Origin of the sequence: Winogradskyella sp., assembly GCF_045105575.1 — a bacterium.
Classification (GTDB): domain Bacteria; phylum Bacteroidota; class Bacteroidia; order Flavobacteriales; family Flavobacteriaceae; genus Winogradskyella.
This window is the reverse complement of the sequence record NZ_JBGCDQ010000015.1, coordinates 1-57671: the sequence shown is the minus strand read 5'-3', so window position 1 is coordinate 57671 and position 57671 is coordinate 1. Positions and strand designations below refer to the sequence as shown.

At 34.6% G+C, this 57671-nt stretch carries 54 protein-coding genes and 1 tRNA gene (1 of these 55 running past the window's edge); 39 read left to right on the top strand and 16 right to left on the bottom strand.

Annotated elements, in window-relative coordinates; all coding sequences use genetic code 11:
- The 17 genes from AB8B52_RS04170 to AB8B52_RS04090 form a co-directional block, all read left to right on the top strand.
- Positions 1-15 carry the end of a choice-of-anchor B family protein gene (locus AB8B52_RS04170; protein ID WP_406025540.1) on the top strand. Its footprint begins 1200 nt before the window's first position, so only the last 15 of its 1215 coding nucleotides appear in the window; its start codon lies off the left edge, out of view; its stop codon occupies positions 13-15.
- A 7-nt stretch (positions 16-22) separates the two neighbouring features.
- The gene (locus tag AB8B52_RS04165) at positions 23-1360 is read left to right on the top strand and encodes a hypothetical protein (RefSeq protein WP_406025539.1); all 1338 of its coding nucleotides are present in this window, start codon (positions 23-25) and stop codon (positions 1358-1360) included.
- An 85-nt stretch (positions 1361-1445) separates the two neighbouring features.
- Entirely contained in the window at positions 1446-2210 is a 765-nt protein-coding gene (locus AB8B52_RS04160; protein WP_406025537.1) for an MbnP family protein, read from the top strand.
- A gap of 59 nt (positions 2211-2269) precedes the next feature.
- The gene (locus AB8B52_RS04155; protein WP_406025536.1) at positions 2270-3292 is read left to right on the top strand and encodes a cytochrome-c peroxidase; all 1023 of its coding nucleotides are present in this window, start codon (positions 2270-2272) and stop codon (positions 3290-3292) included.
- 103 nt (positions 3293-3395) lie between these two features.
- Positions 3396-3635 (top strand): hypothetical protein, encoded by a 240-nt coding sequence (locus tag AB8B52_RS04150; protein ID WP_406025534.1) that lies wholly within the window; start codon positions 3396-3398, stop codon positions 3633-3635.
- Positions 3636-3772: 137 nt separating this feature from the next.
- Complete coding sequence (locus AB8B52_RS04145) at positions 3773-4102, top strand: HesB/IscA family protein (RefSeq protein ID WP_406025532.1); 330 nt, start codon at positions 3773-3775, stop codon at positions 4100-4102.
- Positions 4103-4177: 75 nt separating this feature from the next.
- Positions 4178-5626 carry a Fe-S cluster assembly protein SufB gene (gene sufB, locus AB8B52_RS04140; RefSeq protein WP_406025530.1) on the top strand — a complete coding sequence of 483 codons (1449 nt, stop codon included), beginning with the start codon at positions 4178-4180 and terminating at the stop codon, positions 5624-5626.
- Positions 5627-5671: 45 nt separating this feature from the next.
- The gene (locus AB8B52_RS04135; protein WP_406025528.1) at positions 5672-6556 is read left to right on the top strand and encodes an N-acyl homoserine lactonase family protein; all 885 of its coding nucleotides are present in this window, start codon (positions 5672-5674) and stop codon (positions 6554-6556) included.
- Positions 6556-6966: a hypothetical protein gene (locus AB8B52_RS04130; RefSeq protein WP_406025526.1), complete on the top strand. Its 411-nt coding sequence runs from the start codon at positions 6556-6558 to the stop codon at positions 6964-6966. Before AB8B52_RS04135 ends, AB8B52_RS04130 begins: the two co-directional genes overlap by 1 nt.
- 4 nt (positions 6967-6970) lie before the next feature.
- On the top strand, positions 6971-7723 hold the full coding sequence (gene sufC / locus AB8B52_RS04125) for a Fe-S cluster assembly ATPase SufC (RefSeq protein WP_406025524.1): 753 nt from the start codon (positions 6971-6973) through the stop codon (positions 7721-7723).
- Positions 7724-7876: 153 nt separating this feature from the next.
- The gene (sufD, locus tag AB8B52_RS04120; RefSeq protein ID WP_406025522.1) at positions 7877-9190 is read left to right on the top strand and encodes a Fe-S cluster assembly protein SufD; all 1314 of its coding nucleotides are present in this window, start codon (positions 7877-7879) and stop codon (positions 9188-9190) included.
- Positions 9191-9492: 302 nt separating this feature from the next.
- Positions 9493-10707 carry an aminotransferase class V-fold PLP-dependent enzyme gene (locus AB8B52_RS04115; protein WP_406025520.1) on the top strand — a complete coding sequence of 405 codons (1215 nt, stop codon included), beginning with the start codon at positions 9493-9495 and terminating at the stop codon, positions 10705-10707.
- A gap of 47 nt (positions 10708-10754) precedes the next feature.
- Positions 10755-11576, top strand: coding sequence for an META domain-containing protein (locus tag AB8B52_RS04110; RefSeq protein WP_406025518.1), 822 nt, complete (start codon positions 10755-10757; stop codon positions 11574-11576).
- 33 nt (positions 11577-11609) lie between these two features.
- The gene (locus AB8B52_RS04105; RefSeq protein ID WP_406025516.1) at positions 11610-12032 is read left to right on the top strand and encodes a SufE family protein; all 423 of its coding nucleotides are present in this window, start codon (positions 11610-11612) and stop codon (positions 12030-12032) included.
- A 76-nt stretch (positions 12033-12108) separates the two neighbouring features.
- Complete coding sequence (locus tag AB8B52_RS04100) at positions 12109-12435, top strand: iron-sulfur cluster assembly protein (RefSeq protein WP_406025514.1); 327 nt, start codon at positions 12109-12111, stop codon at positions 12433-12435.
- Between the two features lie 98 nt (positions 12436-12533).
- Positions 12534-13040, top strand: coding sequence for a DUF2480 family protein (locus AB8B52_RS04095; RefSeq protein ID WP_406025512.1), 507 nt, complete (start codon positions 12534-12536; stop codon positions 13038-13040).
- 142 nt (positions 13041-13182) lie between these two features.
- On the top strand, positions 13183-14091 hold the full coding sequence (locus AB8B52_RS04090) for a DUF3078 domain-containing protein (protein ID WP_406025510.1): 909 nt from the start codon (positions 13183-13185) through the stop codon (positions 14089-14091).
- 77 nt (positions 14092-14168) lie between these two features.
- On the opposite strand, the gene hflX is transcribed toward AB8B52_RS04090, so the two are convergent.
- Positions 14169-15380: a GTPase HflX gene (gene hflX / locus AB8B52_RS04085; RefSeq protein ID WP_406025508.1), complete on the bottom strand. Its 1212-nt coding sequence runs from the start codon at positions 15378-15380 to the stop codon at positions 14169-14171.
- A gap of 71 nt (positions 15381-15451) precedes the next feature.
- Between hflX and AB8B52_RS04080 the strand changes: the two genes are divergently transcribed.
- From AB8B52_RS04080 to AB8B52_RS04065, 4 genes are all read left to right on the top strand, one after another.
- A complete protein-coding gene (locus AB8B52_RS04080; RefSeq protein ID WP_406025506.1) occupies positions 15452-16399 on the top strand; it encodes an endonuclease in 948 nt (315 codons plus the stop codon).
- A gap of 225 nt (positions 16400-16624) precedes the next feature.
- A complete protein-coding gene (locus tag AB8B52_RS04075) occupies positions 16625-21982 on the top strand; it encodes a gliding motility-associated C-terminal domain-containing protein (protein WP_406025504.1) in 5358 nt (1785 codons plus the stop codon).
- Positions 21983-22008: 26 nt separating this feature from the next.
- A complete protein-coding gene (locus tag AB8B52_RS04070) occupies positions 22009-22920 on the top strand; it encodes a type IX secretion system membrane protein PorP/SprF (RefSeq protein WP_406025502.1) in 912 nt (303 codons plus the stop codon).
- A 20-nt stretch (positions 22921-22940) separates the two neighbouring features.
- Positions 22941-24854 (top strand): OmpA family protein, encoded by a 1914-nt coding sequence (locus AB8B52_RS04065; RefSeq protein ID WP_406025500.1) that lies wholly within the window; start codon positions 22941-22943, stop codon positions 24852-24854.
- 55 nt (positions 24855-24909) lie between these two features.
- On the opposite strand, the gene AB8B52_RS04060 is transcribed toward AB8B52_RS04065, so the two are convergent.
- Positions 24910-25380: a CYTH domain-containing protein gene (locus AB8B52_RS04060; RefSeq protein WP_406025498.1), complete on the bottom strand. Its 471-nt coding sequence runs from the start codon at positions 25378-25380 to the stop codon at positions 24910-24912.
- Positions 25381-25493: 113 nt separating this feature from the next.
- On the opposite strand from AB8B52_RS04060, the gene dinB reads away from it, so the two are divergent.
- Both dinB and AB8B52_RS04050 read left to right on the top strand, forming a co-directional pair.
- Positions 25494-26600 (top strand): DNA polymerase IV, encoded by a 1107-nt coding sequence (gene dinB / locus AB8B52_RS04055; protein ID WP_406025579.1) that lies wholly within the window; start codon positions 25494-25496, stop codon positions 26598-26600.
- A gap of 12 nt (positions 26601-26612) precedes the next feature.
- A complete protein-coding gene (locus AB8B52_RS04050; protein ID WP_406025496.1) occupies positions 26613-26963 on the top strand; it encodes a hypothetical protein in 351 nt (116 codons plus the stop codon).
- Between the two features lie 156 nt (positions 26964-27119).
- Here AB8B52_RS04050 and pyk read toward each other — a convergent pair whose 3' ends face one another.
- The 5 genes from pyk to AB8B52_RS04025 form a co-directional block, all read right to left on the bottom strand.
- Positions 27120-28559: a pyruvate kinase gene (gene pyk, locus AB8B52_RS04045; protein ID WP_406025494.1), complete on the bottom strand. Its 1440-nt coding sequence runs from the start codon at positions 28557-28559 to the stop codon at positions 27120-27122.
- A 4-nt stretch (positions 28560-28563) separates the two neighbouring features.
- Positions 28564-29043: an IPExxxVDY family protein gene (locus AB8B52_RS04040; RefSeq protein WP_406025492.1), complete on the bottom strand. Its 480-nt coding sequence runs from the start codon at positions 29041-29043 to the stop codon at positions 28564-28566.
- Between the two features lie 131 nt (positions 29044-29174).
- On the bottom strand, positions 29175-29915 hold the full coding sequence (gene rnc, locus AB8B52_RS04035) for a ribonuclease III (protein ID WP_406025490.1): 741 nt from the start codon (positions 29913-29915) through the stop codon (positions 29175-29177).
- 7 nt (positions 29916-29922) lie between these two features.
- The gene (gene fabF, locus AB8B52_RS04030; protein ID WP_406025488.1) at positions 29923-31173 is read right to left on the bottom strand and encodes a beta-ketoacyl-ACP synthase II; all 1251 of its coding nucleotides are present in this window, start codon (positions 31171-31173) and stop codon (positions 29923-29925) included.
- 13 nt (positions 31174-31186) lie between these two features.
- Positions 31187-31420 carry an acyl carrier protein gene (locus AB8B52_RS04025; protein ID WP_007647141.1) on the bottom strand — a complete coding sequence of 78 codons (234 nt, stop codon included), beginning with the start codon at positions 31418-31420 and terminating at the stop codon, positions 31187-31189.
- Positions 31421-31606: 186 nt separating this feature from the next.
- Between AB8B52_RS04025 and AB8B52_RS04020 the strand changes: the two genes are divergently transcribed.
- Entirely contained in the window at positions 31607-32176 is a 570-nt protein-coding gene (locus tag AB8B52_RS04020) for a phosphoribosylglycinamide formyltransferase (RefSeq protein WP_406025486.1), read from the top strand.
- A 61-nt stretch (positions 32177-32237) separates the two neighbouring features.
- Positions 32238-32879, top strand: coding sequence for a viroplasmin family protein (locus AB8B52_RS04015; protein ID WP_406025485.1), 642 nt, complete (start codon positions 32238-32240; stop codon positions 32877-32879).
- A gap of 1 nt (position 32880) precedes the next feature.
- Here AB8B52_RS04015 and AB8B52_RS04010 read toward each other — a convergent pair whose 3' ends face one another.
- Together AB8B52_RS04010 and AB8B52_RS04005 are read right to left on the bottom strand one after the other, a co-directional pair.
- Complete coding sequence (locus AB8B52_RS04010) at positions 32881-33159, bottom strand: type II toxin-antitoxin system RelE/ParE family toxin (RefSeq protein WP_406025483.1); 279 nt, start codon at positions 33157-33159, stop codon at positions 32881-32883.
- Entirely contained in the window at positions 33159-33407 is a 249-nt protein-coding gene (locus AB8B52_RS04005) for a hypothetical protein (RefSeq protein ID WP_406025481.1), read from the bottom strand. Before AB8B52_RS04005 ends, AB8B52_RS04010 begins: the two co-directional genes overlap by 1 nt.
- A 56-nt stretch (positions 33408-33463) precedes the next feature.
- Between AB8B52_RS04005 and AB8B52_RS04000 the strand changes: the two genes are divergently transcribed.
- From AB8B52_RS04000 to AB8B52_RS03990, 3 genes are all read left to right on the top strand, one after another.
- Entirely contained in the window at positions 33464-34252 is a 789-nt protein-coding gene (locus tag AB8B52_RS04000) for an AAA family ATPase (protein WP_406025479.1), read from the top strand.
- A 147-nt stretch (positions 34253-34399) separates the two neighbouring features.
- Positions 34400-35326, top strand: a complete 927-nt coding sequence (locus tag AB8B52_RS03995) for a PfkB family carbohydrate kinase (RefSeq protein WP_406025477.1) — start codon at positions 34400-34402, stop codon at positions 35324-35326.
- Between the two features lie 141 nt (positions 35327-35467).
- On the top strand, positions 35468-37366 hold the full coding sequence (locus AB8B52_RS03990; RefSeq protein ID WP_406025476.1) for an amidophosphoribosyltransferase: 1899 nt from the start codon (positions 35468-35470) through the stop codon (positions 37364-37366).
- A 598-nt stretch (positions 37367-37964) separates the two neighbouring features.
- Here the strand turns inward: AB8B52_RS03990 and AB8B52_RS03985 are convergent.
- Entirely contained in the window at positions 37965-38573 is a 609-nt protein-coding gene (locus AB8B52_RS03985; protein WP_406025474.1) for a superoxide dismutase, read from the bottom strand.
- A gap of 115 nt (positions 38574-38688) precedes the next feature.
- On the opposite strand from AB8B52_RS03985, the gene AB8B52_RS03980 reads away from it, so the two are divergent.
- The 5 genes from AB8B52_RS03980 to AB8B52_RS03960 all read left to right on the top strand — a co-directional run bounded on the left by AB8B52_RS03980 (position 38689) and on the right by AB8B52_RS03960 (position 48258).
- On the top strand, positions 38689-41820 hold the full coding sequence (locus AB8B52_RS03980) for a UvrD-helicase domain-containing protein (protein WP_406025472.1): 3132 nt from the start codon (positions 38689-38691) through the stop codon (positions 41818-41820).
- Positions 41821-41860: 40 nt separating this feature from the next.
- Complete coding sequence (kbl, locus tag AB8B52_RS03975; protein WP_406025470.1) at positions 41861-43054, top strand: glycine C-acetyltransferase; 1194 nt, start codon at positions 41861-41863, stop codon at positions 43052-43054.
- A 136-nt stretch (positions 43055-43190) separates the two neighbouring features.
- A complete protein-coding gene (locus AB8B52_RS03970; protein WP_406025468.1) occupies positions 43191-44588 on the top strand; it encodes an OmpA family protein in 1398 nt (465 codons plus the stop codon).
- Between the two features lie 71 nt (positions 44589-44659).
- Positions 44660-47422 carry a PD-(D/E)XK nuclease family protein gene (locus AB8B52_RS03965; protein WP_406025466.1) on the top strand — a complete coding sequence of 921 codons (2763 nt, stop codon included), beginning with the start codon at positions 44660-44662 and terminating at the stop codon, positions 47420-47422.
- Entirely contained in the window at positions 47419-48258 is an 840-nt protein-coding gene (locus tag AB8B52_RS03960; RefSeq protein WP_406025464.1) for an alpha/beta hydrolase family protein, read from the top strand. The genes AB8B52_RS03965 and AB8B52_RS03960 overlap by 4 nt, the downstream gene beginning before the upstream one ends.
- A gap of 27 nt (positions 48259-48285) precedes the next feature.
- On the opposite strand, the gene AB8B52_RS03955 is transcribed toward AB8B52_RS03960, so the two are convergent.
- Both AB8B52_RS03955 and AB8B52_RS03950 read right to left on the bottom strand, forming a co-directional pair.
- Positions 48286-48359: transfer RNA gene (locus tag AB8B52_RS03955), tRNA-Ala, on the bottom strand.
- Between the two features lie 24 nt (positions 48360-48383).
- Positions 48384-49181 (bottom strand): universal stress protein, encoded by a 798-nt coding sequence (locus AB8B52_RS03950; protein WP_406025462.1) that lies wholly within the window; start codon positions 49179-49181, stop codon positions 48384-48386.
- Between the two features lie 35 nt (positions 49182-49216).
- On the opposite strand from AB8B52_RS03950, the gene AB8B52_RS03945 reads away from it, so the two are divergent.
- From AB8B52_RS03945 to AB8B52_RS03925, 5 genes are all read left to right on the top strand, one after another.
- Positions 49217-49717 carry a GNAT family N-acetyltransferase gene (locus AB8B52_RS03945; RefSeq protein ID WP_406025461.1) on the top strand — a complete coding sequence of 167 codons (501 nt, stop codon included), beginning with the start codon at positions 49217-49219 and terminating at the stop codon, positions 49715-49717.
- A complete protein-coding gene (locus AB8B52_RS03940) occupies positions 49714-51048 on the top strand; it encodes an MATE family efflux transporter (protein WP_406025459.1) in 1335 nt (444 codons plus the stop codon). The genes AB8B52_RS03945 and AB8B52_RS03940 overlap by 4 nt, the downstream gene beginning before the upstream one ends.
- A 27-nt stretch (positions 51049-51075) precedes the next feature.
- Positions 51076-51252, top strand: a complete 177-nt coding sequence (locus AB8B52_RS03935; RefSeq protein ID WP_406025457.1) for a hypothetical protein — start codon at positions 51076-51078, stop codon at positions 51250-51252.
- 99 nt (positions 51253-51351) lie between these two features.
- Positions 51352-51804 (top strand): 6-pyruvoyl trahydropterin synthase family protein, encoded by a 453-nt coding sequence (locus tag AB8B52_RS03930; protein WP_406025455.1) that lies wholly within the window; start codon positions 51352-51354, stop codon positions 51802-51804.
- Positions 51805-51814: 10 nt separating this feature from the next.
- Positions 51815-52615: a UDP-2,3-diacylglucosamine diphosphatase gene (locus AB8B52_RS03925; RefSeq protein ID WP_406025577.1), complete on the top strand. Its 801-nt coding sequence runs from the start codon at positions 51815-51817 to the stop codon at positions 52613-52615.
- On the opposite strand, the gene AB8B52_RS03920 is transcribed toward AB8B52_RS03925, so the two are convergent.
- The 4 genes from AB8B52_RS03920 to AB8B52_RS03905 form a co-directional block, all read right to left on the bottom strand.
- Entirely contained in the window at positions 52612-53889 is a 1278-nt protein-coding gene (locus AB8B52_RS03920) for an MFS transporter (RefSeq protein WP_406025453.1), read from the bottom strand. The genes AB8B52_RS03925 and AB8B52_RS03920 overlap by 4 nt on opposite strands.
- 176 nt (positions 53890-54065) lie before the next feature.
- Positions 54066-55757, bottom strand: a complete 1692-nt coding sequence (gene recJ / locus AB8B52_RS03915; protein WP_406025451.1) for a single-stranded-DNA-specific exonuclease RecJ — start codon at positions 55755-55757, stop codon at positions 54066-54068.
- A 116-nt stretch (positions 55758-55873) separates the two neighbouring features.
- Positions 55874-56737 carry a polysaccharide lyase family 7 protein gene (locus AB8B52_RS03910; protein ID WP_406025449.1) on the bottom strand — a complete coding sequence of 288 codons (864 nt, stop codon included), beginning with the start codon at positions 56735-56737 and terminating at the stop codon, positions 55874-55876.
- Positions 56738-56824: 87 nt separating this feature from the next.
- The gene (locus tag AB8B52_RS03905) at positions 56825-57247 is read right to left on the bottom strand and encodes an OsmC family protein (protein WP_406025447.1); all 423 of its coding nucleotides are present in this window, start codon (positions 57245-57247) and stop codon (positions 56825-56827) included.
- A gap of 108 nt (positions 57248-57355) precedes the next feature.
- On the opposite strand from AB8B52_RS03905, the gene AB8B52_RS03900 reads away from it, so the two are divergent.
- A partial coding sequence (locus AB8B52_RS03900; protein WP_406025445.1) for a carboxymuconolactone decarboxylase family protein occupies positions 57356-57671 on the top strand: 316 nt, incomplete at its 3' end.

The window sequence follows — 57671 nt, the reverse complement described above, 5'->3', positions numbered from 1 at the left end:
AGACCCACAGAATAAAATGTATATGAAGTCTCGTTCCTATATAATTTTCTTTTTAATACTCATTATCTTAACGGGTTGCAAAAAAGATGATGATATATCTTTAGCCGTAAATGTTAGTACAAATCTTGTTAAAACCTTGGGTGGTACAAAAAATGACAGTGGACAATCTGTTGTAGCAACTTCAGATGGAGGTTATGCTATTCTAGGATTTACCCAAAGTATGGATGGAGATATCGTCAATAAGACCAACGAAAGTTTTGATTATTGGGTTCTTAAATACAATGCCGAAAATGAATTACAATGGCAGAAAACCTTTGGTGGTTCTGCCGATGAACGTGGCAGTTCTATGATACAGACACAAGATGGAGGTTATGCTATTTTAGGCTCTAGTTTTAGTACTGACGGAGATGTTACTAATAATGCTGGGCTACAAGATTACTGGTTGGTAAAACTAGATGTCAGTGGTAATATCTCTTGGCAAAAATCATTTGGTTACCAAGGAGCTGACAATGGAATTTCTGTAATTGAAACCAACGACCAAGGCTATCTTATTACAGGTACTTTAGATGTAACCGCTTCAGGTGGAGAAGGCAACTTTTCGCGAAGCACTAACAGACATGCAGGTGGAGATTATTGGGCTTTAAAACTAGATGCAACAGGAACCCTACAATGGAGTCAATATTTTGGTGGAAATTTTACAGATGCACCAACGGATGTGATACAAACGGAAGACAATGGTTTTATCATTGTAGGAAGTTCAGACAGTAATGATACCGATATCTCTAGCAACATTGGTACCTATGATTTTTGGATTTTGAAAATTTCCGCAGCCGGAGATTTAGTTTGGGAAAAATCATTTGGAGGTGACCAAATCGATGAAGCTAGAAGCATTGTAAAATCTAATGATGGTAATTATATCATTGCTGGTGATACAAGAAGTAATGATAATGACATTTCTAATAATAAAGGTGCAGCAGATTTATGGCTCATTAAAATAACACCAAATGGCGACTTACTTTGGGAAAAAACCATAGGTGGTTCTAATTTTGATGTGGCGCGTTCTATAATAAAAGCCGAAACTAATGGTTTTATTTTAGCAGGAAGTTCAAGAAGTAGTGATAAAGACGTTTCCGCAAACAATGGTCAAAATGATGCGTGGATCCTTAAAGTAGATGACAATGGAAATTTGCTCTGGGAAACTACAGTTGGTGGTGCTAATATTGATTTTGCATATAGCGTAGCACAACTAAATGAAGGTTCTATCATTGGTGTTGGAGATAGCACAAGTAATGATGGAGATATTTTAGAAAACAAAGGTTTTACGGATGTGTTAATTATACGAATTGATGAAACGAATTAATAGCAGCAGAAATAAATTGAGTCTTATTTTTATGAGATTTTCGACCGCACTTCAATTGATGTTTTTTAGACACACTTAAAATACTATGAAATCAAAAATTTTAATGCTAAGCCTGTTAGCCCTTTTAAGCTTCTTGTCTTGTGGCGAAGATGCCGACGATAATTTAATACCATCGACCCAAACAAATTTGAAGTTCACACATTACTGGGATAACACTATGGTAACCAACGCAGATTTTAACACTTTGCAGTTCACCAACGAAAATGAAGATCTTTTAAGTATGGAACGCCTTCGTTATGTTATCTCAGACATTACCTTCACTAATAGTGCTAATCAGCGTTTTGTTTTAGACCAGCATCATTTAGTAGATCTTGCTATTGACAACAGTTTAAATTTTACTTCCGAAACTCAAATTCCGACTGGGTCTTATAACTTGTCTTTTACTTTTGGATTAAACAATGAAACCAACTCCGAAAATCTTCTCGATTTAAATACAGTATCCTTTAATGTACCTGAAATGCTAGGTGGTGGCTACCATTATATGCAATTCGACGGCAAATTTATCAATGCCAACAATGAAGAACAAGGCTTTAATTACCATGCTATAAGAGCTGTTGATAATTCTGGGCCAAACCCAACATTTCCGCAAGACACCTTTTTTACAGTCAATTTAGGTATGGTTACTGTTACGCCAAATGCAGAAATAGAAATACAAATGAATATTGCCGAATGGTTTAAAAATCCAATCCTTTGGGATTTAAATGAATTTAACCAAATGCTTATGCCAAATTCTGAAGCACAAATTATGATGTTTGAAAATGGGCAGACAGTTTTTGATTTGGAAGAGTAACTGAAATTATTAATGACTCAATGCACTTAAAACGTCTTTTTATTTGTTCCATACTACTTTTGATTCTAAACTGCTCAGAAGAAGACGCAGTCTATGAGCCTGTGCCACAACCTTTAGTCATTCCAAAACTATTTTCCGATAATATTATTCCACCGATCATCCCAACCGATAATCCGCAAACCGTTGAAGGAGTAGCACTTGGTAAAAAATTGTTTTTTGATACTATTTTGTCTGCCAATAGCACACAAGCTTGCGCGAGTTGCCACGCACCACAAAACACATTTACAGACCATACTCCAACAAGTGAAGGTGCAGATGGCATATTCGGCACACGAAATTCCATGCCCTTATTCAATCTCGCTTGGACGTATAACGAACGTTTTAATTGGGATGGATCTGCACTTAGCTTAGAAAGACAAGCGGAAGAACCAATAGAAAATCCAATAGAACTGCATAGCAATTGGGAAGATGTTGTTTCAAGATTACAAAATCATCCAGATTATCCCGAACTGTTTCAATTGGCTTTTAAAACGACCACAATCACTAAGGAATTAACCACCAAAGCCATTGCACAATTTGAACGGACACTGATTTCAGCCAATTCAAAATTTGATAAGTATAGTTTAGGAGAGGTAGATTTAACAGCTCAAGAATTAAATGGTTTAGACGTATTTTTAAGAGAAGATAAAGGAGATTGTTTTCATTGTCATGGCAATCCTAATAATCCTTTATGGACTAACAACGATTTTCATAATAATGGTTTAGATGCCGTATTCTCAGATTTAGGCTTGGGTGGAGTTACAGGAGACCCTAATGACAATGGGAAATTTAAAACACCATCTCTTCGCAATCTTTTATATTCTGCTCCTTATATGCACGATGGTCGCTTCAACACGCTAGACGACGTTATAAATCACTACAGTGAAGGCCTTCAAAACTCACCAACCATAGATCCATTAATGAAGCAAATAAACCAAGGAGGTGTGCAACTTTCTGAGACAGATAAGGCAGATCTTAAAGCCTTTTTATTAACACTATCTGATCCTTCATTCATCAATAACTCCCAATTTCAGAATAATTAAGTTCGAAGTATTTTGATATTTTATGTATTTCATCGAAAAATTAAGTATTTTAACTTGTTTTCAGTTCGATTTTATAAATTAGTAGTCCCTAAATCCTACTAACATGAAAACGAACACAACTAAAATATTGCCATGCGCAGTATTTGGCCATAATTACAAAAGATCCAAAACCAACCTGGATCACACTATTGAACTTACTTGCTCGCATTGCGATGCTGTTGTTGTTACGGATCATCATGGAAATTTTGACAATATTACTGTGGCTAATACGCAAATTAAGGACACACTTCAAGAGTTGTATCGTCTCACACGTCGCATTCAAAAAACAAAAGTTTACGTGTAATAAAATCCTTCGTTAAATTTTTTTCTTCATAACTAATTCCTATCAAATCATATGCTAATATAATGTTAGCAGATATGGTTAAATCTTGGTTATATCGTATATTTGCATTCTATTTAGAATTAATCTAGTTAAACGATATGATTAAAGTATCTGATCACGCAAAAAAGAAAGTCATGGAACTCATGACTGACGATGGCTTTGACCCAAGCACAGACTTCGTTAGAGTAGGTGTTAAAAGTGGTGGCTGTTCTGGTTTGTCTTACGATTTAAATTTCGACAAAGCACAAACAGAGGGTGACAAAGTTTTTGAAGATAATGATGTGAAAATCATTGTTGACAAAAAAAGCTTTCTCTACCTTATTGGCACAACACTAGAATATTCTGGTGGCTTAAACGGAACTGGTTTTGTATTCAATAACCCAAATGCAAATCGTACTTGTGGTTGTGGAGAATCATTTTCATTATAACAAAAAATTCTTCAGACTAGTAAACGGAACCATCCTTCCTAAAACAAAAGGGTTTAAAAAAAATGTAAAAGAGTTATGTCAAAATATACAGAAGACGATTTAAGAGAAGAGTTAAAAACCAAAGAATATGAATACGGTTTTTTTACAGATATAGAGTCTGAAACATTTCCTATTGGATTAAATGAAGATATCGTTCGTGCTATTTCTAATAAAAAAGAAGAGCCTGAATGGATGACACAATGGAGACTAGACGCTTATAAAGTTTGGAAAGAAATGACTGAGCCAGATTGGGCAAATGTCAATTACGAAAAACCAGATTTTCAAGCTATTGCTTACTACTCTGCTCCAGTTGCTATAGATCCTAATAAAACATTAGATGACGTAGATCCGGATTTATTAGCCATGTATAAAAAATTAGGCATCTCTGTAGATGAGCAGAAAAAAATGAACAATATCGCTATGGATATTGTTGTAGATTCTGTTTCTGTAGCTACAACATTCAAAAAAACCCTTTCTGAAAAAGGCATCATTTTTATGAGTATTTCGGAAGCGATAAAAGAGCATCCAGAACTTGTAAAAAAATATATGGGTACCATTGTGCCAACAACTGACAACTATTATGCAGCTTTAAATTCAGCTGTATTTAGTGATGGCTCTTTTTGTTACATTCCTAAAGGAGTAAAATGCCCAATGGAACTGTCTACCTATTTTAGAATTAACCAAGGTGGTACTGGTCAATTTGAACGCACACTTCTTATTGCAGACGAAGGTAGTTACGTGAGTTATTTGGAAGGTTGTACTGCGCCAAGTAGAGATGAAAATCAACTACACGCAGCCGTTGTAGAACTTATTGCTATGGACGATGCAGAAATTAAATACTCTACAGTACAAAACTGGTATCCTGGTAATGCAGAAGGAAAAGGTGGAGTTTACAATTTTGTAACTAAAAGAGGCCTTTGCGAGAAAAACGCAAAAATTTCTTGGACCCAAGTAGAAACTGGTTCTGCGGTAACTTGGAAATATCCATCATGTATTCTAAAAGGTGATAATTCTGTAGGTGAATTTTATTCTATTGCAGTTACTAACAATTATCAGCAAGCGGATACCGGAACTAAAATGATCCACTTAGGGAAAAACACAAAATCGACAATTATCTCAAAAGGTATTTCGGCTGGTAAATCTCAAAACTCATATCGTGGATTGGTACAAATTGGATCTCGTGCAAGCAATGCACGTAACTTTTCGCAATGTGATAGTTTACTAATGGGTAATGATTGTGGTGCACATACCTTCCCATATATAGAAGCTAAAAATAAAAGTGCTATGATTGAGCACGAAGCAACAACTAGTAAAATCGGTGAAGACCAAATATTTTATTGTAACCAACGCGGTATTGATACTGAAAAAGCCATTGCCTTAATCGTAAATGGATTTAGTAAAGATGTATTAAACAAACTGCCAATGGAATTTGCTGTTGAAGCTCAAAAATTATTAGAAATAAGTTTAGAAGGTTCTGTAGGATAGTAAAATAATGAAATTCGTGTCGTTTTTTAAAAGGTGTCGTTAAAAATGAAAAAAACAATACTCTTATTAGCTACCATACTAGCATTTACAGGATGTAAAGATGCTAAAGAAGACGTTAAAGCAGATGTTAAGGAAACTCAAATTGAAGCTGCCAAAACGTTTGAAGACGTTGGCGTGAAATTATATGCCTTAGATGGAGGAACAGTCGTGGCAAATCAATTAGAGATTTTCTCACAAGGTGATATGTACCATGGAGAATCAAAAGTTTTTGCAGATCCTTATTACATCATTGAGCATAAAAATGGTAGACTGCTTTGGGATGCTGGTTTAGCCGAAAACTTAATTGGTAAAGAACCTGTAACAACACCAAATGGTGCTTTTACAGTGTCGAGAAAAGCGTCTGTAGTTGAACAACTTAAACTCCTAAATCTTACACCTAAAGATTTCGACTTTATTGCTTTATCTCATACACATTTTGATCATACTGGTTCGGCTTCAGAATTTGCAGAAGCAACATGGCTTGTTCAAGAAACAGAACATCATTATATCACCAGTGATGAACAGAAAAAAGGAGATAATTATATGGCTATTGCAGCGTTAACGAATGTAAGAAAACTAAATGGAGATCATGATGTTTTTGGTGATGGCACAGTAGTTATAAAATCAATGCCTGGACATACACCAGGACACCAAGTTTTGTTTTTAAAATTAGAAAACGCGGGTAATCTCCTATTAACAGGAGATTTATATCATTTTCAAGAAAACAGAGACAATAGAGGCGTTCCTAGTTTTAATTACGATGTCGATGAAACGCTTAACAGTATGTTGAAATTTGAAACCTATGCTAAAAATAAAAATGCAGATGTTTATATTCAGCATAGTCCAGATGACTTTAACCGCTTACCAAAATATCCTAAATATTTAGACTAATGCTTAAACATTCATTACTAACTATCCTATGCCTAGCATTATTTGTTTCGTGTAAAAATGAAGCAAAACAAACTGTAGATCTTGAAGAAAATCGCGCAAAATCTTATAATCAAGATGATGGTTTTGTGACTTTAAAAGGTGACTTCATCTATTATGGAGATGCAGCAGTTTTACAAACTGCCAGTGAAATTTATGGTGTAGTGATCGACGAAAACTTACACCTTTTAGAGAAAGAGGTAAAACCGTTTAAAAAAGAAGCTACAGATATGGTTCCTGTGACGGTTCGTGTTAGAAAATTTGAAAAAGGTAAAGACGAAGAAGGCTGGCAATATCGAGTAGAAATAAAAGAAATATTAAAGGTGGAAGCACCAGATCCAGAATCAAAAGACGTTATAAAATTAGCAAATTAAGACTATGTTAAAAATAAATAATTTACACGCAAGTATAGACGACAAAGCCATATTAAAAGGCATCAATCTCGAGGTTAAGCCTGGTGAAGTACATGCCATCATGGGCCCAAACGGTTCTGGAAAAAGCACCTTGGCCTCGGTAATAGCTGGTAAGGAAGAATACGAAGTTACTGATGGTTCTATCTTATTAGAAGGTGAAGATATCGACGAATTAGGAGCTGAGGAGCGTGCCCACAAAGGTGTATTCTTGTCGTTTCAATATCCTGTAGAAATTCCTGGAGTTAGTGTGACTAACTTTATGAAAACAGCGATTAATGAAACACGTAAAGCTAAAGGATTAGAAGACATGCCAGCAAAAGATATGTTGAAAATGATTCGTGAAAAATCAGAACTTTTAGAAATTGATCGTAAATTTTTATCACGTTCTTTAAACGAAGGCTTTTCTGGTGGTGAGAAAAAACGAAATGAGATTTTTCAAATGGCCATGTTAGAACCTAAATTAGCCATTTTAGATGAAACTGATTCTGGTTTAGATATTGATGCACTTCGTATTGTAGCTAATGGAGTTAATAAATTAAAATCTAAGGACAACGCAGTCATCGTTATTACGCATTATCAACGTTTATTAGATCATATTGTACCTGATTTTGTACACGTATTACACAACGGAAAAATTGTAAAATCTGGTGGTAAAGAATTAGCACACGAATTAGAAGCTAAAGGTTACGATTGGATTAAGGAAGAAGTTAACGCATAGCGTCAGTCGCAGTTCTCAGTCTCAGTTTGCAATTGCTTACTCAATACTGATTACTCAAGCGTATAATTTTTTTAAAATATTAATAGGATATAGGTTTTTATCGTACTATCTCATAACTGAATACTGCGACTGAAAACTGAAAACTGAGTAAAAATGAGTTTAAAAGAAAAATTAGTATCGTCATTTATGGCATTTGAAGACACTCTAGATGTGGATTCACCTGTACATGATATAAGAACGGAAGCCATAAAGCATTTTGAAACCATAGGGTTTCCGACCAAGCGCGAAGAAGATTGGAAATATACATCGCTTAATTCTGTTTTAAAGCACGATTATAGTGTGTTTCCGAAACACGAAAATGCTTTAGAATTTAAAGATGTAAAGAAGTATTTTATTCATGATATTGACTCTTACAAGATCATTTTTATTGACGGAAAATATTCTTCGCATTTATCGCAAACCACGCATGATGGTATCGATGTTTGCTTAATGTCTTCAGCTTTAAACAAACCAAAATACAGGTTGATTATTGAAAATTATTTCAATAAAATCGCACCGAAGACAGGTTTGTCATCTTTGAATACCGCCTTCTCTGCGGAAGGAGCTTATATTCATATTCCTAAAAATAAACTGGTAGAGAAGCCTATTCAAATTATTCATTTTTCTACTGGTAATGAAGCCGCTTTAATGCTTCAACCACGAAATTTAATTGTGGTTGATGAAAATTCGCATGTTCAAATTATTGAGCGTCATCAGAGTTTAACTGACAATCCAGTACTGACTAATAGTGTCACTGAAATTTTCGCTAATAAGCGTGCTATTGTAGATTATTACAAAATTCAGAATGATAACGAAAATGCGTCCTTAATAGACAACACCTTTGTCAATCAAAAACGCGAAAGCCATGCCAAAGTACATACGTTTTCTTTTGGCGGAAAATTAATTAGAAACAACTTGCAATTCTATCAAAATGGTGAGCGTATCGATTCTACAATGAAAGGTATTACTATTATTGGAGATAAACAACATGTAGATCATAACACCTTAGTACATCATATAGAGCCAAATTGCGAAAGCCACCAAGATTACAAAGGTATTTTTGCGGATAGCTCAACTGGTGTTTTTAATGGTAAAGTCGTCGTTGAAAAATTGGCACAAAAAACGAATGCGTTTCAAGCTAATAATAACATCTTAATGAGCGACAAAGCAAGCATCAACACCAAACCACAACTAGAGATTTTTGCAGATGATGTAAAATGTTCTCATGGTTGTACAATCGGTCAGTTAGATGATAGCGCGATGTTCTATTTACGTTCAAGAGGTATTCCTGAAAAAGAAGCTAGAGCTTTGTTAATGTTTGCCTTCAGTAATAATGTATTAGATTCTGTGAAGATTCCTGAAATCAAAAATAGAATTACTAAAATTATTGCGAAGAAGTTAGGTGTTAATATTGGATTTGATCTTTAATTCTTATTAAGTTAGAAACCTCATAATTTTAGACCTAGTAGTTTTTTAAAAAACTACTAGGTCTTTTGTAATTCTAAGCCCTATTACAAAACCTCAAAGTTTTTCAAAACCTTTGAGGTTTTGTGATAGCTACAACTTGGTGACTGTGCTAAGTTGAATAGGATTAACTTCAAAAAAACATAAACTGTTTTTTAATAGACTCTTAAGCTTCTTATTATATTTAATTTATCACTCTTAAACCCTTGTTATAAGTTTTACTTTAAGAGCAATGCTTTGTATCTTTGTATATGGAATTAGAAGTTATGCTAGACGTACAAAAAATAAGAAAAGACTTTCCTATACTGAATAGAACAGTAAACGGAAAACCACTCATATATTTCGATAATGCTGCGACCTCACAAACACCACAGCACGTTATAGACGCTATTGTAGATTATTATAGTAATTACAATGCTAATATTCACAGAGGAGTACATAGCCTGAGCCAAGAAGCGACAGATGCTTACGAGCAAGCGCGCATAAAAATTCAAACCCATTTTAATGCGAAGCATAAGCACGAAATCATATACACAGCTGGTACAACGCATGGTATAAATTTGGTGGCTAGTGGTTTTTCTTCACTATTAAAAAAAGGAGATGAAATTTTAGTCTCAGCTTTAGAGCATCATAGTAATATTGTGCCTTGGCAAATGCTTTGCGAACGTACGGGAGCCATTTTAAAAGTGATTCCTATGAATTTAGAAGGAGACTTAGTGATGTCAGAGTTTGATGCCCTTTTAAATGATAAAACAAAATTGGTGTTTGTTAATCATATTTCAAATGCTTTAGGCACTATAAACCCTATTGAATACATTATTAAAGAAGCGCATAATGTTGGAGCTGCTGTATTAGTTGATGGAGCGCAATCTTGTCCGCATTTAAAACCCGATGTTCAGGCTTTAGACGTTGATTTTTATGTCTGTTCTGCACACAAAATTTGTGGGCCAACAGGAGTTGGTATGCTTTATGGAAAAGAAGCATGGCTCAATAAATTACCACCTTACCAAGGAGGAGGAGAAATGATTGCTGAAGTTTCGTTTGAAAAAACAACCTACGCTGATTTGCCGCATAAATTTGAAGCTGGCACACCAAACATCTGCGGAGGCATCGCCTTTGGTGCCGCTTTAGATTATATGAATGGTATTGGTTTTGAAAATATTGCCAAATACGAGAATGAACTTTTAGACTATGGTACTAAAGAACTTCTAAAAATCGAAGGCCTAAAAATATATGGTACTGCTAAAGAAAAAACATCTGTCATTTCATTTAATGTTAGGGCAATTCATCCTTACGATATTGGAACTATTCTAGATAAAATGGGAGTTGCAGTACGTACAGGACATCACTGTGCGCAACCTATTATGGATTTTTATCAAATTCCTGGTACAATAAGGGCATCCTTTATGTTTTACAATACTAAGGAAGAAATTGATACATTTGTTATTGCACTAAAAAAAGCAATACTAATGCTGTCATAAAATTTGGCACTAAAAGTGTATATTAAAACCATATAAACTATTGATATATGAAATTTTTAATCTCTTTAATCACCCTTTTAGTACTAACAAATTCTTGTGATTCATCTAAAAAGGCAATTGAAAAAAGCCCTAAAATGACAGAAACACTTTCAGGAACTTACTACATCACTCAACTTGGAAACGCTGATGTATCGTCCAACAAACTTGTTATGACTTTTGATGAAACTACCAATAAAGTTTCAGGTTTTGCAGGCTGTAATACGTTTTTTGGGAGTTATAAAATAGAAAACAACACTCTCAACTTCAGTGATATTGCGGCTTCAAAAAAATTATGTCTTCAAGATGTGTTTAGTGTAGAGACCCAATTTTTTAAATCTCTAAAATCGGTAAATGCATTTGCCATAGTTGACAATGCTATTTCATTTTCAGAAAATGACACCATATTATTTAATGGTTCAAAAAAGTCTGCGCCACTTAATAAAAGTGATGTAGTCAACTATACAGATAATACCGCTGTAAAATACCAAGCATCATCTCAACAGGATTTTAACTTTATACTCATTTCCAAATCTCGCATCTTAATTTCGAAAGATAAAGGGCTTCAAGACATGAATACTTACCAAATTAAACCCGAAGATTGGAATGCACTTTATAAGCTTATTGAAAGTATTGACGTAGAAACCATACATCAATTAACACCTCCTTCCACAAAACATCAATTTGACGGAGCACCTCATACCACGCTAGCCATAATAAAAGGCGATGTTGAATACATGACACCAACTTTCGATGAAGGAAATCCACCACAACAGATTGAGGCTTTAGTTAATAAAGTGTTATCCATTACAAAAAACATGACTAAACAATAACGATTTTGTAATTTTGAAAAAAAGAAAGAGACTATGACTATCGAAGAAGTACAAAACGAAATTATTGAAGAATTCTCCATGTTTGAAGACTGGGAGGAGCGTTACCAATACATGATTGATTTAGGTAAAGATTTACCAATAATAGAAGATGTTTACAAAACCGACGATAACATTATAAAAGGCTGCCAAAGTAAGGTTTGGGTACATGCCGATTTAGATGATAATAAAATTCACTTTACCGCAGATAGCGATGCTATTATTACTAAAGGTATTATTGCTATATTAATACGTGCCTTTTCTAATCAGCATCCGAAAGCAATTTTAGAGGCGAATACAGAATTTATAGATAAAATAGGACTAAAAGAACACTTATCACCTACCAGAGCCAATGGTTTGGTAAGTATGATAAAACAATTAAAGTTGTATGCAATTGCATACCAAACACAAATAAGTTAAGTGTATTACGGTAAAGTCGTTTCATCGACAACTGAACAACTAACAACTTAACAACTTAACAACTAAAACATATAATATGAGCGACGCAACTATAGATACCACAGTATTAGGAGAAAAAATTCTAAGAGTTATAAAAACCATTTATGATCCGGAAATTCCAGTAGACATCTACGAACTCGGATTAATCTATGACGTTTTTGTGAATGAAGATTTAGAAGTAAAAATATTAATGACATTAACGACACCTAATTGTCCTGTAGCAGAAACATTACCATTAGAAGTTGAAGAAAAAGTAAAATCGATTAACGAAGTTAAAAATGCTGAAGTAGAAATTACATTCGATCCGCCTTGGTCTCAAGATTTAATGAGTGAAGAGGCAAAATTAGAATTAGGCATGCTTTAAAATGCGCTAATAGATTTTAGTATTTAGTACAACTAGCTTTTAGGACATACCAAAATTTAAAGACAATCAAAAAAAATCTACCTTAGGATTTAGGTAAAATGGAAAACGAAATTATAAACAGAGTTGCAAACAGTAAACTCAAAGTTATTGACTTAGAAGATTTCTATCCTGATGGAAAACGCATTCTATTTGACATCAAAGATTGGTTGTTAGAAGGCTTGGTGCTTCGTGAAAAAGACTTTAGAGCTTTTGTTACCACTCACAACTGGGAACAATACCAAGATTGTTATGTAGCATTGTATTGCTCAACAGACGCCATTGTGCCAGATTGGGCTTATATGCTTATTTCTATTGAGCTTCAACCCTATTGCAAATTAGCAGCAATAGGTACCTTGGAACATTTAGAATCCCTCTTATATGTAGATATCATTTCAAGTTTAGACGTATCAGAATATAAAGATGCGCCCGTAATTATAAAAGGCTGTTCGCACAAACCAGTGCCATCAAATGCGCTTATTTTACTTTCTCAAAAATTAAAACCTATAGCTAAATCCATTATGTTTGGAGAGGCTTGTTCTTCCGTACCCTTGTACAAAAAAAAATAATTTTAAAACTAAATGTGACTTTCTTATCACTTTTAGGTCTTACTATTAGAAGTACATTTAATGACTTAGTTAAATGCTTTTAAAAAATACTTATATTTGCAAAATATTAACACTAAATTTTTTTTTTTAACCTTAATCCATTATGAACAAAAAATTACTTTTATCAATTCTCTTATTGGTCGTGGCAACCCTCAGTTTTGCACAAACAAAAGAAGAATTAGAAGCTCAAAAAGCTGAAAAACAAGCAGAGGCAAGCAAGTTTCAAGGAGAAGCTGATGCCATACAGGCACAAATCGATGCCTTACCAGGCTGGCGTGTTGGAGCTTTTGGTACTATTGGTGGTAGCTTATCTAAATTTAACGAATGGTACGGCCAAGCAACACCAGATCTTACTTCTGGAAACATTGGAGTTACTGTAAATGCATTTGCTAATAGAATTGAAGATAAATACTTTTGGAGAAATACGCTTAATGCCAATTTAGGTTGGTTAAAGTTTGATGACAAAAATGACCCAACTGATGATGATAGTTTTAGATCAGCAGCAGATGTTTTCAATATCTCTTCTTTATATGGAAGAAACTTGAGCAAAACTTGGGCACTTTCTGGTTTAGCAGAATATAGAACTACCCTTTTAGATAATTTTAATAACCCTGGGTTTTTAGATCTTGGTATCGGTGCTACTTGGACACCAATCGAAAATTTAATTGTGGTGATTCACCCATTAAACTACAACTTTGTTTTTGCTGACAATGATGCTGCTTTTGCATCTTCTGCAGGTGCTAAGATTGTTGCTGATTATGGAAGACAAATTGGAGCTGTTAGCTTTAAAACCAACTTCTCTACATTTCAGAGTTACGAAGACAGCGATTTATCTAACTGGACATGGACCAACTCATTTAGCTACAGATTATGGAAAATGATTGGTGTAGGTTTTGATTTTGCCTTAAGAAGCAACCAACAAGAAGCTGCAAATGTACAAGGTGTAAATTTAGCTGATGCTGATAATAAGTTACAATCGTTTTATACGGTTGGGTTAACTTACAAATTCTAAGAACAACTTTTACATTAGGAATATAAAAAAAGAGGTCGCATTGCGAACCTCTTTTTTTGTTTAATAAAGTTTGTATTTTATTCAATATCTATAATATCTGGATATAGAAAATGATTGTAAGGAAAGCGCGTCACGTGGATTTCCCTCACTTCTCGGTAAACACGTTTTCTAAATTCTTCTAAGTTCTCTTTATTTAAAGCAGAAATAAATAACGCATTATCACCTACGCGCGCCATCCAAGTGCGTTTCCATTCTTCAATAGTGTAATTAGCTGGTGTTTTTACGTCTACCAAATCGTCTTCATCAAAAGGTTCTGCTTCGTAAGCGTCAATTTTATTAAAAACCATTATGGTTGGTTTGTCTTTACTTCCTATTTCATCTAAAATCTGATTTACAGACTCTATATGTTCTTCAAAATTAGAATGAGAAATATCAACCACATGTAATAGCAAATCAGCCTCCCTTACTTCATCTAAAGTACTTTTAAAAGAATCTACCAATTGTGTAGGTAATTTTCTAATAAACCCAACCGTATCACTGACTAAAAATGGTAAATTCCCGATCACTACTTTTCTAACTGTAGTGTCTAAGGTTGCAAACAACTTATTTTCTGCAAACACATCACTTTTACTAATGACATTCATCAACGTAGACTTACCAACATTGGTATAACCCACCAAAGCAACTCGCACCATCTTACCACGATTACCACGTTGTACAGCCATTTGTTTGTCAATCGTTTTAATCTTCGCTTTGAGTAAAGTAATTTTATCGCGCACAATACGTCTGTCAGTCTCAATTTCTGTTTCACCAGGACCACGCATACCAATACCACCTTTTTGGCGCTCAAGGTGTGTCCACATGCCTTTTAGTCTTGGAAGTAGGTACTCGCATTGTGCTAATTCTACCTGAGTTCTCGCATAACTGGTTTGTGCACGTTGGGCAAAAATGTCTAATATTAAATTGGTTCTGTCTAAAATTTTACAGTTTAAAATCTTACTAATATTTCGCTCTTGAGCCGCGGATAATTCGTCATCAAAAATAACTGTGCCAATGTCGTTCTCTTTTACAAACTTGGCTACTTCTTCCATTTTCCCAGTACCTATGAAGGTTTTAGGATTAGGGACATTCATTTTCTGGGTATAACGTTTAATAACCTCACCACCTGCTGTGTAAGTCAAAAACTCTAGTTCATCCAAGTATTCTTTAGACTTTTCCTCATCCTGATCTTGCGTAACAACACCAATGAGCACAGCTTTTTCGAGATCTATATCTTTTTTTTCTATCATAATCAATTAAAGTACAAAGTTAAGTAAATGGATTATTCCAATTAATATTTTTAAAAGCTATATTTATTGCCATGAATAATACTCCTAAAGAATATACTATTGCATTTTATAATATCGAAAATTTATTCGACATAAAAAATGATCCTTCAAGAAATGACGATAGTTTTTTACCAACCTCAGAAAAACGTTGGACTCCTAAACGTTATCAAAAGAAACTCATAAAACTAGGCAGTGTTATTTCTAAAATAGGTGAACCCGATGCTACAACCGGACCAGCAATTGTTGGTTTAGCTGAAGTTGAAAATAAAAATGTATTATCTGATTTAGTAAACAGCAAAAACCTTAGCGAAGAAAACTACAGTTTTATACATTATGATTCACCAGACGAACGTGGTATCGACGTTGCGCTGATCTATAAACCCGATGTTTTTAAAGTTGAAAATTCTGAAACGTTTTCTGTCTATCTAAAAACGGAATCTGGTGCTCAAGATTATACCAGAGATATTCTTTTAGTTCAGGGTAAATTAAACGATGAATCTATTCATATTATCGTCAACCACTGGTCGTCTCGTCGTGAAGGCACAAAAGAAACTGAATTTAAGCGTATTGCAGGAGCAAATGTGGTTAACAAAATTATTAGGTCGTTACGAAACGAACATATGGATCCTAAAATTATTGTTATGGGCGATTTTAACGATAACCCTAATAACAAAAGTATATTACTTATGGAGCAAGAAAGTCAACTTTATAACCCTTTCAAAACGGTTTGGTCTAGAGATAATGGAAGTCTTAATCATAGGTTTCAATGGCATTTATTTGATCAAATTATGTGCTCAACTAATTTTTTTGATGTCAATAATTCTAATTTAGTTTATAGTGACGCACAAGTATTTAATAGTAAGTTTCTTACGCAATACGAAGGCAAATACAAAGGACAACCATTTAGAACCTATGCAGGCAAGAAATACAAGGGCGGATACAGCGATCATTTCCCTGTTTATATGCAATTAAAGTCGTAATAAAAATTAGCTAAACCATTTGTCGATTATTACGGTAGTTAATCTATTATAACAATGTTAACATCTTGTTAATAGCCATTTTTTATATATTCGGGAACGCATAGTAAATACGTCCAACCAACGCCAAACTTGCGGAATACATCACATCCTTTTAAAATTACCAACAAAAACCCTTACAATCAAACGATTATAAGGAGGAAATAATTTTTAATAAACCGATTACTAATGAAAAAGATTACTCTATTTTTAATTATGTTAGGGTCTTTCCTCGCAGCTAGTGCACAATACAATTTTGCACCAATTGCAGGCCCAACAACAGTGGCTCAGGGAACACCTGTTACCATTAATCTAAATGATGTAGCTAATGTTGCTGGTGTGCCAGCATCGACTAGTGGCTCATACGATTCATTTTCAATTACAGTAGATTGGGCCGCAGTAGCTGGCGGACCATTTTCTAATGAATCTGATTTAACTTTAACCACAACTGCTGGTTCTGTATTAATAGATCCACCTACTGCTGGTGCTGCTGGTTCTGGTACAGCTACAACACTAACTTTTGCAGGTGATTTTACAGCAATATACAACCCTACGGTAGACGGTTACATTGACCTTATACTCAATCAAAGTTGGGCTGGGTCTAGTGCAGATTGGTCTAATATAGTGGTAACACTTTTTGAAAGTCCAACATGTGTAGCTCCAACAGCGATGGCAACAACAAGTTTAACAACTACAGCAGTAGATTTAATTTGGACTGCTGGTGATGCTGAAACAGCTTGGAACGTAGAATATAATGGTGGTGCAGATTTTGTGCCAGGTAATGGTGAAGAAGAAGCTTCAGCAAACGTTACAGGCACACCAACAACAGCATTTTCTGGTCTTACACCAAGCACAAATTATTTTGTGTATTACCAAGCGGATTGTGGTGGTGCAGATGGTACTAGCGAATGGGTTGGCCCATTTACTTTTTTCACATCTTATTGTGAGTCTATACCAACATCAAATGATGGTCAAGGTATCGCTCAAGTACAATTAGGATCGGAAACCTTCACTTCTGGTGGTGATTTAACATTTGAAGATTTCACTTCACCAACAGTTGATTTAGCTGCTGCAATTACTTCAAATTTAGAAATCACATTTACTACTGGATTCACATATGGTACCAATGTTTGGATAGATTTCAATAACGATTTAGTATTTGATAGTACTACTGAATTAGTATATCAAGGCGAAAGTACAAATGCAAATCCTACAACATTAGACGCATCATTTCCTATGCCTGATGTCCCTTTAGGTATTTATAATATGAGAATCGGTACAGCTGACTCTGGTCAGACAACTCCAAACCCTTGTTATAGTGGTACTTGGGGAGTTACAATGGATTTAACTATAAATATTACAGCAGCACCAGATTGTATTCCACCTTCTAGTTTAGCTGCTACAACAATAACTGAAGATTCTGCTGAATTAACTTGGAATGGTGGTGGAACAGGAGTGTCATGGGACTTAGAATGGGGACCAACAGGGTTTACACCTGGCACTGGTACTTTAGTCACAGGACTTACGGCACAAACTTATCCACTTCCAGGTCTAACTGCTGGTACAGGTTATGATTTTTACGTAGTAAGTAATTGTGCTGGAGCAGTAACTTCATCGGTCTCTGGTCCATCAACCTTTATAACTGCTATCCCTGGAGAAACTTGTGCGAATGCATTTCCAATGACTGTAGAAGTTGATTGTGACACTGCAACACCAATAACTTTTGACTTTGCTAATGGTGCAGATATCGATGCAAATAACGAAAATCCGTCGTGTGATGGTTTTGGTAATTTCGGATACTGGGTAAGCTTTACAGCACCAGCAATTGGTTCTGTAATTTTTAATTTTGATGGTGCCGCTGATAATATAGGAATAGAAGTATTTGATGCCTGTGGTGGTACTGCAGTTTCTGATTGTGCTAATAATAACTTAGATGCTGGTGATAACTCAGGGGTTATTGGTGGTTTAACACCTGGAGATACTTATTTTGCTGTAATTTGGAGAGATGCGCAATCTGGTACTGCTGAAATTTGTATTGAAGAAGGTCCAAGCTGTCCATTTCCAATTGACTTAGATGCCGACAATATTACAGAAAATTCTGCTGATTTAATTTGGACAGAAAACGGTGTTGCCACTACATGGAACATTGAATGGGGACCAACAGGTTTTGCGCCTGGTACCGGAACTACAATTAGTGCTGTTGCAACGAATCCTTTTAATTTAATGGGCTTAGACCAAAACACTGTATACGATTTTTATGTACAAGCCATATGTGGTGTTGATACTTCTGATTTTGAAGGTCCATTTACATTCACAACAACACCTCAAAGTAATTTCACTTTAGATTGTGTCAATGACGGACCAATCACTCAAGACTATTGTTACGAAAATGGTGGAGCAAATAACCCTTTGATTTTCACATTTACAAGTGCTGATGGCGTTACTCCTCTTAATTTAACATTCAATTCTGGCTTTGTAGAAAATGGATGGGATGAATTAGTGGTTTTAGATTCAGATGGCACTCCTTTCCCAGGTTTTGCAGCAGCAGATGATAACTATGGAAATGGTGGTAATATTGGTGGACTCACGTTTCAATCTGTAGGGCCAACTATTTCTTTCTTTATTAACTCAGATGGAAGTATAAGTTGTGGCTCTGGAAGTGCAGCTCTACTTGCTGGTATTAATTACACAGTATCTTGTGCAACATGTATCAATCCACAAGCCTCTTTTGCTGTAATTGATGATTGTGCTAATGGAGACCAATTTTTAATTGATGTAAATGTTACTAGTTTAGGTGATGCAAGTTCTTTAACCATCTCAAATAGTAATAACGGAGATACCGTTCCGGTAACAGTAACAGGTGTTTATCAAATAGGGCCTTTCCCATTTTTAGAAGATATTATTGTTACTATCAATAACGATCAAGATACCAACTGTGTTATTAATAGCCAGCCGATACAATTATTAGCTTGTCCTCCAGACAACGACAATTGTGATGGTGCAATTACTGCAGTCGTTAATGAAACATCTACTTGTGATTTACTTACAACAGGGACGATTCTTGCCGCAACACCATCAGGAGTACCTAGCGGAACTTGTACAGGTAATCCAGATGATGATGTTTGGTTTGAATTTACAGCTTTAAACGAAGTACAGATTATATCCTTATTAAATATTACTGGTGGAGTCTTTGACTTAAGTCATGGCCTTTACGAAGGCTCTTGTGGATCTTTAACAGAACTTTATTGTTCTAATAACGAATCTAGTGTTACTACTGAACTTGTTATAGGTAATACTTACTTCATTAGAGTATTTAGCGGAGGAAGTGATGCAGAAACATCTACTTTTGATCTATGTATAAGACCTGCACCGAGTAATATTATTTGTGATAATGCAGAAAATTTCTGTTCAGTTGGAGGTGCACTTACTACACCAAATATTATAGGAATTCCAAATCCTAATCCAGTAGCTTGTCTAGGTACTGCACCTAATCCGACATGGAATATCATTCAAGTTGGAGAATCTGGCCCTATTGAAATTCAAATAGAACAAACTGATGACGCAGGAAATGGTTTAGATGTTGATTTTGTAATTTGGGGTCCTTTTGATTCTGTAACACAGGCGTGTACTGATATTTTATTAGAAGATTGTCCATCTTGTCCATTCTCAAATAACCCAGATAACGGCTTTTATCCTTTTGGAAATATAGTTGATTGTAGTTATTCTGCTGCAGCAATAGAAAATTTATCAATTGATAATGCTCTTGCTGGAGAAATCTACATGTTATTAGTAACTAATTTTAATGGTGGTGCAGGAAGCATAACCATTGAGCAAACTAACGCAGGTTCTGGAACTAATGGTACTATTGAAGCAGAAATCTCTGCTGAAATTACAAGTCTTGAAGTACCAATTGACGGAGGTAACGATCCTACTGAAATAGATATCGTAGATGTTTGTGGCTTTGATACTGTGACCATAGAAACAGATTCACCATTTGCTGATGAATATGTTTGGTTTGAAGATGGTTTTGAAATCCCAGGTCAAACATCTAGTGCTTTAACTGTGCCTCTTGGAGGCTTTGGATTAGGGGCCACTAACTACCAAGTTCAAGCCACTGATAACCAATGTGGAGATGATGCCTTCTCTCAAATAGTTATAGTTAACATGTATGCCGATGCAGGGTCTGTAGCCCCTCAAAATATAACGCTTTGTGATGACGTTAGTGCTAATGGAGAAGAGGATTTTGATCTAACTGCTTTATCAGCTTCTTTAGGTTTAGATGCATTTACTATTAGTTATTATACCAATACTTCAGACGCTAATCAAGCAATAGGTGCTGTATCGTCACCTTATACATCTTCTGGAGAAACGTTAATCATGCGCATAGAAGATACAGCTGCTGCAAACAATAACTTTTTAGGTTGTCGTCAATTATCTCAAGTAGAATTAGTAGTAAATGCTATTCCTGTAGCTGGTCAAGCAACTGACTTAGAAATTTGTTCTACAACAACATTCGCTGCTTTTAATCTAACGGATAACGATGCTGCTGTATTAGACGGGTCAGATGCAGCTTTATTTACAGTAACTTACCACCTAAGCGCAGAAGATGCTGAAACTGGCGATAACCCACTGGTTTCTCCTTATACAAATATCTCTAATCCACAAACCATATATGTAAGACTAGAAGATAACGCTACCTCATGTTTTGGAACAACCACATTTACTATTAACTCAGTTGGCCCATCACAAACAGCTACTAGTGAAAATCTTTTAGCCTGCGATGACAACGATGGAGTTATAGATAGCTTTGCAGACTTTAACTTAGCTGCACACACTGCTATAGTTTTAGGAGCACAAAGTGCTACAGATTTTAATGTGACCTATCACGAATCACAAGCAGATGCAGATAATGGTGTAGGTGCTCTAGCCGATATAATATCGAGTTCTGGTGAAACCATTTTTATAAGAGTTGAAAATGCGACGTTACCAGATTGTTATGTCACTACTGCTTTTGATCTAATTCTAAACGCTGTGCCTTTAGCAGAATTCGATGAGCAATTTACTTATGAAGTATGTCCTAATGCAACAGTTCCTGTTTCTATTGGATTAAACCCTCAGAACTTTGCAGATACAGAGGTTAGTGTAAATTGGTCCTTAAACGGGTCATCCGTAGGTGGCAACGGATTAACCTTAGAGACAGTTTTATTGCCAGGTGATTATACGGCAACAGTAATTTTCAATGCTACAAATTGTACAAATACATTTACTATCGAAGTTGTAGAATTAGAGTCTTGTATATTCCCAGAAGGGATATCGCCTAACAACGATATGATGAATGATACTTTTGATCTTAGTAGCTTCAACGTTACTAAACTTCAAATTTTCAATAGAAATGGTACGCTCGTCTATTCTAAAAACGGCTATACTGACGAATGGTTTGGACAAACCAATGACGGAGAAGAATTACCTGTAGGTACTTATTTCTACACCGTTGTTTACGAAGGTGGTGCTAAATCTAAGAGTGCTTGGGTATATATTAACAGATAATCAACTAACAGAATCAACTTATTGTAATGAAAAAACTCTCTATTATAGCGGTTTTGCTCTTAGCATTTCAAATGCATGCGCAACAAGACCCTCAGTACACGCAGTACATGTATAATATGAACATTATCAATCCTGCTTATGCAGGCTCTAGAGAAAATCTCTCTTTTGGATTATTATACAGAAACCAATGGACCAATATCGAAGGTGGTCCAGAAACAGGAACATTCTTTGGGCACGCACCTCTTGGTAACAACATTGGCCTAGGAGCATCTGTTATTTCAGATAACATAGGGCCAGTCAACGAAACAAATGCTTATGTAGATGTATCTTATACCTTAAACTTAGGTGGTGAACATCGCCTTGCTTTTGGTGTTAAGGCTGGTGCTACTTTCCATGATATTAATTTATCTAGTGGAAATGTTGCTGTTATTGACCCAAATGATCCTTTCTTTGGCATAGAGATTAATGAAACTACGCCAAATATCGGAGCTGGCTTTTTCTATTATACTGAAAAATATTATTTATCATTATCTGTACCCAACATGTTATCATCTGTACATTTAGATGATAGTGGTCTTAACATAGGTTCAGAAACACAACACTACTTTGTAACTGGTGGATATGTTTTTGACCTGTCTGAAAACACAGAACTTAAACCATCGTTTATGATGAAATCAGCATTTAATGCACCTACCTCTTTTGATGTGAATTTAAATGCACGATTTTTTAAGAAATTTGAAATTGGAGCGTCTTACAGATTAGACGATTCATTTTCAGGTTTAGTTAATTTTGCGCTTACAGATGCGATTAGAGTTGGCTATGCTTATGATGCCATTTCTTCAGACATTAGAGCATTTGCACCAGCATCGCACGAAGTGATGTTGCTATTTGATCTTAATTTCCCGAAACGCGTTTCTCGTTCACCTAGATACTTTTAATCAGTTAAGCTAAAACTATTATGAAAAACTTTAAAACATTATTATTTATTACGTTGATGAGTAGCTTATGCTTAACTGCTCAAAATAACGATACCAAAAAAGCAGATAAACATTTTAATCGTCTCGAATTTGTAAAGGCAACAGAAAGTTATAATAAACTCGTTGAAGACGGTAAAGCCGATTCGTATGTTTATGCGCAACTTGCTGAAAGCTACTATAATATTTTTAACACAGAGGCAGCCGAGCGTTGGTATGCAAAGGCATTAGAAACTTCTAGTAAGCCAGAAATGGTTTATAAGTATTCTCAAATGCTTAAGGCAAACGGAAAATATGAAGCTTCGAACCAGCAAATGGACAAATTTGCGTCCATGCGTCCTGCCGACATTAGAGCTATTGCGTTTAGAAAAAATCCGGATTACCTTCCTAAAATACTACAACAAGGAAAAAAGTTTAACGTACAAAATGCAGATTTCAACTCAGAGCAATCGGACTTTGGTGGAGCTATGCATGAAGGTAAACTATACATTACCTCTGGACGTAATGATAACCGTAAAAATTATGGTTGGAACGATCAACCTTTCTTAGATATTTACACACTTGTTCAAAATTCAGATAGTACGTATCAAGAAGCCACTTTGGCTAACAAGAAAATTAATACTAAGTTCCACGAAGGTTTAGTGTCATTTACACCAGACGGAAAAACAATGTATTTTTCTAGAGAAAGTTATTTTGAAAAAGATTACCAAAAGGACTCTTTAAGTACAGCTCGCTTCAGTCAAATTTATTTGTTTAAAGCAACTAAATTAGGTGATGATTGGGACATGGTTGAAAGTTTAGATGTCAATAGTGAAAATTATTCCGTTAAAAATCCATCTGTAAGTAGTGATGGTAAAACATTATACTTTTCATCGAATAAACCAGGTGGATATGGTGATTTTGATATTTATAAAGCACCAATCAATACAGACGGCACTTTAGGTGAAGCTGAAAATCTAGGTCAAAAAGTAAACACTGAAGGGCAAGAAATGTTTCCGTTTATTAGTAGTACCAATACCTTATACTTTGCTTCTAATGGTCATTTAGGCCTTGGTGGACTTGATGTATTTTACACTAGAGACATTGACGGTACTTTAGCGCCTATAAGAAATGTAGGGATACCAGTAAACAGTAGTGCGGATGATTTTGCATTTTCAATAGATGAAGAAGCAGGTACTGGATTTATATCTTCAAATAGAGAAGGTGGTAAAGGAAGTGACGATATTTATAACTTTAAAAAATTACAACCTTTATGTGATGTTTTAATTAGTGCAACCGTACTAGACGATAAAACTCGCCAACCAATAAGTGGTGCTTCTGTCTCTTTATATGATGATGAAGGCAATAAAGTACTTTCTAAAATGACAAATGATGAAGGTATTGCGGAATTCATTGTAGAATGCGACGAAGATTCGGAATTAGAAGTTCTAATGGACGGATTTAACAGTAAAAAGATACAAGTAAAAGGATCTAACGAAGAAGAAAATAATGTTCAGATTTCTTTAGAACCAATTGAAGTATTAATTACACCTATTAAAATTGACCTTGCACCTATATTCTTTGAATTTGATGAATCTAACATCACAGCTCAAGCCGCATTTGAATTAGATAAATTAGTTCAGATAATGCAAAAATATCCTGAATTAGTTATCAATGCTACCTCTCATACTGATGAAAGAGGTCCTGAATCATACAACGCAGGTTTATCTGAGCGTAGAGCTAAAACTACAGTTCAATATGTAATTTCACAAGGTATCGATGAGTCTCGTATTTCTGGTATGGGTAAAGGCGAATCAGAACCTAAAATAGATTGCAGCAACGGTTGTACAAAAGAGCAACATGCTGAAAACAGACGTTCTGAGTTCCTTATTGTAAGTGGAGCTCCGATGACTGAATAATGTATGAACACATAATTATAAAAAAGTCTATTCTTTTATTTAGAATAGACTTTTTTTATGTCCAAGACTGAAACGGATACTTACTCAACTGCGAATTGTAATACTTTGTATCACCTGTAACTTCTTCGCCTAGCCATTCAGGTTTTTCAAACTGCTCGTCTTCAGCCGTTAATTCTACTTCAGCTAAAACCAAACCTTCATTGTCTCCAAAAAACACATCCACCTCAAAAATATGATTGCCATACTTTACGTTGTAACGTTTCTTATCAATAACCCCTTCTTCACAGAGACCTAAAAGGTTTTCCGCTTCTAACAATGATATTTTATGTTCCCATTCAAACCGAGATAACCCATTTTCTGTCGACTTACCTTTCACCGTTAAGTATCCCGAATCCTTTTTCAATCTTACTCTAACCGTTCGTTCTTTATGGCTATTTAAAAAGCCTTGCTTTATAGTGTAACTATTAAAAGCTTCTACTTTAAAAGCATTTGAAGTGACTAAAAACTTACGTTCTATTTCTATCATAATTTGGCCTCAAAAGGTGGGAATGTAAATCTTCAAAATTATCAGACTTATTTTATTATTCTTTTTATCTCAATTGCGATTACTGCTTTCACAGGAATAAGTAAATTTACATGATGCTAAACGATTTACCAATAAGAAAGATAATTCATGTCGATATGGATGCGTTTTATGCATCTGTAGCACAAATGGACCATCCCGAACTTATAGGCAAACCTATAGCTGTTGGTGGCGGTGGTGAACGCGGAGTTATTAGCGCTGCAAGTTATGAAGCTCGTAAATTTGGTGTTAAAAGCGCCATGTCTGGTCGTTTAGCTATAAAACTTTGTCCAGAGCTTATTTTTGTAAAAACAGATTTTACACGCTATACTGAAATTTCAAAACGTATTCGTAAAATTTTCTTTGAGTTTACAGATCTGGTAGAACCTTTATCTTTAGACGAAGCCTATTTAGATGTTACAGAAAACAAAATAGGACTGCCTAGTGCTACTTTGTTAGCCAAACAGATAAGACAACGGATTTATGATGATGTGGGTTTAACAGCGTCCGCAGGCATATCTATTAATAAGTTTATAGCTAAAGTTGCGAGTGATTATAATAAACCTAATGGACAAAAGACGGTCAACCCAGAAGATGTACTTCAATTTTTAGAAGATTTAGACATCCGGAAGTTTTATGGTGTGGGCAAAGTCACCGCTGAAAAAATGTACCAAAAAGGTATTTTTACTGGTAAAGATTTAAAATTGAAATCCGTTGACTATTTAAGCGAACACTTTGGAAAATCTGGTCGTTATTATTACGATGTGGTAAGAGGTATTCATCTAAGTGCTGTAAAACCAAATCGTATTAGGAAATCCTTAGCAGCCGAACGCACCTTTAGTAAAAACTTATCTTCCGAAATTTTTATGCTCGAAAAATTGGAGCATATCGCAGAGGAAGTCTCAAAGCGACTTGTAAAAAACAACGTCGCAGGAAAAACAATTACCTTGAAAATTAAATACAGTGACTTTACCTTGCAAACCAGAAGTAAAACACTACCCTATTACTTGAGTGATACATCTGTTATTCTTGAAACTGCAAAAGATTTGCTCTATCAAGAGAAATTGAGTAATTCCGTTAGGCTTTTAGGAATCTCATTATCTAATTTAAGTACCGAAAAGCCTACATTAGAAAAAGTAACTAAAGACGACACTGTTAGCGTTCAATTAAAATTCGAATTTTAAATCTATACTACTATGAACTTTAAAATAAATAACATTGACATTAACACATTAGAACTTTTAGAATTAATTAATAGTGGAAAAACACTTGAAGCTATTAAACTCATTAAGGCTAAAACACGTATCGGTTTAAAAGAATGTAAAAATATAGTTGATAATCTTATAGAAAATCCAAACTTTTATGATGATAAAGATTATGACTCTGAACGAGATTATATTGAAGACTTTGGAAAACCCAAAAAACGACAACGAAATAGAGGTCAGCACATTTTAGAAAATAAATCAAATACGAACAACTATTTAGTCATAGCCGTAATACTCGTACTTATAATTTTAGTATATTTTTATTTAAAAACAACACACTAAACTTATAGGGAAGTAATATTATTGAAATAAGTTCTAGGCTACATATCATAAATCTTATTTAGCACTCTAAACCATCTCAATTGCAGTTAAAAATGAAAAATCAGTTCTGAATAATTTCAAAACTGATTTTTATTTTTGTTTAATAAAACTAATTTGTTAAAAACTACAACTCTCTATCTCAGTAACTCTGAGTGTATTTACCATACCTTTAGATTGTATTGGCATAGCTGCCAAACTTATAAGCATATCACCTACTTCTAAATAGCCTTTTTTACAAGCAATTGCGTTTACATCGTCTATGGTTTCGTCAGTGCTTACAAACTTGTCATAATAAAAGGCTGTAACACCCCAAAGTAAACTCAACTGTGTTAAAATACGACGGTTAGAAGTAAATACTAAAATATGAGACGATGGTCTCCAAGCCGAAATTTGAAAGGCGGTATAACCACTATTCGTCAAGGTTGAAATTGCCTTAGCATTAATTTCATTAGCCATATTAGCTGCGTGATAACAAATTGCTTTTGTAATATAACGTTTGGTACGGATATGTGGCGGAGATTGTGGCACTTCAATAAGCGGTGAATCTTCAACACTACGAATAATATTTGCCATTTGGCGAATCACTTGTACAGGATATTGACCAACAGAAGTTTCACCAGATAACATTACAGCATCTGCACCATCCATAACGGAGTTGGCAACGTCATTAACCTCAGCACGTGTTGGTGTTAAACTCGTAATCATAGTCTCCATCATCTGGGTTGCAATAATTACAGGAATCCTAGCACGCTTGGCTCTCAAAACAAGTTGCTTTTGAACTAGTGGTACTTCTTCTGCAGGAATTTCCACTCCTAAGTCACCACGAGCCACCATTAAACCATCGCAATAGGCTACAATTTTATCGATATTCTCAACGGCTTCTGGCTTTTCAATCTTCGCTATGATCGGAATTTTATGAGCACTATGTTCACTAATCAATGTTTCTAGTTGCATTAAATCTTCGGCATGACGCACAAACGATAAGGCAATCCAATCGACTCCTAATTTACATGCAAAAATCGCATCTTCTACATCCTTTTCTGTTAAGGCAGGCTGTGATATATCGGTATTAGGAAGATTCACCCCTTTCTTAGATTTAAGTGGTCCTCCTTGAATAACTTTAGCTTTAACTTCAGATTTCCCATCTGTTGAAACCACTTCAAAATGTAGTTTACCATCATCTAATAAAATACGTTCTCCAGGTTTTGCATCTTGTGGAAAGTTATCATACGTCATATAAACACGATCCTTAGTGCCTTCGAAACGTTCTCCTGTTGCAAAAATAATTTCGTCTCCAGGATTCACAATAACTTCTCCTTTCATCACGCCAACACGTAATTTAGGCCCTTGTAAATCTCCTAAAATAGACGCATTATACCCAAACTCTTCATTGAGCTCTCTAATCATTTGTACACGCTCTTCGACGTCTTTATAATCTGCATGCGAAAAATTAATTCTAAATACATTGGCTCCTTCTTCGAGCATCGCTTTTAAAACTTCTTTCGTGCTTGTTGCCGGACCTAATGTCGCAACTATTTTTGTTTTCTTGTTTAGCATCAATTCAAAAAATTAAATGGTCTTTCGACTTTATTTTTAACGGGTTTACCGCATAACTGGTTATAACTTGTGGAATAGCTTGTAATCTTTTTAAGATGTACGTTTCGTCCACATTTTGTATTTCATCTGAAATCTTAATGAAATAATCTACTTTCTTGTGTTCAGGAATTAAATGAAATGTTTTGAGTACTTTTTCGCTGGTATTAAATAACGTACCTGAACTGTATAAACTGTCTTCCTCCTTCTTACAAACATTAGAAATTAAATTCCATAAAACGTATTCCGTTTCATTATCCCACTCAAACATACTGTATGAAGATTGAAGGTATTTAAAATCTAAATCTTTCTCTGTACGTGCTAACTTCAAACCTAAATGTTTATTCAGCAAGTAAGCCAATCGATAATCTTCTAACCTGCAATGAATCGCTATTAATTTATAGGAATCATTATGAAAATCATCCATCTGAAGTTTGTGTAAAGCCATACAATTATAACTTTGATTGGTAAATATAATGTAATAAACGGTTATATTTATTAAGAATAGGTTAAGATTAGCCGTTAAAATCTACGAAAACGTTATAGTTGATTCTATAAAATCTAAGAACCGATTTTAACTTAATGTTGCTTAGCAATTTCATTTTGAAATGCAAAAAAAGCACGTTTAGAAGCCTTTTCTTCTGCCTTTTTCTTAGAAGTTGCGCGAGCTTTAGAAATGACTTTGTTATTTATAGTGAGCTTTACAGAAAAATGCTTTAACTCATCATTACCTGTGTCTTCGTAAACCTGATAATCGAACGTATTTTTTTCTTTTTGGCACCACTCAATGAGTAAGCTCTTATAACTGATGACTTTTCCTTCTAAGGCTTCAATATCTATATGCGGATTAATAACACGCTTGTAGATGAATTTTTCGCAAAAACTGTAGCCTTTATCCAAGTAAATAGCACCTACTAAAGCTTCAAAAAGATTGCCATGAATATTGCTGCCAAAATTAGATTTCGGAATTTTACTTTCCACAAAGTCAATAAGACCTAATTCTTCACCCAATTTATTGAGATGTTCTCTACTCACCACCTTAGAGCGCATTTTGGTGAGATAGCCTTCGTCTCCATGCGGTACTTTTTCAAATAAATACGCTGCGATAACAGACCCTAAAATGGCATCACCAACAAATTCTAAGCGTTCATAATTAATGGCATTTCCTTTTTCGTCCCTAATATTCATAGAACGGTGTGTAAATGCTTTTAAATAAATTGAAATTGATTTTGGCTTAAACCCTAGGATTTCTTTGAGTTGTAAAAAAAAATTCCCGTCTTCTTGAGAGCGGGAATTTAATATGTTACGAATGAAACTCATTCGGGATTTAATCTAATTTTTTGAATACTACACAAGCGTTGTGACCGCCAAATCCAAATGTATTACTCATTGCCACTTTAATATCTCGTTTCTGAGGTTTATTGAGTGTTAAATTTAATTCTGGATCTATGCCTTCGTCAGCCGTTTCATGGTTGATTGTTGGTGGTACAATACCATGCTCCATAGCCATAATTGAAGCAATAGCTTCAATAGCACCTGCAGCACCCAACAAATGACCTGTCATAGATTTTGTAGAATTAATATTTATGTTTTTAGCGTGGCTGCCAAATACTTCAGATATAGCTTTTAACTCGGCAACATCACCTAAAGGTGTTGATGTACCGTGTGTATTAATATGATCTACATCTTCTGGATTTAAACCAGCATTTTCTAAACAATTTTTCATTACCGCAACAACACCAATACCATCTGGATGTGGCGCTGTCATATGATACGCGTCCGAAGATAAACCACCACCTACAACTTCTGCGTAGATTTTAGCTCCTCTTGCTTTAGCGTGTTCGTACTCTTCTAAAACAATGGCACCAGCTCCTTCACCTAATACAAAACCATCTCGGTTGGCATCAAATGGTCTAGAAGCCGTTTCCGGACTGTCATTTCGTGTACTCATAGCATGCATAGCATTAAACCCACCCATACCAGCAATAGTCACTGCAGCTTCACTTCCTCCTGTAATAATCACATCACAAGACCCTAAACGAATAGTGTTTAAGGCATCGATCATTGAGTTTGCAGAGGAGGCACATGCAGATACTGTGGTATAATTAGGACCCATAAAACCATATTTTATAGATATGTTTCCTGGTGCTATATCAGCTATCATTTTCGGAATAAAGAATGGATTAAAACGAGGTGTACCATCACCAGCAGCAAAGTTTAACACTTCTTCTTGAAATGTTTCTAAACCACCAATACCAGCACCCCAAATAACTCCAACTCTCAATTTGTTTATCGCATCTAGATCTAGTTTTGAGTCTGCAATTGCCTCATCTGAAGCGACCATTGCGTACTGCGAAAACTTATCCATTTTACGTGCTAACTTTCTATCAATAAAGTCAGTAACTTCAAAGTTTTTTATTTCACAAGCGAACTTCGTTTTGAACTTTTCAGGATCAAAATGTGTAACAGGTGCGGCTCCACTTTTTCCACTAATAAGAGCATCCCAATATTCATCTTTGGTATTTCCTATAGGTGTAAGTGCCCCTAAACCCGTTACTACGACTCGCTTTAATTCCATAAAAATTGAGTTATTATTTTGCCGCTTCTATATAAGAAATAGCTTGACCAACTGTTGCAATGTTCTCAGCTTGATCGTCTGGTATTTGAATATCAAATTCTTTTTCAAATTCCATAATTAATTCTACAGTATCTAATGAATCCGCTCCTAAATCGTTAGTGAAGCTAGCTTCAGTTACAACTTCGTTTTCATCAACACCTAATTTATCTACGATAATCGCTTTTACTCGTGATGCAATGTCTGACATAATTTTTTAATTTTAAGTTTTAATTAGATGGCAAAAATAAAAAACTTTATTTGAAATATCATCTTTACCAATAAAATGTGTTTTTAATTTAGTAAAAATAAAGATAAAGTATTTTGGTTTTGCCCTAATTGTTATTTATTATTCTTTTTTTTGTTTGAATAATACTAAAAACAAATATACCTGTAAATGAAACGTGTTGTAATTTTTGCGTCCGGAAGTGGATCTAATGCTGAAAATTTAATTAAGTTTTTTCACAACAGCGATACTGCGTCTGTTATTCAGGTACTCACTAACAATCCTCATGCCAAAGTCTTGGATCGTTGTAAAAAACTCAATGTTAGCGCCTTATCGTTTAATAGAATTGCGTTTTCGAAATCTGAAGATGTGCTAGACCTACTGAAAGCATCACAACCAGACCTTATCGTTTTAGCTGGTTTTCTTTGGAAGTTTCCTGAATTTATCCTTAAAGCATTTCCGAATAAAGTGATTAATATTCATCCTGCATTATTACCAAACTATGGAGGAAAAGGTATGTACGGAATACATGTGCATGAAGCTGTAGTTAAAAATAAGGAAACTGAAACTGGCATCACTATTCATTATGTGAATGAGAATTATGATGAAGGAGCCATTATTTTTCAAACAACCTGTGAGGTTTTATCTACGGACTCTGCGGAAGATGTGGCTAGAAAGATTCATTTGTTGGAGATGGAGCATTTTCCGAGAGTTGTTGAACGCGTGCTCCAATCCCAATAAATAAAAAACTAAATTCCAAAAAGATTAGTGAGAGTTAGTGTAATTCGTGTCAAAAAAATTCATGTCAAAAAAGAAAAAAAAATATTACACCATCTGGAAAGGTCACAAAACAGGAGTCTTTGAGTCTTGGAACGACTGCAAAGCAATGATTAAAGACTATCAAGGAGCACAATACAAATCCTTTAGTACATTTGAAGCTGCAAAAGAGGCACTAAAAGGCAATTACTTTGACTACATAGGAAAAAATAAATCATTTAAAAGCGGACTTTCAGATACACAACTCAAAAAAATTGGCCAACCTAACTATAATTCTATCGCTGTTGATGCAGCTTCAAGCGGAAATCCTGGCATTATGGAATACAGAGGTGTCGATACTAAAACAAAAAAACAATTATTTCATCAAGGGCCTTTTGAACAAGGCACAAATAATATTGGTGAGTTTTTAGCTTTGGTTCATGGCTTAGCATTTTTAAAACAGCATAATAGTGAACGTCTTATGTACACAGATTCTAAAACAGCTATGAGTTGGGTTCGCAAAAAAACATGCAATTCTAAGTTAGAGCGTAACGCTAAAAACAAACCAGTTTATGATTTAGTAGATCGTGCTGTGCTGTGGTTAAAAAACAACGACTATTCTACAACGATTGTAAAGTGGGAAACTAAAGCTTGGGGTGAGATACCTGCAGATTTTGGGAGGAAATGATTTATTGATAATGTCGTTTTTGATGTAAAATCCTTTGGACATAAACAGTCTTTTTATCTACCAAATAATGAATTCCAAAAGGAAAGGTTTTAGTAAACACAATCTTTATGTTACGGTAACGCTTTTGAAAATGTTGAGGATTTATAGCTATTCTTTCAATATTTTCAGAAATTTCAATATCGAACCGTTTTAATAACCCTGAAGATATAACTGAGTAGTAATCACGCGCCTCTTTTAAATCTACTTTTGATAATTCACTTAATTTAATTTCAAAAACCATTAATCTAAAAGTTCTTTTTTGGCATCTTTCCAAGAAGTATAACTCGTTTTGCCTTGCTCATGATCTTCAATCATTTTGTTCATCATTAGTTTATAACTCGCAGAAGGCTCAAAAGCATAGGCATCTTCACGCAAAACAAATTCCATATAATTTTTTAAATTTCTACCTTGCTTTTTAGCCTTGGCTTCAAGTATAGAAAGTGTTTCTTTATCTAGAAGGACTTCTTTTCGTTTTTTATCCGTTTTCATTTCGTAATATTTACGTTAAATATACGTATATTTAGCATAACAATAAATTTTTAAAATTGCCATACCTAAAAACCATAAACATTAACACAGAACGCACCCATCCTTTTCCGTATGATATTCCTGCAATAAAATACGCTAAAGACATTGATGTTTCTAATCCTATTACTTTTTTGGTTGGTGAAAACGGATCAGGAAAATCCACATTTTTAGAAGCCATTGCTTGCCGGTTGCAGTTGCCTCACATGGATGGCTCTGGTTATTCTAAAAATAGTTTTGATGCGGCAAAAACATTATTACCTCACCTTGAATTGACTTGGCAAATGGAACGTTCTGTAGGTTTCTTCTTTAGAGCGGAAGATTTTGGGGATTTTCTAAACAGTGTGCATCGTACTGGTATCACCATAGAAAATCAGATGGGAGATTTAGGAGATTCAGTTCCCAAACATATTATTGAAGACATGAAGGCTAGTGCTAATTATCAACTGCATCATGTTAGGCAAAATTTTGGTCAGGAACTAGATACCTTTTCACATGGTGAAGCTTATTTAGAAATTATGAATCAAAAAATAAACTCCAGAGGTATTTATCTATTAGATGAACCCGAAGCTGCACTTTCTCCTGCAAGACAACTCACGCTTATTTCATTTTTACATCAACATTTAAAAACACACAACTCACAATTTATTATTGCTACGCATTCTCCCATGTTATTAGCGTATCCTGATGCTACTATTTACGAGATAACTTCAGATGATATGAAAAAAACAGCTTTGACAGATACGGAACATTATACGGTTACCAAAGCGTTTCTAAATAATCCTGAAGCTTTTTTGAGACATTTGTAGCGTGTTTGTTGTGAAGTTGCTTGTCGTTTAGTCTTTGGTGCTGTTGCATCAATTTGTTCACCACAATAATTTCAAATTCAGGTTCAAGTTCGATTTCAATTTCAATTTTATTTCATGTATTTTTGCAGCTAAATTTAAACTGCTTTTATGAGTAAATTAGTGATAGTTGGTACTGTAGCCTTTGATGCTATTGAAACCCCTTTTGGTAAAACAGATAAAATCCTTGGTGGTGCAGCAACTTATATAGGCTTATCAGCTTCAAATTTTAATGTAGATGCAGCAGCAGTTTCTGTTGTAGGAGGAGATTTTCCTCAGGAATATTTAGATCTTTTAAAAAATAAGAATGTCAATATTGAAGGTATTGAAATTGTAAAAGATGGCAAAACGTTTTTTTGGAGTGGTAAATACCATAATGATATGAATTCGCGAGATACTTTAGCTACAGAGTTAAATGTATTAGAGCATTTCAATCCTATTGTTCCAGATAACTATAAAGATGCAGAAGTGGTGATGCTAGGAAATTTGCACCCAATGGTACAACAAGGTGTTTTAGACCAAATGACTAAAAAACCGAAGTTGGCTATTTTAGATACGATGAATTTTTGGATGGATATCGCCTTAGACGATTTACTCTCAGTGATTAAAAACGTAGATGTTATTACCATTAATGACGAAGAAGCCAGACAATTAACAGGTGAATATTCTTTAGTCGTTGCAGCACGTAAGATTCATGAAATGGGTCCTAAATATGTGGTCATTAAAAAAGGTGAACATGGTGCCTTATTGTTTCATGATGATAATGTGTTTTACGCACCTGCTTTACCTTTAGAAGAAGTGTTTGATCCTACAGGTGCTGGTGACACCTTTGCTGGTGGCTTCGCTGGCTATTTAGCAAAAACAGGCGATTATTCTTTTGAGAGTATGAAAACAGCTGTGATCTATGGATCGACCTTAGCATCCTTTTGTGTAGAAAAATTTGGCACAGAGCGCATGCAAAACTTAACAGATAAAGAAATTTATAAACGCTTAGACCAATTTAAAAGTCTAACGCAATTTGACATAGAATTAAACTAAACGAACGCGCTCAGAAATTGAGCGCGTTTTTTTATTCTGAACTTGTTTCAGAATCTCTACAATAAAGAGACCTATTAAAACTAATTTTAAAATCTCGACTAGAGAAAACAACCATAAACTAACACTAGCGAAAAATTAATCATGAGTGATGCTTTAAAACATGAATGTGGAATTGCACTTATTAGACTTCTAAAACCATTAGAGTACTATAAAAAAAAGTACGGTAGTGCTTTTTATGGTGTTAATAAAATGTACTTAATGATGGAAAAGCAGCACAATCGTGGTCAAGATGGTGCTGGTTTCGCAAGTATTAAACTAGATGTAAAACCCGGAGAACGCTATATCAGCAGAGTGAGGTCTATCGCTCAGCAACCTATTCAAGATATTTTTGCACAGATTAATGAGCGTATCAATGAGGAACTTACTAACCATCCAAAGTATCAAGATAATGTTGCTTTACAAAAACAACATATTCCGTATATCGGTGAAGTCTTATTAGGCCATGTCCGTTATGGAACCTTTGGAAAAAATAGCGTGGAAAGTGTACATCCGTTTTTAAGGCAAAACAATTGGATGCATAGAAACCTTATTGTTGCTGGTAATTTTAACATGACTAATGTTAACGAGCTATTCGATAATTTAATTGAAATAGGTCAACATCCAAAAGAAAAAGCGGATACGGTAACAGTAATGGAAAAAATCGGACATTTTTTGGATGATGCTGTTGCTAAAATTTATAGAGATCTTAAAAAAGAAGGTTACAATAAAAACGAATGTTCCCCCTTAATTGCAGAACGTTTAAAGGTTGGTAAAATATTAAAACGTGCAGCTAAAAACTGGGATGGTGGTTATGCTATGGCAGGTTTGTTGGGTCACGGAGATTCTTTTGTATTAAGAGATCCTTCTGGTATAAGACCAGCTTATTATTATAAAGATGACGAAATTGTAGTAGTTGCTTCAGAGCGTCCTGTGATTCAAACTGTTTTTAATGTACCTTTTGATGAGGTTAAAGAGTTAGATCCTGGCCATGCCATTATCACTAAAAAATCTGGAGAAACTAAAATTAAAAAAATATTAGAGCCCTTAGAACGAAAAGCCTGTTCTTTTGAACGTGTGTATTTTTCTAGAGGTAGTGATGCGGAAATTTATCAAGAACGGAAGATGCTTGGCCGTTTATTGATGCCTAAAGTTCTCGAGGCTATAAATGACGATACAAAAAATTCTGTATTCTCTTATATACCCAATACGGCAGAAACATCCTTCTATGGGATGATTGAAACTGTTGAAGAACATCTCAACGAAAAGAAAACAAAACAGATACTCAAAGGAAATGGTAAAATGTCTGCAGAACGTGTCACAGAGATTTTATCTGAACGACCACGTATTGAGAAAATAGCCATAAAGGATGTTAAACTAAGAACCTTTATTACCGAAGATAGCAGCAGAGATGATTTGGTGGCGCATGTTTACGATGTTACTTATGGTGTTATAAAGCCAACAGATAATTTGGTCATTATAGACGATAGTATTGTAAGAGGGACTACCCTTAAGAAAAGTATCATAAAAATGATGGACAGATTGAGTCCAAAGAAAATCGTTGTGGTATCCTCTGCTCCTCAAATACGTTATCCTGATTGTTATGGTATAGATATGGCAAATCTAGAAACTTTAATTGCGTTTAGAGCCGCTTTAGAATTGCTGAAAGATCATAATCAATATGACATTGTAGAATCCGTTTATCACAAATGTATTCAACAAGTTAATATGAAAGATAAAAACGTTGTCAACTACGTAAAAGAGATTTACGATAATTTTACTGACGAACAAATTTCAGATAAAATTTCAACACTATTAAGTGATGAGGATGTCAATGCTGAAGTAAAAATTATTTTTCAACCTGTGGCTAATTTGCATAAGGCCTGTCCTAAGAACCTAGGAGATTGGTACTTTACAGGAAATTATCCTACACCAGGTGGTAACCGAGTAGTGAATAAAGCTTTTATCAATTTTTACGAAGGCAATAAAGAACGCGCGTACTAATCCACATTACAAAATAGCCTTTTATCCGATAAAATAAGTATTTTATCGGATAATATTGTATTTCGTCCGATTTATAATTCGTTTTAACAAATTAAATATACATTGGACTCACCATAACATAAGTAGGTTAAGTTCATGGTAGATTTGGGGCAAAAAAAGGTGAACTTAGTTCACCTTTTTTTATGCACTTATTTAAAGTATTACTTTAAGTTGTACTAAATATTAAAACCCTGTCTTTTTAAGTTAGGTCATTACAAAGTGAATACTTTCCACGCTTAGACTAATATATAGGTCGTTTGTCCAAAAAATTGATTAGAGAAATAATGTCCACTTATATTTGATTCACCATAACATAAGTAGGTTAAGTTTATGGTAGATTTGGGGCAAAAAGGGTGAACGTCTGTTCGCCCTTTTTCATTTTATACCTGCGAAGGCAGGTATCTCATTAAATTTAAAAACTTCTTTTTAGAACATAAAAAATCCGAGCCTTTTTTAAGACTCGGATTTTTTCTATTTAAAATTTATATTTACCAACTTTTAATTTTCAGTAACTTCGACTTTGCTCAGTGACCATAAAAAGCTTGTAAGAAACACTAAATTACTTTGCTTCAGCGTAACGTCTTTCAACTTCGTTCCAGTTAATGACTTTAAAAAAGGCATCAATATAATCTGGTCTTCTGTTTTGATAATTTAAGTAATAAGCATGTTCCCAAACATCTAATCCTAAGATTGGTGTGCCTCCACAAGTAACACCTGGCATTAATGGATTGTCTTGGTTTGGTGTAGAACACACCTCTACTTTTCCTCCTTTATGCACACATAACCAAGCCCAACCAGAACCAAATTGTGTTGCAGCTGCTTTACTAAACGCTTCAATAAAAGCATCTTTAGAGCCAAATTCAGCATCGATAGCATCTTTTAAATCTCCAGAAAGGTAACCTCTATCTTCCGGATTCATAACATCCCAAAATAATGAGTGATTATAAAATCCACCACCATTATTTCTAACACCTTTATTATCCATATCTAAGTTAGTAAGGATATCTTCTATCGATTTTCCATCGTGATCCGTACCTTCAATAGCAGCATTTAATTTGTTTGTATAACCTTGATGATGTTTAGAATGATGAATCTCCATAGTGCGAGCATCAATATTTGGTTCTAAAGCATCGTAAGCATATTTTAATTTTGGTAATTCAAAAGCCATAATTATATTATTTTTAATTGGTTAATGTGTCGTTTGATTTCAAATTTACAATTTTGAGCGTTATTTATTCTTAATAAACTATTAAGATTCCCTATTTTGGTATAAAATTATTCTCTTGCAAAATTCAGCCTTCAAAATATATAATGCCTCAGCTGGTAGCGGAAAAACATTTACGCTAGCAAAAGCCTATTTAAAAATATTAATTCAGTCTAAAAGTCTCGATGCCTTTAAAACCATTTTAGCCATCACGTTTACTAATAAAGCGGTTGGCGAAATGAAAGAACGCATTATAGAAATGCTAAAATCTTTTTCTTCGGAAGACAGCCTAACAAAGCCACATCCTATGTTTTTGGCGATTTGCGAAGAACTTCAAATTGAACCTGAAATGCTTCATAATAAATCGAAAGGCATCTTAAAACATATGATTCATAATTATGGTGCTTTCGATATTTCTACGATAGATGGTTTTACCCACAGAGTCATCAGAACATTTGCGCACGATTTAAAATTACCAGTAAATTTTGAAGTCGAACTCGATCAAGAACGTTTGCTTAACGAGGCTGTAGATAGTTTAATTGCTAAAGCCGGAAGCGATAAAACCTTAACCAAAGTTCTGGTAGATTTTGCCATAGAAAAAGCAGACGATGACAAAAGTTGGGACATTAGCTACGATTTTAATAAGATTTCAAAACTATTAGTTAATGAAAACGACCTCTTTGCGCTTAGCACGTTAAAAAAGAAAACACTCGAAGATTTCAAAAACCTAAAACAACAGTTAGGACAAGACATTAGTCAACTTGAAGAAGAGATCATAAACAAAGCAACTGCGATACTCACCTTAATTGATGAAAGCGGATTGCAATACGACGATTTTAATAGAAGTTCTTTGCCGAAGCATTTCGAAAATTTAAAACAAAAACGATTTAGCATTAATTTTGAGTCGGCTTGGCAAAATGATTTAACTGAAGGACATACGCTGTATCCAAAACGGGTTTCAGATGTTGTAGTTTCAACTATTGAACGTATTCAACCGCAACTCGCTGAAGCTTTTATCAGCACAAAAAACTCAGTCTTCAACATAAAATTGAAAAAAGGATTTTATAAAAATATTACACCACTTTCTGTTTTAAATGCCATAAAAAATGAATTGGACGCTTTAAAAAGTGATCAGAATAAAATGTTGATTTCAGAATTTAACACTATTATAAGTAAAGAAATTAAAAATCAGCCCACGCCTTTTATATATGAGCGCTTGGGAGAAAAATTTAAACATTACTTTATAGACGAATTTCAGGACACCTCTAACATGCAATGGGAAAATTTAATCCCTCTATTAGAAAATGCGCTTTCAGCAGCCAATGGTTCTGCCATGTTAGTTGGCGATGCCAAACAAGCTATTTACAGATGGCGCGGTGGTGAAGCCGAACAGTTTATAAAACTATATAATAAAATTGAACATCCATTTCAGCTGGAAGCCGACGTTTTACCGTTAGAAACCAATTATAGAAGTGCCAAAGCAGTTATTGAATTTAATAATTCGTTTTTTGAGTTTTTAAGCGCATCGGCTTTTAACGAAACCGCTTATGCTGATCTTTACAAAAGAGCCAAACAGAACAAACATAATGACTCGGAAGGTTATGTAAATCTTAATTTTTTAGACATTGAAAAAGATGATAACATCCATGAACGCTATGCCAGCCAAGTTTTAGAAACCATAAAACAATGTCAGGACAATGGTTTTCCTTTAGATGATATTTGTGTGTTAGTCAGAAAACGAAAAGAAGGTGTTTCCATTGCCAATTATCTGAACGAAAATGGGGTTAAAATCACATCTTCTGAAACCTTGCTTTTAAAAAATTCAGATAAAGTTCATTTTATCAATTCGTTCTTAAAACTGCTTGTACAACCAAATAACGATAGTCTTAAGGTTGACGTTTTATCTTATTTAGCAGCGCAGCATCACATTGATGATAAACATCAATTCTTTGTGACCTATCTTAAACAAAATCTTGATGAATTATTTTTAGGTTTAAGCGCTCTCAACATATTTATCGACAAAAATCAATGTCTTCAATTACCATTATATGAATTGGTGGAACATGTGGTACGACAATTCAGTTTAAATAAAACATCAGACGCTTACCTTCAATTTTACTTGGATGTTGTTTTAGAATTCACACAGAAACAAAATTCTGATGTTTCAGGTTTTATAAATTATTTTGAAAAGAAAGCCGACAAATTAAGTGTGGTTACGCCTGAGAATTTGGATGCTGTTCAGATAATGACCATTCATAAATCGAAAGGTTTAGAGTTTCCTGTCGTTATATTTCCGTATGCAGACCTTAATATTTATAGAGAATTAGAACCAAAAGTTTGGTTTCCTGTAAAACCAGAAATTCATAAAGGTTTTAGCACCTTACTACTCAACTATAATAAAGATGTAGAACATTTTGGTAACGCAGGATCATTAATTTACAAAACACATCAATCGCAACTAGAACTCGACAACATTAACCTATTATATGTTGTGTTAACAAGAGCGGTTGAACAACTGTATGTAATTTCTAAAAAAGATATCAATTCAAAAGGTGTGGTTAATGAAAACACCTATGCTGGCATGTTTATTAATTTCTTGAAGCATGAAAACAAATGGACAGATAATCAATTGGTTTATAATTTTGGAACCTTAAAACCAAATGAAGCTACTTCAAAAAAGAAAATGCCGTCAAAGCCCTTAAAATTAATTTCGGTACCTAAAGAAGAGCATAATTTAAATATCGTTACCAAATCTGGCTTACTTTGGGACACTCAACAAGAGGCTGCAATAGAACGCGGTAATTTGGTGCATTTAATTCTATCTAAAATTAACACGATAGCAGATATAGATATTGCATTTAACGATTTATTAATTTCTGGTGATATCACAAAGGTAAACTCAGATCAATTAAAAGCATTGGTTTTAGATGTGATACAACACCCTAAATTATCAATATATTATAAGGACGGATTCAAAATTTATAACGAACGTGATATTATTACCACTTCTGGTCAGCTTTTAAGACCAGACCGACTCAATATTAATGCTAAAAACGAAGCAATAATTATTGACTACAAAACAGGCGATGCCAAGAGGTTTCACGGAGCGCAATTGAATGACTATGAAGCCGTTTTAACTGAGATGAATATAAAGGTGACTCATAAAATACTGGTTTATATAAATGATACTATTGAAGTTCTTGAAGTCTGATTTTTCATAGTATCTTTGTTTCAGACACAAAATTTAAACGATGTACGGAAATATAAAAAATCACTTACAAGAAGAAATAGAAGCTATAAAAGACGCTGGGCTTTTTAAGGAAGAACGCATTATTACTTCACCTCAAGGTGCGGAAATCACACTTAATACAGGGCAAAAAGTTTTAAACTTCTGTGCTAATAATTATTTAGGTTTATCATCGCATCCTGATGTTGTTAAGGCCGCGAAAGATACCTTAGACTCACACGGATTCGGAATGTCTTCTGTTCGCTTTATTTGCGGTACTCAAGATATTCATAAAGAATTAGAACAAAAAATAGCCGACTTTTATGGTACCGAAGATACCATACTTTATGCCGCAGCTTTTGATGCTAATGGTGGCGTTTTTGAACCGCTATTAACTAAAGAAGATGCCATTATTTCAGATTCATTAAATCACGCTTCGATTATAGACGGAGTAAGATTGTGCAAAGCGGCAAGATACCGATATCAAAATAATGATATGGCGGACTTAGAGGCTCAACTTATAGCAGCAAATAAAAATGGTACACGATTCAAAATTATTGTCACCGATGGTGTATTTTCTATGGACGGTTTAGTAGCACCATTAGATAAAATCTGTGATTTAGCTGATAAGTATGATGCTATGGTAATGATAGACGAATGCCATGCCACAGGGTTTATAGGTGAAACAGGTATCGGAACGCTAGAAGAAAAAGGCGTTTTAGGACGTATTGATATTATTACAGGAACCCTAGGTAAAGCCATGGGAGGAGCCATGGGAGGTTACACCACTGCGAAAAAAGAAATTGTTGAGTTATTACGTCAACGCTCTAGACCCTACCTGTTTTCAAATTCGTTAGCTCCAGCTATTGTTGGTGCATCAATCAAGGTGTTCGATATGCTTAAGAATGATACAACCTTAAGAGATAAAGTAGATTGGAATACAAAATATTTCAAAAAAGGAATAAAAGAAGCTGGTTTTGATATTGTAGATGGTGACTCTGCTATTGTACCTGTAATGCTATATGACGCCAAACTATCGCAAACCATGGCAAATATGTTACTCGAAGAAGGCATATATGTGATTGGTTTCTTTTATCCTGTTGTACCAAAAGATAAAGCTAGAATTAGAGTGCAACTCTCTGCCGCACATACACAAGAACAACTAGACAAAGCTATTTCTGCCTTTGTAAAAGTAGGAAAAGCACTAGATGTTATCTGAAATCATTCTAAAATTAACTCGAACACTCTAATTTAGAGGGAAATTGCAATATTTTTATATCTTTGTCTTTGTTAACAAAGTTTAACAACTTACTTTTGTTGACAATTAACACTTAAAAATTAAAATTAATTAGAATATGAAAAATCTTAGCAGATTATTTTTTGTAGCGGTGCTTTTAGCAAGCTTTAGCACTTCTAATGCTCAAGACAAAAACAACCCATGGGCTGTAACAATTGGAGCTAATGCCGTTGATGTATATCCGGTAGGAGAAGATGCGCCTCAGGGTGGTTATTTTGACGAATACTTCAACGTCGGAGATCACTGGAATTTTATTCCATCCTTATCATCTGTAGGTGTATCGAGATACTTAAGTGATGGTTTTACATTCACAGCTGTTGGTTCTTTAAATAGAATTAGCAAATTCGGTACTAATGTAGATCCTTTAACTCAAGAACAATCAACTAATACTGTTGATGATCTAACTTATTACGGTTTAGACGGTAGAGTGAGTTATAGTTTTATGAATACGATTAAATCAAAAACTATCGATCCTTATTTAGGTGTTGGTGGTGGTTATTCTTGGGTAGATGATATTGGAGCTGGTACGTTAAACGGAACTCTAGGATTTAGAATATGGTTTTCTGAAACTGTAGGTTTAGATATCAATTCTACTTATAAGCATGCTTTCGAAGATTATTTACCTAAGCATTTTCAACATACAGTAGGTCTTACCTTCCAATTTGGTGGTACTGATACTGATGGTGATGGTATATATGATAAAGACGATGCTTGTCCTGAAGAAGCTGGTTTAGAAATCTTTAATGGTTGTCCAGATTCTGATAATGATGGTATCCAAGATTCTAAAGATGATTGTCCTAACACTGCTGGTTTAGCTGAATTTAACGGTTGTCCAGATGCTGATGGTGATGGTGTAATGGATAAAGATGATAAATGTCCTACTGTTGCTGGTTTAAAAGCATTAATGGGTTGTCCAGATGCTGACGGAGATGGTGTTGCTGATGGTGATGATAAATGTCCTAACGAATCAGGTCCTGCTGCAAACAACGGTTGTCCTTGGCCAGATACTGATGGTGATAGCATTTTAGATAAAGATGATAAATGTCCTAACGAAGCTGGTACAGCTGCAAATAACGGTTGTCCTGAAGTGAAGCCAACTGAAGCAGTTATGGAAACTTTAAACAGCTTTTCTAAGTCTATTTTGTTTAACTCAGGTAAAGCGTCTTTCAAAAAAGAAACTGACCAAGTTTTACAAGCAATGACAGCAATTTTTAAGGAATATCCTAAAGCTAACTTTTCAATTGAAGGGCATACTGATAGTGATGGTTCTGAGAAGCTAAATCAAGCGTTATCTGAAAAGCGTGCAAATGCAGTTAGAGATTATTTAATCGCTAACGGTATTGATGCAAGCAGATTAACAGCTGCAGGTTTCGGTGAGTCGACTCCAATTTCTAGCAATAAAACAAGAGCTGGTAAGAAAGAAAACAGACGTGTTGAAGTAAAGTTGAAAAACTAAAAACTTCAAAACATATTTAAAATATATTTTAAAAACGCTCCGAATTTCGGAGCGTTTTTTATTTTTATACAATGAACCCTTTTATAAAAGACGTACTTCAAGATCTTCAAGCTAAAAACTTAAATCTTGAAACGCTATACTTTATACTTCCAAGTAAACGCGCTGGAGTTTTTCTTAAACATCACATCTCTTCGTTGTTAAATCAACCTATTTTTTCTCCTCACATTCTGAGTATTGAAGAATTTGTAGAAGAACTTTCTGGCATACAAACCTTACCCAACCCAGACTTACTTTTTCAATTTTATGAGACTTATAAAAGTCTTACCGACGAAAAAGATCAAGAATCCTTTGAGTCGTTTTCTAAATGGGCACAAATTATACTTCAAGACTTTAATGAAATTGATCGTTACCTTATACCACAAGACCATATTTTTGACTACCTAAGTGCTATAAAAGAACTTAGCCATTGGTCTTTAGAACCTAACCCTACGGTACTCGTTGAAAATCATCTTAAGTTCTGGAAACAGCTTAAGACCTACTATTCCGTTTATACCGAGAAGCTTCTACAATCAAAACAGGGCTATCAAGGTCTTATTTATAGAAAAGCCGTTGAAAATTTAGATACTTATATTAAAGATAACAACAATAAAACACATGTTTTCCTTGGATTTAATGCTCTAAATACAGCAGAATCCAAAGTGATTCAGGCATTATTAAAAAACGATTTAGCTCATATTTACTGGGATATTGATACATCGTTCATTAACGATTCTATACATGATGCTGGATGGTTTACTAGGCAACATAGAAAACAATGGGAATACTTTAAACACAACCCTTTTAACTGGGTTACCTCTAACTACAGTGAACCAAAGCATGTTAAAACTATTGGTATTCCTAAACTTGTTGGACAAGCCAAGTACATCGGTCAGATTCTTGAAGACCTTACAGAAACAGAAACCAACCTCTCTAAGATAGCAGTCGTTTTAGGTGAAGAACAACTTTTACTTCCTGTACTCAATTCCATTCCAAAATCCATAACCAAACTGAATGTTACCATGGGATTGCCTCTACAGTTTGTACCTCTGGCTTCATTTTTTGAGCAATTGTTTGTTCTTCATAAACCCAATGCCGAGCACTATTATTATAAGGATGTGATTGCCTTACTCTCGCATCCATCAATATATCCGTTATTTGAAATAGGATCAGGCAATGTTGCTAGTGAACTTATTACGCATATTCAAACGAACAATTTAGTTTATCTCACACTTTCCGAACTTCAACAACGTTCTAATTCCCATAAAACAGTCATCGATTTACTTTTTAAATCTTGGAAAAATGAACCGAACAAGGCTTTGGAACAATGCTCCAAGCTTATTTTTAAAATGAAAACTGGTTTTGATGATAACAAACAACTTCACAATTTGGAACTGGAATATTTATACCGTTTCAATACATTGTTTAATCAGCTTTCAGAGCTCAACTCTAAATACAAGCATCTTAAATCTATAATCGCCTTACAAAGCATTTATAACGAACTGCTAAGTTCAGAAACTTTAGACTTTAAGGGAGAGCCTTTAGAAGGACTTCAAATTATGGGTATGCTGGAATCTCGTGTTCTCGATTTTGAAACCGTTATTATCAGTTCCGTTAATGAAGGTATTCTTCCATCAGGAAAAACCAATAATTCTTTTATTCCTTTCGATGTTAAAATAGAAAACAAGCTGCCTACCTTCAAAGAAAAGGATGCCGTTTACACCTATCACTTCTATCGCTTATTGCAACGTGCTAAAAATGTCTATATCTTGTACAACACTGAAATTGATGCTTTAAAAGGAGGTGAAAAAAGTAGATTTTTAACACAACTAGATATCGAAGGCATTCACAATATACAACACACCATTATAGCACCTGAAGTTCCAATAATTGAAAAAAAACGCACACAAATAATTAAAACACCATCAGTGCTAATAAAGCTGAAAGAATTATCAGAAAAAGGTTATTCTCCTTCATCTTTAACCAATTACATTAGAAACCCAATGGATTTCTACTATGATAAAGTACTTGGCATTGCCGAATTTGATGATGTTGAAGAAAATATCGCTGCCAACACATTAGGTTCTGTTATTCACAATGCTCTGGAAGAGTTTTATAAACCACTAGAAGGTTCAATTTTAACAGAAGTGCATCTTGAAAGTTTCAAACGTGACATAACGAAGATGGTTACCAAACACTTTGAAGCACTCTATAACAAAGGTGGTTTTTCAAATGGAAAAAATCTAATCATTTTTGAAATTGCTCAGCGTTATATTTCAAATTTTATCAACTTAGAACTAGAAAGTGTGAAATCTGGGAACGAAATAGAAATCATTTCTATTGAAACAGACAGTGCAATTGATATTAAGATTGATGGCTTAAATTTTCCTATTAAACTAAAAGGTAAAGTAGATAGAATTGATAGTTTTAATGGTGTTACTCGCGTCATCGATTATAAATCTGGAAAAGTTGAACAAAATAAAGTTGAAATTACAAATTGGGAAGATATCACCACAGACTACGATAAGTACAGCAAGTCTTTTCAAATTTTATGTTATGCTTATATGATGCGACAGCAAAAACGGATTGAATTGCCTATTGAAGCTGGAATTATATCTTTTAAAAACCTCAGCGAAGGGTTTTTAAAATTCGGAAAAAAGGCATCTTCACATGCCAGAACCAAAGACCAATTAATAACAGATACTACTTTAGATAATTTTGAAATAGAACTTAAAAAGCTCATTACTGAAATTTGGAATCCGACGCTTAATTTTATTGAAAAAGAACTTGATTCATGACCATAGAAACTAATATCATTTTAAAAAGACATGAGAAAAAGCCTATTCTAATCGATTGTTTTTATTCGGAAGAAAAAACGAAACAACCTATCGTTATCTTTTGCCATGGTTATAAAGGGTTTAAAGATTGGGGAGCTTGGGATCTTATGGCACAACAGATTGCCGAAGCAGGATTTTGCTTTATAAAGTTCAACTTTTCACATAATGGAGGTACGATGGAAAATCCAATCGATTTTCCAGATTTAGAAGCCTTTGGACATAACAATTACACCAAAGAGCTCGATGATTTAGAAGCGGTAATTCATTGGACACAAACTCATTTTGAAACCCATTCTAATATAAACACAAAGGATATTTGCTTAATTGGGCATAGTCGTGGAGGTGGTATATCCATACTAAAGGCTTCAGAAAACCGAAGCGTTACAAAACTTATAACTTTAGCTAGTGTCAGTGATTTTGGCAGTCGTACTTCAACGATTGGAGATTTAAAAACATGGAAAGAAACTGGCGTCAAACACGTTTTAAATGGCAGAACCAAACAACACATGCCACACTATTATCAATTTTATGAAGATTTTAAAGCGAATGAAAATCGCTTAAATATTGAATCCGCAGAAAAACGGTTATCGATACCACATTTAATTATTCATGGCTCAAAAGATACTTCTATTGCGCTTTCTGAAGCTGAAGCTCTACATCGTTGGAATCCTAAAAGTGAGCTTAAAATTATAGAAAATGCCGACCACGTTTTTAATACCAAACATCCTTGGACTAAAAATGAACTTTCAGATGAATTAAATTTAGTTGTAAAAGAAGTCGTGAGATTTATGAAATAAAAAAAGCGTGCATAAACACGCTTTTTGTGGAGAAGATCGGGCTCGAACCGACGACCTCTTGACTGCCAGTCAAACGCTCTAGCCAACTGAGCTACATCCCCAAATTAAGAATTTTCAAATATAGATTATTTTAAACCACTCAACACTAAAACAGGTAATTTAGTACTATGAAAATCTTTTTTCAAAATTGTATCTTTTTCCCATAGCTTCTTAAAAAACCCTCGCTTTCGTCTTACCACGCATAACAAATCTGGATATTCTGATTTATAATGCTCTAAAACCGCTTGAAATGTTGTTGGACTCTCCGCAAATTTAATATTAGTTACGGTGTCTTTCAAAATGGCATTCAATTTAAAATCTTCCTCTACATGATAAGGAGTTTTTACCAAAAGAATATTTACAATCGCTTTAAATTGTTTTTTAATAGCTAAAAGCGGATTCAATGCTTGCTCTTTCTTCATTATTGCCGATTTTGCAGCAATTAATATTTTTACAATAGGCTTATAAACGTAACCTTCTGGCACAATTAAAGCTGGTATTTGTGTTTGTTTTATAATTTTTCCTGATGTTTTACCCAAATACACTTCGTCTTTAATAGAGTTTGTACGTGGTTCTAATATAATTAAATCCACATCTAGTGCTGCACAAACCTTTTCTAAGGTATCAACTAGCTTTCCTTTAAACGTTTTGGTAAAGACCTGAACTCCTTTTGTATCTATTGACGCGACATGATGCTCTAAAAACGATTTTGATTCCGCTTCTAAAATATGATCTATTTTAATCATGGTTCCAGCTTTGGTATAAACATTATATATTTGAACAACATATATTTTTGCACCAAAAGCTTTAGCAAAATCTACAGCATACTGTAAATGAGCTTGTGCATTTTTTGAAGAACCAACAGGGACTAGTATCGTTTTCATGTCTAGTAAATTTAACACAAAAGTAAACATTAAAAATGATTCGGAAAGCAGAAGAAACAGATATTGAAGCTATATTAGTTATTACAAAAGCTTGTGCTAAGGCTATGATTAGCGAGGGTATTTTTCAATGGAATGCGCATTACCCAAATGCATCTGCCTTTCAAAATGATATTAAAAGAGGAGAGCTTTATGTTTTAGAAATTGATGATACTATTAGAGGTTGTATTGTGATTTCAACTTTTATGGATTCAGAATATAAACCGATACAATGGTTAACTTCTAATGAGCATACTATTTATATCCATCGTTTAGCCATTCACCCTAAATTACAAGGCAAAGGTTATGCACAACAATTAATGCGTTTTGCAGAAGCCTATGCTATTGACAATAACTATGCATCTATTCGATTAGATACCTTTTCTAAGAACAAAAGAAACCAAAAGTTTTACGAACTTCGCGGCTATAAACGATTAGGCGATATTTACTTTCCAAAACAAAGTGAATTCCCTTTTCATTGCTACGAATTGGTATTGTGAGTACATCTATTAGCTTAAAACAAATTAATAAATTGGCCATTCCTGCTTTAATTTCGGGAGTGTCTGAACCTATATTGTCCTTAACCGATGCTGCCATTATTGGTAATATGGAACAAAATGCCACAACGGCATTAGCTGCTGTTGGTATTGTAACCACCTTTTTATCCATGCTTATTTGGGTTTTAGGACAAACCAGAAGTGCCATTTCTTCAATTATGTCTCAATATCTAGGTGCTGGTAATGTAGCCTTGGTAAAAAACCTGCCTGCGCAAGCCATTTTTTTAATAACGTCGTTGAGCCTTATTATCATTGCAGTTACCCATCCGTTTGCTTCTCAAATTTTTAAACTTTATAATGCTTCTGATGCTATTTTAACGTATAGTGTCGATTATTATCGTATTCGCGTGTTCGGCTTTCCCTTCACCTTATTCACCATTGCGGTTTTTGGTACATTTAGAGGTCTTCAAAATACCTATTTCCCAATGTTGATTGCCATTTCTGGTGCACTTGCCAACATTGTACTCGATTTTGCTTTTGTTTATGGCATTGAAGGTTATATTCCTGCCATGCATATTAAAGGAGCGGCTTACGCTAGTGTCATCGCACAAGTTATTACGGCAAGTCTTTCTGCTTACTACTTACTCAAAAAAACAGATATTCCGTTGCTTGTAACTTTTCCATTTCATCCAGAGATGAAACGATTTACAATTATGATTCTCAATCTGTTCGTTAGAACTATTGCCTTAAACGCTGCTTTATATTTTGGAACTAGTTTTGCTACAAAATATGGCGAAACTTATATTGCAGCTTATACTATTGCCATTAATCTTTGGTTTTTAGGAGCTTTTCTTATTGATGGCTATGCCAGTGCTGGAAATATTTTATCCGGAAAATTATTTGGTGCTAAAGCGTATCATAGTCTTATTGAATTAAGTAATAAACTTATTAGATACGGACTCATTGTCGGTATTTTAATTGGGTTATTGGGAGCTATTTTTTATTACCCAATTGGACAACTTTTTAGTAATGATGAAAAGGTGCTCCACGAATTCTATAACGTATTTTGGATTATCCTAGCCATGCAACCCTTATGTGCGCTAGCTTTTATTTTCGATGGTGTTTTTAAAGGACTTGGTGAAATGAAATACCTCAGAAACGTTTTAGTTTTTTCTACCCTTCTTGTCTTTATACCAATTATTTTTTGGACTGATTATTTAGACTACAAACTTTATGGCATTTTTATAGCTTTTACAATTTGGATGGTTGCTCGTGGTTTGCCTTTAATTATAAAATTTAGAAAAACATTTAAAACACTTGCCCAAAACACGTAAATTTGGTCTATAAATCGATTATTGTAAATGAGCTTGCTAATTACACTACTTCAAGAGGTTAATATTGAAGAAAAATTAAAAGACGCACCAAATGACGCTTACGGTATTGGTGTTTTTATTGGTACATTCTTACCTTTTGTTGTATTAGTCATTATTGCTTACGCGATTTATAGATATAATAAAAACAGATATAAAGACGATTAATATAGATATTCTCAGCTTTTTAGGCGGAAATGGTTTGTTCCTTATTTTAGGATTGGTACTTGTCATCGTCTATTTTGTAAACCGAAACAAAAAACGATAATGAGCAACATACGCATTACAAAACAATTTTCTTTTGAAACAGGTCACGCCCTTTACGGTTACGATGGTAAATGTAAAAACGTACATGGTCATAGTTACCGTTTGGATGTTACGGTTATTGGCACTCCCATTGCAGACAAGACTCATGTAAAATTTGGAATGGTCATTGATTTTACCGACTTAAAAAAAATTGTAAAAGAAGAAATTGTTGATGTTTTCGATCATGCCACCGTGTTTAATAAAAACACACCTCATGTAGAGTTGGCAAAAGAATTAGCCGACAGAGATCATAACGTTTTGCTTGTAGACTACCAACCCACAAGTGAAATGATGGTAATCGACTTTGCCGAAAAAATTAAACAACGTTTGCCAAATAATATCAATTTACATTCTTTAAAACTTCAAGAAACAGCAACGTCTTTTGCGGAATGGTTTGCTAGTGATAATGGATAATACAAACCACATACATATCGCTGACGGAAAAAAAATATACTTTGCCTCAGATAATCATTTAGGAGCACCAACTCCTGAAGCTTCTCGACCTCGTGAAAAAAAATTCGTGGCCTGGTTAGATGAAATTAAACACGATGCTGCTGCAATTTTTTTATTAGGAGATTTATTCGATTTTTGGTTTGAATATAAAACTGTTGTACCAAAAGGGTTCACCAGAACGCTAGGTAAACTCGCCGAAATTGCAGATTCTGGCATTCCAATTCATTATTTTGTTGGTAATCATGATCTTTGGATGAATGGCTATTTTGAAGAAGAACTCGGCATACCTGTATATCACAAACCTCATGAATTTTCGTTTAGTTTTGAGACTTTGACTCAATCCGACAACGGTCAGCAACCTGCACTCAGTAATAAAAGCTTCTTTATCGGTCATGGAGATGGTCTTGGTCCTGGAGACAAAGGTTACAAGCGTATGAAAAAAGTATTTTTGAGTCCATTTTTTAAGTGGTTATTTCAATGGGGACATCCAGATATTGGAATGCGTATTGCGCAATATTTATCCGTAAAAAACAAATTAATATCAGGTGATGACGATGCCACTTTTTTAGGCGAAGACAACGAATGGCTAGCCATTTATGCCAAACGAAAACTAGAAGAGAAACATCGGGATTTCTTCGTCTTTGGTCACAGACACTTGCCTTTAGAAATTCAATTGAATAAGAACTCTAAGTATATTAACTTAGGCGATTGGATTCAGTATTATACGTATGGTGTTTTTGATGGCAACACGTTTGAATTGAAAAAGCATTAAACGGGTTGCTCTTCATTTTCATGATCTTCAATATCTTGTCTTAAATCAAGCTCACGCAGTGGTTTGTTTTTAACACCTATTATGGCTACAATGATAAGTGTTGCTGTACCACCAAGCATAACCGCTAGTGGTGCGCCAAAAATCCTAGCAGCAATTCCACTCTCTACAGCCCCAAGTTCGTTAGACGAGCCTACAAACATGGAATTAACTGCACCTACGCGTCCTCTCATGTGGTCTGGAGTCTTTAGTTGTAATATGGTTTGACGCACCACCATAGAAATGCCGTCAAAAACACCTGCAAAGAACAAGGCTAAAACACTAAGCCACATTAATTTTGAAGCTCCAAAAACGATCATACAAAGACCAAAACCAAAAATAGAGATGAGTAATTTTTTCCCTGTATTTTTTGTAATCGGAATATAGGTCGTAGCTAACATGGTAATGATACTACCAGAAGATAATGCTGCATTCAAAATTCCAAATCCTTTGGGTCCTGCATCTAAAATATCTTTAGCAAAAACAGCGAAAATAGCAACAGCTCCACCAAATAAAACCGCAATCATATCTAAGGTTAAGGCGCCTAAAATAACCTTGTCTTTAAACACAAAACGGAGTCCGGTTTTAAGACTCTCTTTTACAGATTCTGTAGAATCCTTATTTATAATTGGTTTTTTAGCAATTAAAAAAACTAATACTAAAGCGATCATTACCAATAAAAATATAAAACCTAAGGTATAATGCACACCAATCCAAGCAATTAAAAAGCCACCACACAAAGCTCCAAAAACGCTAGCACCTTTCCACGTGCTACTACTCCATGTTGCTGCGTTAGGATAAATTTTCTTCGGAACCAATAATGCAATAAGAGAAAAAATAGTTGGCCCAAAAAAAGCTCTTAAAATACCACCAAAAAAGACTAAACCATAAATTCCGTATAAAATAGAATGTGTTTCCCAAGCAGATTCTATGGTATTTGACGTCAACCAAAATAATCCAAAACTAATTAAAGAAAAAAGAGCGATGCAGAGCATAAACAGATTCCGTTTCTCCTTTTTATCAACGATATGACCTGCAAAAGGTGCCAAAAAAAAAGCTGGTAAAAACTCACAAAGACCAATTAAAGCAAGACTGAGTTTATCGTTAGTCATAGTATAAACCTGCCATTCTATAACCACAAATTGCATGGACCAACCAAACACTAATGCAAAGCGTAATAATAAAAAGATATTAAATTCTTTGATTCGTAATGCTGCGTATGGGTCGTTTTTAGTCAATTTTAGTTTTAATTCACAGATTCTTTCGGGTTTTTGACTTCAACTGCGATCAGCAAACTAAAATACCTAAGACATCTTAATGTTAATAAGACTGCAAATGTAGAATAAAAAAATGGGTAGGAGACCTCACAGGTTTTGAAAACCTGTGAGGTCTGAAGAAAATAGGTATGAGTTTATTACGCCTTAATATCCTTCAACTTCAACTGCAAACTCACATTACCATTCCAATGGTTTTCATCTATGGCATACGCTGCACTGAATCGTTTTTTGTCTTTAATGATATCTAATTTATCACCTAAACCAAAACCGATGCAGACCATTTTATCGTTAAATGATTGTGTAGCTGTAAGACGAATGTGTTTATCGTCTTCACCAACACATTTTCCGTAACCTGTATCCTTTAGGTTTTGCGACATAAAGTTTGGCGACATATTGCCTGGTCCAAAAGGAGCAAATTGGCGGATAATCCGCAATAATTTAGCATTGATATCGCCTAATTCAATTTCTAAATCAATCTTTAATTCTCGCGATAATAATTTTGGATCTATACTCTCTTTAACGATACGTTCAAATTTTGCTTTAAAAGCTTCATAGTTTTCAGGTAGTAAGGTTAATCCTGCGGCATATTTATGACCACCAAACTGTTCAATATGTTCACTACAAGCTTCCAATGCATTATAAACATCAAAACCAGAAACCGAGCGTGCTGATGCTGCTAACTTATCTCCACTTTTAGTAAATACCAAGGTTGGTCTGTAATAAGTTTCAATTAAGCGTGACGCTACAATTCCGATGACTCCTTTATGCCAACTTTCATCATACACGACGGTTGTAAAACCCTCTTGTTCGTTATTTTCTTCAATCTGAATTAAGGCTTCTTGCGTAATCCGTTTATCTGTTTCTCTTCGGTCTGTGTTAAATTGATCTATATCTACAGCATATTTTGCTGCTAAATTAAAATCTGTTTCTGTAAGAAGCGTAACGGCATGGTTACCGTGTTTCATTCTACCTGCTGCGTTGATGCGTGGAGCAATGATAAAAACGACGTCTGTAATGGTTAATTGCTCTTTTTTTACTTCAGCAATAATAGCTTTCATACCAGGTCTTGGGTTGGTATTTATAACCTGTAAACCCATATAAGCCAAGGCTCTATTTTCACCAACAATAGGCACAATATCTGCACCAATTGCAGTGGCTACTAAATCTAAATATTCAACCAAATCTTCAGGCGATTGCCCTTGCTTAGACGCTAAGGCTGAAATCAATTTAAAACCGACTCCACAACCACAGAGTTCTTTAAAAGGATACTCACAATCGTCTCGTTTTGGATCTAAAACAGCAATTGCATCGGGAATTTTATCTCCTGGTCTGTGGTGATCGCAGATAATAAAATCAATACCTTTTTGGTTGGCATAAGCGACTTTATCAATAGCCTTTACTCCACAATCTAAAGCTATGATTAATGAGATATCATTGTCGTCCGCGAAATCAATACCTTTATATGACACACCATAACCTTCGTCATAACGGTCTGGAATGTATGTAGCAACATTTGAAGTTCTGGTTTTTAGATACGACGACATTAAAGCAACAGATGTTGTACCATCGACATCATAATCTCCGTAAACCATAATATTTTCACCTTCCTCAATGGCTTTTTCAATTCGAGCAACAGCTTTATCCATATCTTTCATTAAGAATGGATCGTGAAGTTCGTTAAAACTAGGTCTAAAAAATATTTTGGCAGCATCATACGTATCAATGCCACGTTGCAATAACAAAGTTGCAACAATATCATTAACTTGAAGTGCTTTTTTTAGTGCTTCAACTTTTGAAATTGATGGTTTTGGCTTGAGTGTCCAACGCATTTATAAAAATAAGAAATTAGATCTATTGATTCAGAAAAATAGCAATATTTAAAACAGGCTTTAACCTTAAAAATCTTTTAATCTTTTGCTTTCAAGATAACGCATTAAAACGAAGGCTAGTTGAGATCATCTGTTTCAAACTTAAAGGTAGTATAGCCTAAAACAAGGTTTTCAGTATGTGTTGTTGCTGCGTTATAGGCTCCCGCTTTAAGATAATAGCCATTGGCAATACCATTATCAGTCACCCAGTCCGTAGATGTGTTTGGTTGAAAAGATTGATTCAAAATTACGGTATCATCTTGTAATACTCTTATTTTCACAAACCCATTCTCTTTCTCTAAAATGACTTTTAAAGGAAATAAACTATAATCCATTCCATTCAAAAATGGATAATCAACTTTACTAAAAGTAGTTTGGTTTGAACTCACCTCTGGATCTCTACGAATCACCGTTTCAAGTTTGTTATTATGAAGCTCTAATCTAAAGAATGGTTTATTAGAATTTCCACCTCTATTATGCACTTGAGCTATGGTAAAACCACCATCAGGAATATCGTAAAAAAATGCTTCAAATTCCATTTTAGAATACGAAGTTAGTGGCCCTTCTGAAATTTGTTTAAATTCAATCCGCCTTCCTTTTTCCGGCTGACACTCTAAATTGAGTTCAACCTCATCTGTTTCCATATAAAAATAAGGATCATTAGGTAATGAATTATTAAAAACGTTGGTGAGTGAATCGTCATCTGTATCACACGGAGGACTCTCGCAGCCACCTGTATTCCAACTATGCTCTATCACTAAGGTATTACTAAATACAAAACGTGCATTTAAGCTATTTGGATCTACAGGATCATCGTCTTCTTGTTGCTGATCTTCGATAAGATTAGCGTCTTCTGAATTACAACTAGTTGCAAGAAAAAACATCATACCAAAAACGAATAAATACCTTAATCTAGTTCCTCTTATTTTATTACAAATCATCGTTTTCTTTTAATTATAAAAATAACGTCTACCTCTAAACAAGACCTTCAAAATAAATTGATTTTTTGAATGTTGATAATTCTAGAATCAATTAACATGAAAGTGAATAGCAGTTTCAACCGTTGCAAAACGTCTAAACATTTCCATGACTCCACAATATTTATCGACGGATAAATTCACGGCACGTTCGCATTTTTCTTTGTTTAGGTCTGAACCATAAAAATGATAATCTACTATGACTGAATGATAATAACGTGGATGTTCGTCGGTTAATTCGCCCGAAACATCAATTTTAAAATCATCAATATCAACTTTCATTTTATCTAAGGTTGAAATGACATCTAAGGCAGAACACCCAGCCAATGACGATAACATCATCGCTTTAGGCGATAAACCGAAACGCTCGTTTTGCCCTTCAATGTTAGTATCCATAATTACGGATTTTCCTGAAGGATTATCAGATTCAAACGTTAATCCGCCTTTCCAGTGTGTGGTTATTTTATCAGACATTTCTATTAGTTTAAAAGTTATGAGTACTTAAAGTGCACTAAAATTTTCCATCGAAAATGATTTTAAGTACTTTAGACACTTACTTCAAAAATACACAAAAAAACAACTATGGCACTAGTAACTCCTTTGTCTGCAGAACACGATTTAGAAACCAAAGAATTAGCAGAATTCTTTAATGAAACTTTGGGATTTTGTCCTAATTCAGTCCTCACTATGCAGCGCAGGCCTGCAATTAGCAAGGCTTTTATTAATTTGAATAAGGCTGTTATGGCCAATGAAGGTCGCGTAACCTCAGCCTTAAAACGGATGATTGCTTGGGTATCAAGCAATACAACAGGCTGCCGGTATTGTCAAGCACATGCTATACGCGCTGCAGAACGTTATGGTGCCGAACAAGAGCAATTAGACAATATATGGGACTATA

Excerpts from the sequence above, each read along its gene's own strand:
- AB8B52_RS03970 (WP_406025468.1), top strand. The coding sequence starts at position 43,191 with ATGAAAAATCTTAGCAGATTATTTTTTGTAGCGGTGCTTTTAGCAAGC.
- AB8B52_RS03945 (WP_406025461.1), top strand. The coding sequence starts at position 49,217 with ATGATTCGGAAAGCAGAAGAAACAGATATTGAAGCTATATTAGTTATT.
- AB8B52_RS04160 (WP_406025537.1), top strand. The coding sequence starts at position 1,446 with ATGAAATCAAAAATTTTAATGCTAAGCCTGTTAGCCCTTTTAAGCTTC.
- AB8B52_RS03905 (WP_406025447.1), bottom strand. The coding sequence starts at position 57,247 with ATGTCTGATAAAATAACCACACACTGGAAAGGCGGATTAACGTTTGAA.
- AB8B52_RS04135 (WP_406025528.1), top strand. The coding sequence starts at position 5,672 with ATGAAAAAAACAATACTCTTATTAGCTACCATACTAGCATTTACAGGA.
- AB8B52_RS04150 (WP_406025534.1), top strand. The coding sequence starts at position 3,396 with ATGAAAACGAACACAACTAAAATATTGCCATGCGCAGTATTTGGCCAT.
- AB8B52_RS03910 (WP_406025449.1), bottom strand. The coding sequence starts at position 56,737 with ATGATTTGTAATAAAATAAGAGGAACTAGATTAAGGTATTTATTCGTT.
- AB8B52_RS04070 (WP_406025502.1), top strand. The coding sequence starts at position 22,009 with ATGAAAAAACTCTCTATTATAGCGGTTTTGCTCTTAGCATTTCAAATG.
- sufC (WP_406025524.1), top strand. The coding sequence starts at position 6,971 with ATGTTAAAAATAAATAATTTACACGCAAGTATAGACGACAAAGCCATA.
- AB8B52_RS03960 (WP_406025464.1), top strand. The coding sequence starts at position 47,419 with ATGACCATAGAAACTAATATCATTTTAAAAAGACATGAGAAAAAGCCT.
- AB8B52_RS04080 (WP_406025506.1), top strand. The coding sequence starts at position 15,452 with ATGAATAATACTCCTAAAGAATATACTATTGCATTTTATAATATCGAA.
- AB8B52_RS04060 (WP_406025498.1), bottom strand. The coding sequence starts at position 25,380 with ATGATAGAAATAGAACGTAAGTTTTTAGTCACTTCAAATGCTTTTAAA.
- recJ (WP_406025451.1), bottom strand. The coding sequence starts at position 55,757 with ATGCGTTGGACACTCAAGCCAAAACCATCAATTTCAAAAGTTGAAGCA.
- AB8B52_RS04020 (WP_406025486.1), top strand. The coding sequence starts at position 31,607 with ATGAAACGTGTTGTAATTTTTGCGTCCGGAAGTGGATCTAATGCTGAA.
- AB8B52_RS04095 (WP_406025512.1), top strand. The coding sequence starts at position 12,534 with ATGGAAAACGAAATTATAAACAGAGTTGCAAACAGTAAACTCAAAGTT.
- AB8B52_RS03990 (WP_406025476.1), top strand. The coding sequence starts at position 35,468 with ATGAGTGATGCTTTAAAACATGAATGTGGAATTGCACTTATTAGACTT.
- AB8B52_RS04145 (WP_406025532.1), top strand. The coding sequence starts at position 3,773 with ATGATTAAAGTATCTGATCACGCAAAAAAGAAAGTCATGGAACTCATG.
- rnc (WP_406025490.1), bottom strand. The coding sequence starts at position 29,915 with ATGAGTTTCATTCGTAACATATTAAATTCCCGCTCTCAAGAAGACGGG.
- AB8B52_RS04105 (WP_406025516.1), top strand. The coding sequence starts at position 11,610 with ATGACTATCGAAGAAGTACAAAACGAAATTATTGAAGAATTCTCCATG.
- AB8B52_RS04115 (WP_406025520.1), top strand. The coding sequence starts at position 9,493 with ATGCTAGACGTACAAAAAATAAGAAAAGACTTTCCTATACTGAATAGA.
- AB8B52_RS04075 (WP_406025504.1), top strand. The coding sequence starts at position 16,625 with ATGAAAAAGATTACTCTATTTTTAATTATGTTAGGGTCTTTCCTCGCA.
- AB8B52_RS03965 (WP_406025466.1), top strand. The coding sequence starts at position 44,660 with ATGAACCCTTTTATAAAAGACGTACTTCAAGATCTTCAAGCTAAAAAC.
- AB8B52_RS03995 (WP_406025477.1), top strand. The coding sequence starts at position 34,400 with ATGAGTAAATTAGTGATAGTTGGTACTGTAGCCTTTGATGCTATTGAA.
- dinB (WP_406025579.1), top strand. The coding sequence starts at position 25,494 with ATGCTAAACGATTTACCAATAAGAAAGATAATTCATGTCGATATGGAT.
- AB8B52_RS04065 (WP_406025500.1), top strand. The coding sequence starts at position 22,941 with ATGAAAAACTTTAAAACATTATTATTTATTACGTTGATGAGTAGCTTA.
- AB8B52_RS04015 (WP_406025485.1), top strand. The coding sequence starts at position 32,238 with ATGTCAAAAAAGAAAAAAAAATATTACACCATCTGGAAAGGTCACAAA.
- AB8B52_RS04050 (WP_406025496.1), top strand. The coding sequence starts at position 26,613 with ATGAACTTTAAAATAAATAACATTGACATTAACACATTAGAACTTTTA.
- AB8B52_RS04165 (WP_406025539.1), top strand. The coding sequence starts at position 23 with ATGAAGTCTCGTTCCTATATAATTTTCTTTTTAATACTCATTATCTTA.
- AB8B52_RS03935 (WP_406025457.1), top strand. The coding sequence starts at position 51,076 with ATGAGCTTGCTAATTACACTACTTCAAGAGGTTAATATTGAAGAAAAA.
- AB8B52_RS04100 (WP_406025514.1), top strand. The coding sequence starts at position 12,109 with ATGAGCGACGCAACTATAGATACCACAGTATTAGGAGAAAAAATTCTA.
- AB8B52_RS04005 (WP_406025481.1), bottom strand. The coding sequence starts at position 33,407 with ATGAAAACGGATAAAAAACGAAAAGAAGTCCTTCTAGATAAAGAAACA.
- sufD (WP_406025522.1), top strand. The coding sequence starts at position 7,877 with ATGAGTTTAAAAGAAAAATTAGTATCGTCATTTATGGCATTTGAAGAC.
- kbl (WP_406025470.1), top strand. The coding sequence starts at position 41,861 with ATGTACGGAAATATAAAAAATCACTTACAAGAAGAAATAGAAGCTATA.
- sufB (WP_406025530.1), top strand. The coding sequence starts at position 4,178 with ATGTCAAAATATACAGAAGACGATTTAAGAGAAGAGTTAAAAACCAAA.
- AB8B52_RS04025 (WP_007647141.1), bottom strand. The coding sequence starts at position 31,420 with ATGTCAGACATTGCATCACGAGTAAAAGCGATTATCGTAGATAAATTA.
- pyk (WP_406025494.1), bottom strand. The coding sequence starts at position 28,559 with ATGCTAAACAAGAAAACAAAAATAGTTGCGACATTAGGTCCGGCAACA.
- hflX (WP_406025508.1), bottom strand. The coding sequence starts at position 15,380 with ATGATAGAAAAAAAAGATATAGATCTCGAAAAAGCTGTGCTCATTGGT.
- AB8B52_RS03985 (WP_406025474.1), bottom strand. The coding sequence starts at position 38,573 with ATGGCTTTTGAATTACCAAAATTAAAATATGCTTACGATGCTTTAGAA.
- AB8B52_RS04010 (WP_406025483.1), bottom strand. The coding sequence starts at position 33,159 with ATGGTTTTTGAAATTAAATTAAGTGAATTATCAAAAGTAGATTTAAAA.
- AB8B52_RS03950 (WP_406025462.1), bottom strand. The coding sequence starts at position 49,181 with ATGAAAACGATACTAGTCCCTGTTGGTTCTTCAAAAAATGCACAAGCT.
- AB8B52_RS04040 (WP_406025492.1), bottom strand. The coding sequence starts at position 29,043 with ATGGCTTTACACAAACTTCAGATGGATGATTTTCATAATGATTCCTAT.
- AB8B52_RS04130 (WP_406025526.1), top strand. The coding sequence starts at position 6,556 with ATGCTTAAACATTCATTACTAACTATCCTATGCCTAGCATTATTTGTT.
- fabF (WP_406025488.1), bottom strand. The coding sequence starts at position 31,173 with ATGGAATTAAAGCGAGTCGTAGTAACGGGTTTAGGGGCACTTACACCT.
- AB8B52_RS04090 (WP_406025510.1), top strand. The coding sequence starts at position 13,183 with ATGAACAAAAAATTACTTTTATCAATTCTCTTATTGGTCGTGGCAACC.
- AB8B52_RS03930 (WP_406025455.1), top strand. The coding sequence starts at position 51,352 with ATGAGCAACATACGCATTACAAAACAATTTTCTTTTGAAACAGGTCAC.
- AB8B52_RS04110 (WP_406025518.1), top strand. The coding sequence starts at position 10,755 with ATGAAATTTTTAATCTCTTTAATCACCCTTTTAGTACTAACAAATTCT.